The sequence below is a fragment of the Burkholderia sp. Leaf177 genome (genome assembly GCF_001424345.1).
GTDB lineage: Bacteria > Pseudomonadota > Gammaproteobacteria > Burkholderiales > Burkholderiaceae > Caballeronia.
In genome coordinates this window covers 287,609-334,684 of sequence record NZ_LMPF01000026.1, presented here as the reverse complement: position 1 = coordinate 334,684, position 47,076 = coordinate 287,609, and the positions used below count along the sequence as shown (strand labels likewise).

The 47,076-nt window shown below is 58.8% G+C and carries 43 protein-coding genes; 18 read left to right on the top strand and 25 right to left on the bottom strand.

Going from position 1 to position 47,076, the window contains the following annotated elements; translation table 11 throughout:
* Positions 1-121 precede the first annotated feature (121 nt).
* The 4 genes from ASG35_RS30625 to ASG35_RS30610 all read left to right on the top strand — a co-directional run bounded on the left by ASG35_RS30625 (position 122) and on the right by ASG35_RS30610 (position 4,929).
* The gene (locus tag ASG35_RS30625) at positions 122-1,744 is read left to right on the top strand and encodes a sugar ABC transporter ATP-binding protein (protein ID WP_056366920.1); all 1,623 of its coding nucleotides are present in this window, start codon (positions 122-124) and stop codon (positions 1,742-1,744) included.
* Between the two features lies 1 nt (position 1,745).
* Entirely contained in the window at positions 1,746-2,747 is a 1,002-nt protein-coding gene (locus ASG35_RS30620; protein ID WP_056366918.1) for an ABC transporter permease, read from the top strand.
* An 18-nt stretch (positions 2,748-2,765) separates the two neighbouring features.
* Entirely contained in the window at positions 2,766-3,698 is a 933-nt protein-coding gene (gene rbsK, locus ASG35_RS30615) for a ribokinase (RefSeq protein ID WP_056366916.1), read from the top strand.
* Positions 3,699-3,825: 127 nt separating this feature from the next.
* Positions 3,826-4,929, top strand: a complete 1,104-nt coding sequence (locus tag ASG35_RS30610) for a nucleoside hydrolase (protein ID WP_082508696.1) — start codon at positions 3,826-3,828, stop codon at positions 4,927-4,929.
* A gap of 30 nt (positions 4,930-4,959) precedes the next feature.
* Here ASG35_RS30610 and ASG35_RS30605 read toward each other — a convergent pair whose 3' ends face one another.
* Both ASG35_RS30605 and ASG35_RS30600 read right to left on the bottom strand, forming a co-directional pair.
* Positions 4,960-6,093, bottom strand: coding sequence for an acyltransferase family protein (locus ASG35_RS30605; RefSeq protein WP_082508695.1), 1,134 nt, complete (start codon positions 6,091-6,093; stop codon positions 4,960-4,962).
* Between the two features lie 154 nt (positions 6,094-6,247).
* Entirely contained in the window at positions 6,248-6,673 is a 426-nt protein-coding gene (locus ASG35_RS30600) for a VOC family protein (protein WP_056366911.1), read from the bottom strand.
* A 111-nt stretch (positions 6,674-6,784) separates the two neighbouring features.
* Between ASG35_RS30600 and ASG35_RS30595 the strand changes: the two genes are divergently transcribed.
* Together ASG35_RS30595 and ASG35_RS30590 are read left to right on the top strand one after the other, a co-directional pair.
* A complete protein-coding gene (locus tag ASG35_RS30595; RefSeq protein WP_082508694.1) occupies positions 6,785-7,738 on the top strand; it encodes a LysR family transcriptional regulator in 954 nt (317 codons plus the stop codon).
* A gap of 84 nt (positions 7,739-7,822) precedes the next feature.
* Positions 7,823-9,022, top strand: coding sequence for a cytochrome P450 (locus ASG35_RS30590; protein ID WP_056366909.1), 1,200 nt, complete (start codon positions 7,823-7,825; stop codon positions 9,020-9,022).
* Between the two features lie 78 nt (positions 9,023-9,100).
* Here ASG35_RS30590 and ASG35_RS30585 read toward each other — a convergent pair whose 3' ends face one another.
* The 4 genes from ASG35_RS30585 to ASG35_RS30570 form a co-directional block, all read right to left on the bottom strand.
* Positions 9,101-9,565, bottom strand: a complete 465-nt coding sequence (locus ASG35_RS30585; RefSeq protein ID WP_056366985.1) for a hypothetical protein — start codon at positions 9,563-9,565, stop codon at positions 9,101-9,103.
* Positions 9,566-9,712: 147 nt separating this feature from the next.
* Positions 9,713-11,065: a class-II fumarase/aspartase family protein gene (locus tag ASG35_RS30580; RefSeq protein WP_056366906.1), complete on the bottom strand. Its 1,353-nt coding sequence runs from the start codon at positions 11,063-11,065 to the stop codon at positions 9,713-9,715.
* A gap of 12 nt (positions 11,066-11,077) precedes the next feature.
* A complete protein-coding gene (locus tag ASG35_RS30575) occupies positions 11,078-12,244 on the bottom strand; it encodes an enolase C-terminal domain-like protein (RefSeq protein ID WP_056366903.1) in 1,167 nt (388 codons plus the stop codon).
* A gap of 18 nt (positions 12,245-12,262) precedes the next feature.
* Positions 12,263-13,603 (bottom strand): cation:dicarboxylate symporter family transporter, encoded by a 1,341-nt coding sequence (locus ASG35_RS30570; protein ID WP_056366901.1) that lies wholly within the window; start codon positions 13,601-13,603, stop codon positions 12,263-12,265.
* A gap of 243 nt (positions 13,604-13,846) precedes the next feature.
* On the opposite strand from ASG35_RS30570, the gene ASG35_RS30565 reads away from it, so the two are divergent.
* Positions 13,847-14,572 carry a GntR family transcriptional regulator gene (locus ASG35_RS30565; protein WP_056366898.1) on the top strand — a complete coding sequence of 242 codons (726 nt, stop codon included), beginning with the start codon at positions 13,847-13,849 and terminating at the stop codon, positions 14,570-14,572.
* A 5-nt stretch (positions 14,573-14,577) separates the two neighbouring features.
* Here ASG35_RS30565 and ASG35_RS30560 read toward each other — a convergent pair whose 3' ends face one another.
* A complete protein-coding gene (locus ASG35_RS30560) occupies positions 14,578-15,237 on the bottom strand; it encodes a hypothetical protein (protein ID WP_056366895.1) in 660 nt (219 codons plus the stop codon).
* The gene (locus ASG35_RS30555; RefSeq protein WP_056366892.1) at positions 15,237-15,587 is read right to left on the bottom strand and encodes a type II toxin-antitoxin system prevent-host-death family antitoxin; all 351 of its coding nucleotides are present in this window, start codon (positions 15,585-15,587) and stop codon (positions 15,237-15,239) included. The genes ASG35_RS30560 and ASG35_RS30555 overlap by 1 nt, the downstream gene beginning before the upstream one ends.
* 212 nt (positions 15,588-15,799) lie before the next feature.
* Here ASG35_RS30555 and ASG35_RS30550 point away from each other — a divergent pair, with 212 nt between their 5' ends.
* The 3 genes from ASG35_RS30550 to ASG35_RS30540 all read left to right on the top strand — a co-directional run bounded on the left by ASG35_RS30550 (position 15,800) and on the right by ASG35_RS30540 (position 19,869).
* Positions 15,800-17,116 carry a chloride channel protein gene (locus ASG35_RS30550; protein ID WP_056366887.1) on the top strand — a complete coding sequence of 439 codons (1,317 nt, stop codon included), beginning with the start codon at positions 15,800-15,802 and terminating at the stop codon, positions 17,114-17,116.
* 312 nt (positions 17,117-17,428) lie between these two features.
* Entirely contained in the window at positions 17,429-18,928 is a 1,500-nt protein-coding gene (gene glpK, locus ASG35_RS30545) for a glycerol kinase GlpK (RefSeq protein WP_056366884.1), read from the top strand.
* Positions 18,929-19,002: 74 nt separating this feature from the next.
* Positions 19,003-19,869: an MIP/aquaporin family protein gene (locus tag ASG35_RS30540; protein WP_056366881.1), complete on the top strand. Its 867-nt coding sequence runs from the start codon at positions 19,003-19,005 to the stop codon at positions 19,867-19,869.
* 90 nt (positions 19,870-19,959) lie between these two features.
* Here ASG35_RS30540 and ASG35_RS30535 read toward each other — a convergent pair whose 3' ends face one another.
* From ASG35_RS30535 to ASG35_RS30525, 3 genes are all read right to left on the bottom strand, one after another.
* Positions 19,960-20,241 (bottom strand): DUF4148 domain-containing protein, encoded by a 282-nt coding sequence (locus ASG35_RS30535; RefSeq protein ID WP_056366879.1) that lies wholly within the window; start codon positions 20,239-20,241, stop codon positions 19,960-19,962.
* 482 nt (positions 20,242-20,723) lie between these two features.
* Positions 20,724-21,428, bottom strand: coding sequence for an MgtC/SapB family protein (locus ASG35_RS30530; RefSeq protein ID WP_056366876.1), 705 nt, complete (start codon positions 21,426-21,428; stop codon positions 20,724-20,726).
* 376 nt (positions 21,429-21,804) lie between these two features.
* Positions 21,805-23,280, bottom strand: a complete 1,476-nt coding sequence (locus tag ASG35_RS30525) for an aminotransferase-like domain-containing protein (RefSeq protein ID WP_082508693.1) — start codon at positions 23,278-23,280, stop codon at positions 21,805-21,807.
* Positions 23,281-23,459: 179 nt separating this feature from the next.
* Between ASG35_RS30525 and ASG35_RS30520 the strand changes: the two genes are divergently transcribed.
* A complete protein-coding gene (locus tag ASG35_RS30520) occupies positions 23,460-23,786 on the top strand; it encodes a hypothetical protein (protein ID WP_056366871.1) in 327 nt (108 codons plus the stop codon).
* Positions 23,787-23,811: 25 nt separating this feature from the next.
* Here ASG35_RS30520 and ASG35_RS30515 read toward each other — a convergent pair whose 3' ends face one another.
* Positions 23,812-24,273 (bottom strand): MEKHLA domain-containing protein, encoded by a 462-nt coding sequence (locus ASG35_RS30515; protein WP_056366868.1) that lies wholly within the window; start codon positions 24,271-24,273, stop codon positions 23,812-23,814.
* A gap of 31 nt (positions 24,274-24,304) precedes the next feature.
* The gene (locus tag ASG35_RS30510; RefSeq protein WP_056366865.1) at positions 24,305-25,120 is read right to left on the bottom strand and encodes a TlpA disulfide reductase family protein; all 816 of its coding nucleotides are present in this window, start codon (positions 25,118-25,120) and stop codon (positions 24,305-24,307) included.
* Between the two features lie 118 nt (positions 25,121-25,238).
* Between ASG35_RS30510 and ASG35_RS30505 the strand changes: the two genes are divergently transcribed.
* The gene (locus ASG35_RS30505; protein ID WP_056366863.1) at positions 25,239-26,144 is read left to right on the top strand and encodes a glycerophosphodiester phosphodiesterase family protein; all 906 of its coding nucleotides are present in this window, start codon (positions 25,239-25,241) and stop codon (positions 26,142-26,144) included.
* 159 nt (positions 26,145-26,303) lie between these two features.
* Here the strand turns inward: ASG35_RS30505 and ASG35_RS30500 are convergent, their stop codons facing one another.
* Positions 26,304-27,503, bottom strand: a complete 1,200-nt coding sequence (locus ASG35_RS30500) for an MFS transporter (RefSeq protein ID WP_056366859.1) — start codon at positions 27,501-27,503, stop codon at positions 26,304-26,306.
* Between the two features lie 106 nt (positions 27,504-27,609).
* Here ASG35_RS30500 and ASG35_RS30495 point away from each other — a divergent pair, with 106 nt between their 5' ends.
* Positions 27,610-28,185, top strand: a complete 576-nt coding sequence (locus ASG35_RS30495; RefSeq protein ID WP_056366856.1) for a TetR/AcrR family transcriptional regulator — start codon at positions 27,610-27,612, stop codon at positions 28,183-28,185.
* Between the two features lie 15 nt (positions 28,186-28,200).
* Here the strand turns inward: ASG35_RS30495 and ASG35_RS30490 are convergent, their stop codons facing one another.
* Positions 28,201-28,638, bottom strand: a complete 438-nt coding sequence (locus ASG35_RS30490) for a carboxymuconolactone decarboxylase family protein (protein ID WP_056366853.1) — start codon at positions 28,636-28,638, stop codon at positions 28,201-28,203.
* A gap of 115 nt (positions 28,639-28,753) precedes the next feature.
* On the opposite strand from ASG35_RS30490, the gene pdxR reads away from it, so the two are divergent.
* On the top strand, positions 28,754-30,202 hold the full coding sequence (gene pdxR / locus ASG35_RS30485) for a MocR-like pyridoxine biosynthesis transcription factor PdxR (protein ID WP_056366850.1): 1,449 nt from the start codon (positions 28,754-28,756) through the stop codon (positions 30,200-30,202).
* On the opposite strand, the gene ASG35_RS30480 is transcribed toward pdxR, so the two are convergent.
* The 3 genes from ASG35_RS30480 to ASG35_RS30470 all read right to left on the bottom strand — a co-directional run bounded on the left by ASG35_RS30480 (position 30,199) and on the right by ASG35_RS30470 (position 32,711).
* On the bottom strand, positions 30,199-30,804 hold the full coding sequence (locus ASG35_RS30480; protein WP_056366847.1) for an FMN-dependent NADH-azoreductase: 606 nt from the start codon (positions 30,802-30,804) through the stop codon (positions 30,199-30,201). The genes pdxR and ASG35_RS30480 overlap by 4 nt on opposite strands.
* Positions 30,804-31,274, bottom strand: coding sequence for a GNAT family N-acetyltransferase (locus ASG35_RS30475; protein ID WP_056366844.1), 471 nt, complete (start codon positions 31,272-31,274; stop codon positions 30,804-30,806). The genes ASG35_RS30480 and ASG35_RS30475 overlap by 1 nt, the downstream gene beginning before the upstream one ends.
* Positions 31,275-31,373: 99 nt before the next feature.
* Entirely contained in the window at positions 31,374-32,711 is a 1,338-nt protein-coding gene (locus ASG35_RS30470) for a TAXI family TRAP transporter solute-binding subunit (RefSeq protein ID WP_056366841.1), read from the bottom strand.
* A 334-nt stretch (positions 32,712-33,045) separates the two neighbouring features.
* On the opposite strand from ASG35_RS30470, the gene ASG35_RS30465 reads away from it, so the two are divergent.
* Positions 33,046-33,504 carry a GNAT family N-acetyltransferase gene (locus tag ASG35_RS30465; RefSeq protein WP_056366838.1) on the top strand — a complete coding sequence of 153 codons (459 nt, stop codon included), beginning with the start codon at positions 33,046-33,048 and terminating at the stop codon, positions 33,502-33,504.
* A 4-nt stretch (positions 33,505-33,508) separates the two neighbouring features.
* On the opposite strand, the gene ASG35_RS30460 is transcribed toward ASG35_RS30465, so the two are convergent.
* From ASG35_RS30460 to ASG35_RS30450, 3 genes are read right to left on the bottom strand one after another with little or no spacing between them, the layout of a single operon-like run.
* Positions 33,509-34,564 (bottom strand): ABC transporter substrate-binding protein, encoded by a 1,056-nt coding sequence (locus ASG35_RS30460; RefSeq protein WP_056366834.1) that lies wholly within the window; start codon positions 34,562-34,564, stop codon positions 33,509-33,511.
* Positions 34,565-34,613: 49 nt separating this feature from the next.
* Positions 34,614-35,462, bottom strand: a complete 849-nt coding sequence (locus ASG35_RS30455; RefSeq protein WP_056366831.1) for an ABC transporter ATP-binding protein — start codon at positions 35,460-35,462, stop codon at positions 34,614-34,616.
* A complete protein-coding gene (locus ASG35_RS30450) occupies positions 35,456-36,544 on the bottom strand; it encodes an ABC transporter permease (protein WP_082508692.1) in 1,089 nt (362 codons plus the stop codon). The genes ASG35_RS30455 and ASG35_RS30450 overlap by 7 nt, the downstream gene beginning before the upstream one ends.
* 288 nt (positions 36,545-36,832) lie before the next feature.
* Here ASG35_RS30450 and ASG35_RS30440 point away from each other — a divergent pair, with 288 nt between their 5' ends.
* Complete coding sequence (locus tag ASG35_RS30440; protein WP_056366825.1) at positions 36,833-38,023, top strand: porin; 1,191 nt, start codon at positions 36,833-36,835, stop codon at positions 38,021-38,023.
* A 191-nt stretch (positions 38,024-38,214) separates the two neighbouring features.
* Complete coding sequence (locus tag ASG35_RS30435) at positions 38,215-38,697, top strand: low affinity iron permease family protein (protein ID WP_056366822.1); 483 nt, start codon at positions 38,215-38,217, stop codon at positions 38,695-38,697.
* Positions 38,698-38,701: 4 nt separating this feature from the next.
* Here ASG35_RS30435 and ASG35_RS30430 read toward each other — a convergent pair whose 3' ends face one another.
* Positions 38,702-39,619, bottom strand: a complete 918-nt coding sequence (locus tag ASG35_RS30430; RefSeq protein WP_156393450.1) for a zinc ribbon domain-containing protein — start codon at positions 39,617-39,619, stop codon at positions 38,702-38,704.
* 214 nt (positions 39,620-39,833) lie between these two features.
* A complete protein-coding gene (locus ASG35_RS30425; RefSeq protein ID WP_056366816.1) occupies positions 39,834-43,097 on the bottom strand; it encodes a hybrid sensor histidine kinase/response regulator in 3,264 nt (1,087 codons plus the stop codon).
* Between the two features lie 439 nt (positions 43,098-43,536).
* Between ASG35_RS30425 and ASG35_RS30420 the strand changes: the two genes are divergently transcribed.
* On the top strand, positions 43,537-43,824 hold the full coding sequence (locus ASG35_RS30420) for a DUF6723 family protein (RefSeq protein ID WP_235527792.1): 288 nt from the start codon (positions 43,537-43,539) through the stop codon (positions 43,822-43,824).
* A 45-nt stretch (positions 43,825-43,869) separates the two neighbouring features.
* Here ASG35_RS30420 and ASG35_RS30415 read toward each other — a convergent pair whose 3' ends face one another.
* Positions 43,870-45,255, bottom strand: coding sequence for an aspartate aminotransferase family protein (locus ASG35_RS30415; protein ID WP_056366814.1), 1,386 nt, complete (start codon positions 45,253-45,255; stop codon positions 43,870-43,872).
* Positions 45,256-45,323: 68 nt separating this feature from the next.
* Positions 45,324-46,802, bottom strand: coding sequence for an NAD-dependent succinate-semialdehyde dehydrogenase (locus tag ASG35_RS30410; protein ID WP_056366981.1), 1,479 nt, complete (start codon positions 46,800-46,802; stop codon positions 45,324-45,326).
* Positions 46,803-47,076 lie beyond the last annotated feature (274 nt).

The following is a 47,076-nucleotide window of genomic DNA, read 5'->3' as shown; positions in this document are numbered from 1 at the left end:
AGCAGGCGCCCGAAGAAGCACCCGCGCCAACCGCGTTGCCGCGTCGCGTCTGGGTGAGCCGCGCGCCGACGCGCCACGCTCCGGATTTCACCATCAAGCACCTTCCAGTATTTCTAAAGCGATGCCAAGTTCAACCGTCCCTTCCGCCGATGCAACTCCGGTGCTGACCATCCACGGCATCGGCAAGACTTATGTCGAGCCCGTGCTCATGGATGTCTCCTTGCATCTGCGTCCCGGCGAAGCGCTCGCGCTGACCGGCGAAAACGGCGCGGGTAAAAGCACGTTGTCGAAGATCATCAGCGGTCTCGTTACGCCGACCACCGGTTCCATGCAGCTCGCTGGCGCCGCGTACGCGCCGGCCACTCGCAGCGACGCCGAAGCGCTCGGCGTGCGCATGGTGATGCAGGAGCTGAACCTGCTGCCCACGTTGTCCGTCGCAGAAAATCTTTTTCTCAACCGGTTGCCGCAACGCGGCCTCGGCTGGATCGACCGCGCGAAGTTGCGTGAGGATGCACGCCACGCGATGGCTCAGGTCGGTCTCGATGCAATCGATCCGGACACGCTCGTAGGCGAACTCGGAATCGGTCATCAACAGATGGTCGAGATTGCGCGCAACCTGATTGGCGATTGCCGCGTGCTGATTCTCGACGAACCCACCGCCATGCTGACGGCGCGAGAAGTCGATCTGTTGTTCGAGCAGGTCGACCGTCTGAAGTCGCGTGGTGTTGCGCTGGTTTATATCTCGCACAGGCTGGAAGAGCTGGCGCGCGTTGCCGAGCGTGCAGCGGTTTTGCGCGACGGACGTCTCGTGCATGTTGACGCAATGCACAATCTGACCAGCGATAAAATCGTCACGTTGATGGTTGGACGCGACATCGGCGAGCGCATCGATCTCGGCGAGCGGCGGATCGGGACAACGGCGTTCAAGGTCCAGGGCATGACCCGCGGCGAGGTGGTACGCGACGTATCGTTTGAAGTGAAGGCCGGCGAAATTTTCGGGATCAGCGGGCTGATCGGCGCGGGACGCACCGAACTCATGCGCCTGATCTATGGCGCGGATCGTGCCGACAGCGGCGAGGTGTTCGTTGCACGTCACGGCGCGGCACTCGCGAAGGTCAACGTCAAGTCGCCGTCCGATGCGGTGAGCCAGGGTATCGCGTTGATCACCGAAGACCGCAAGGGCGAGGGTTTGTTGCTGCCCCAGCCCATCGCCGCGAATATTTCGCTGGGCAATATCAGTGCGGTATCGAAGCATGGCGTAGTCGACGCGAAACGCGAAAACGCGCTGGCGCAAAAGCAGATCACTGCCATGCGCATCCGCACATCGAGCGCGGCGCAACCGGTGTCGGAACTCTCGGGCGGCAATCAGCAGAAGGTTGTGATCGGGCGCTGGCTCGCGCGCGACTGCACGGTGCTGCTCTTCGACGAACCCACGCGCGGCATCGACGTCGGCGCCAAGTTCGACATCTATGCGCTGATGGGCGCGCAAGCACGGGAAGGCCGTGCGCTGGTGGTGGTATCGAGTGATTTACGCGAATTAATGCTCATTTGCGACCGCATCGGTGTAATGTCGGCGGGACGCATGACGGGCGTGTTCGAACGCGATAACTGGACCCAGGATGCGCTGCTCGCAGCCGCGTTCGCGGGTTATGCCGGCCGCGATAAAATCCTCGCCGAACCTGCCGAGCCGGACACGCGCGTGCCAGATACAAGCAAGCCAGACGCACAAATCACGGAGCATTAGGATGACGACTCAAACCACTACCCCGAAGACGCAGACGGAGCCGCCCAAAAGCGCCAAGCCGATCGGCACGCGCCTCGGGTTTTCAAACTACCTGGGTCTGCTCGGCGCGCTGATCGCGATGATCGCGCTCTTCTCCGTGTTGAGTTCGCACTTCCTCACCTACGACACCTTCAGCACGATCGCGAACCAGATTCCCGATCTCGTGGTGATGTCGGTGGGCATGACGTTCGTGCTGATCATCGCGGGCATCGACTTGTCGGTGGGTTCGGTGCTCGCGCTCGGCGCGGCGCTGACAAGCGTCGCCGCATTGCAATGGCACTGGCCGGCGCTGCCCGCCGCGCTGCTCGGCATGGCGGGCGCAACGCTGACCGGCTGCGTGACCGGCGCGGTTACGGTGGGCTGGCGCATTCCGTCGTTCATCGTCTCGCTCGGCGTGCTCGAGGCCGCACGCGGTCTTGCGTATCAGATGACCAACTCGCGCACAGCGTACATTGGCGATGCGTTCGACTTCCTCTCGAATCCGATTGCCTTCGGCATTTCGCCATCGTTCCTGATCGCAATCGCGGTGATGATCGTCGCGCAACTCGTGTTGACGCGAACCGTGTTCGGCCGATATCTGGTCGGCATCGGCACGAACGAAGAAGCAGTGCGGCTCGCAGGCGTCAATCCGCGGCCCTACAAGATCATCGTTTTCGCGCTGATGGGACTACTGTCCGGCTTGGCCGCGCTGTTCCAGATCTCGCGCCTCGAAGCCGCCGATCCCAACGCGGGATCGGGTATTGAACTGCAAGTGATTGCGGCGGTTGTTATCGGTGGAACGAGTTTGATGGGCGGACGCGGCTCGGTCATCAGCACGTTCTTCGGCGTCCTGATCATTTCCGTACTCGCGGCAGGCCTCGCGCAGATCGGCGCGAACGAGCCGACCAAGCGGATCATTACCGGCGCGGTGATTGTCGTTGCCGTCGTGCTGGATACGTATCGCAGCAAACGCCGCGTCATGTGACGCCGGCAGGAGAAAGACATGTCCAAAGAAACAAAGCAAGGCCTGGTCCTTATCGTCGGCAGCATCAATACAGATCTGGTCGTGCGCTCCCCTCACCTGCCGCGTCCGGGCGAAACCATCGGCGGGCATGAGTTCTCCGAGCATTCGGGCGGCAAGGGCGGCAACCAGGCAGTTGCGGCTGCACGCATAGGCGGACGCGTTGCGATGGCCGGTTGCGTGGGCGCCGACGGCAACGGAAAAGTGCGGCTCGCGGGGCTTGAAGCAGAAGGCATCGATTGCGGCGCGATTGAAGTCGATTCGTCCCTGCCCACGGGCGTCGCGATGGTCACCGTCGCCGACGATGGCCAGAACACCATCGTGGTCGTGGCGGGAAGCAACGGGCAAGTTACGCCCGAAATGGTCAAGCGGCACGAAGCAGTCATCAAGTCTGCCGATGTCGTGGTCTGCCAACTCGAAATTCCCTGGGACTCGGTATATGCAACGCTGGTGACGGCCAAGCGTTTCGGCAAGCTGACGGTGTTGAATCCCGCACCTGCAACCGGGCCGCTGCCCGCCGACTGGTTGCCGCTCGTGGATTACCTCGTTCCGAACGAAGTCGAGGCTGCGATCCTTGCCGGTTTGCCGGTCGAATCGCAAAGCGGCGCTCGGCGTGCGGCCAAGGAATTGCAGCGCGCCGGTGCGCGCAACGTGATCGTGACGCTGGGCTCGCAAGGCGCGTATTTGTTGCCGGAGGGCGGCGAAGGCACGCACTTTTCGGCACCGAAGGTCGACGCGGTGGATACAACCGCTGCGGGCGACACATTCATTGGTGTGTTCGCCGCACAACTGGCCGCGCGCCAGCCGGTGGAAGCGGCTATCGATCTTGCGCAACGCGCCGCCGCTATTTCGGTGACGCGCGCAGGCGCACAGCCTTCGATTCCCACGCGCCAGGAAGTCGATAACGCGTCCTGATTCATTCCGGCTGTGGTCACACGCCGGAAGCGTCCCGCCTGCCCTCGCAGGCGGCCCACGCGAAGCTGCCGCATGGCGCCATGTTGCAGTCGTTGTTTGTTATCCACCAACTTGAATGGGAACAGCAATGCACTCCAAATCTATAGCTATCCTCATGACCTCCGTGGCGCTTGCCGCGTGCGGCGGCAGCGACAACTCGAATACCTCACCTTTGGGCACCGCGCCCAAGGTCATCATGGATTCGGATTTCAACACCATGGGCGACGACGGCCAGCTCTTTGCCATGACCACGCAATTGATGGCGCAAGGCAAGGTCAACCTGCTGGGCCTCACGGTCGTCACGGGTAATGACTGGCTGTTGCAGGAGCAGGCCGATGCATTGAAAGCAGTCGAGCGCATGGGCGTGCAGAACACCGTGGGCGTATATGCCGGAGCGAATTATCCGCTGCAATACGACGTTGCGAGCATCCGCGCACAGCAGGCGGCGAATCCGAACGGGTATTTCGGCGCATGGATGCGTGCGGAACCGACTCAGGCATCGCAGCTGACCGCGCCGCCCGATGGCTTTGCGACCAGCACGAAGCTGCAGGCGGAGAATGCGTCCGACTTCATGATTGATACGATCAAGAAGTATCCGAACCAGGTCACTATTCTTGAAGTGGGACCGCCGACCAATCTCGCGCTTGCATTAAAGAAAGCACCGGAAATAGCGCCGTTGATCAAGCAGATTGTCTATATGGGCGGCGCCATGGCGGTACCGGGCAACGCCAATGCCGTAGGTGAATTGAACTGGTGGTTCGACCCGCTGGCGGTGCGCACCGTGTTGCAGACAACGATTCCGCAGACCGTGATTCCGCTCGATGTCACCGATACCGTTCCGCTAACGGAAAGCGTGTACAACCAGATCGCCAATAATCCGAGCAAGCAGACCGCGGTCACGAAGGCCTATGCAATCGCGAACGCCAATGCCTTCAGCACCGACACGGATATCTTCGACACGTTGACCATCGCGTATTTCATCGACCCGACGTACGCGACGCAAACCAAAAGCGCGTATCTCGACATCGATACGAGTAGCGGCGAAACGCAAGGTCAAGTAAAGGTCTATCGGGCTCCTACGACGGGTGCTTCGCCGCAGAAGATCGCCTATGTAACGCAGTTCGACAATAACCGGTTCTTCAATCTTTACGTCGACCTGTTGACGCGACCAGTGCCGGTGACCTTGCCTTAGGCAGCGGGAACATGGGGCAGCCTGACATTGTCAAGCGTGTTCAGGCTGGCCCATCGTACGTGGCGCACGAGACCGCTTATAGGCTTTGCGCAGATAAGCGCACAACGGTTTTTCTATTGCCAGAAAGCAGACGATCGACACTACCGTAAGGCTGGCCACAAACGCCATAAATTGCGCAGGCGAAGTCGCGATATCCGGGAAAACCATTTTCGCGTATCGGAACATAGGTATGTGCAATATGTAAAACGCGAAACTCGCCTCGCCTAGCAAGACCATCGGCTTGCTGCCCAGCATGGCGCTAAGAGGCCCTTTCGCGCACGCGAGACAATAAAGCAGCAGCATGAAGGCGGGAAACAGCAGCAATTTTGCATGCAGATGATTCGCCGCGACAATCACGGCAATCGCTGCGATCAAAGCCGCTAGCGCGCCTAGATCGAAGACCATCGATTTCTCTTTAGCGCTTCCCAAAAAGATCCGCGCAAGACAAATTCCGGCGATAAATTCGCCGATCCGTAGCGCCGGAAGAAAGTTGACGAGCTCGCGCGGCCAGAACTCATTTCTAAGTGACAACGGCAAGAACGAAAGCGCTAGCGTTGGAATAACCGAAACCGCCCAGCATACAAAGATCAAACCCGAAAGCACCACAACACGTTTGTTCTTCAGATAGGTGAAGAGGAACGGAAATGCGGCATAAAACACGGCTTCGGCCGAGAGCGACCAGCCCGGCGTATTCCAGGCATTCGCCGTGTTTGTCGTCCATGCTTGCAAGAGCGTGAGCGATACAAATCCATAGAATGCCAGCCGGATATAAGTGCCGGCACCATGTCCATGAAGCGCCACGAGATTCGAATAAATCAGCGGCGCAAATACGATCCAGCCTAGCAAGTAGATTGGATAAATCTTTGCGAACCGCGAGAAATAGAATTGCTTGATAGCAGGACGTGCCGCACCGGTCACTTCCGGATGCGTATAGGTCAGGATGAACCCTGAAAGAATGAAGAACAGCTCCACCGGGTCGCCTGCATTTTCATAGAAATGCAGGGATGAAATTCCCAGCGTGGCCGCGACTTTGTCCGATAAGTGGTAAAGCGCAACGCTCAATGCCGCCAAAAAGCGAATGCCGGTCAATGCGGGGATCAATGGCCTTCGTGCGACTGTTGTCATCGTTCCATAGGGTGCGCCGCGTGCCCCAGCTCGCTTGGCAACCCCATGGTGCGCGTTAAATAAATCGAAAATTAATGCAAAAACATCGGGCTTCGTAAAAATAAAGCGGGGTTCGCAAGCAGACGCTTACTTAGGCAAACTCACTTGGCAAACCTTACTTGGCAAACACCTGTCCCATGTCTTCGAACGCCTTGAATTCCAGCGCATTTCCGCCGCACGTATCGAGGAAAAACATCGTCGCCTGTTCGCCCGGCAATCCCTGAAAACGGATCTGCGGCTCGATGATGAACTTGACGTTTTGCGCGCGAAGCCGCTCGGCTAGTGCTTTCCATTCAGGCATCGGCAAGATGGCGCCGAAATGACGGACGGGTACATCGTGGCCATCTACTTCGCTCGTCGACTTGTGCCCGGTTTCCTCCGGCGAAAGATGCGCCACGATCTGGTGACCATGGAAATCGAAGTCGACCCAGCTTTCCGCGCTACGGCCTTCGGGGCAGCCAAGCAGCTCGCCGTAAAACTCGCGGGCTTTCGAAATGCTGTTGACGGGGAATGCAAGGTGAAAAAGCACCGGTGATGTCATTTGGAGCCTTGAAGAGTAGTAATCGGAATCTAGTTATTCCGATAATGCTAAGATAAAAAATAAAGAATGAGAAACGCATATTTTTAAGTCTAAGTATCAAATAAATTCATCATGCTCCGCTACCTCGCCACCTTTCTGACCGCTGCTGAAACCGGCTCGTTTTCAAGCGCGGGCGAGCGTTTAGGCCTGACCCAATCCGCGGTCAGCATGCAGATCAAGCGGCTGGAATCGGATCTCGGATGTTTGTTGTTCGAGCGCAGCGGAAAAGCTGTCCAGCTAAGCGAGCGTGGACGTGCTCTGGTCAGTCACGCACGCGAGCTCGTTGCGCGTTATGACGACATGAAGGCTGGCGCAACACCCGCGGCATCGACAATCAATCTCGGCGCAATTTCAACCGTCCAATCCGGCCTGCTTCCCAAAGCCTTGCGAGGTTTCGCCGAAAATTGTCCGGCGACGCATATCCAGATTACGCCAGGAACGTCTATTCAATTGCTGGCACAGGTCGACGCAGGCGAGCTCGACATTGCAGCCATGATCAAGCCGAATTTCGGCATTCCCGCCAGCTTGGTGTGGATTCCTTTACTGGACGATGTCTACGTCGCAATCGCGCCGAGAGGGGCAACAGGTTCGCTAAGCGAATGGGCGGCTGATCTGCCGTTCATTCGCTACGACCGGCGTTCCTATGGCGGCGGCCTCGTCAATACGTTCTTGCGCCGACAGAAACTGATGGTCCGCGAAGGCATCGAGCTCGACGAACCCGCGGTGATTGTGCAAATGGTTGCTGAAGGACTCGGCTGGTCCGTCGTGCCGGGAGATTTGTTGATGCTTCGGAGCGCGCCATTGGTGCAACGTCTTGCATTGCCGGGCCAGCCGGTGAGCCGCAAGCTTGGTCTGCTTGTCAGGAAGGCCGTACTGGATCGGGCGACCACACAGGCGCTCGTCACCAGCCTTCGGGAAGAAGCGAGGATGCGCCGGGCTGAAACCGCAAGAATGGACGATGCACCCGCCCTGCCTCGCCACGGCGTGACCGCGCGCCGCCCGAGAATCAAACGGCCACGCGCTTGAGTTTCCTCATCGACAATGGAATAAGCCCGCGTTACGGGTGTTATCAAGGTGTACGCCTTCCCTGACATCCTTACGAACGCCCACATGAAATTCAGCGATCTGTCGTCCCCTGCCTTCTTCGAAAATCCTTATCCGTTCTACGAACAACTTCGCGCCGAAGCCGCTTTGGTTCCGCTTGCGCCGAACGTCGTGCTTACGGGCCGCTACGCGATCATCGAAGCGCTGCTTCACGACCGACGCATGGGCAAGACCTATATGCAAAGTGTCGCCGCCCGATACGGCGATAGCGGACGCGAGCAGCCCGTGTTCCAGGCGCTAAGCCGCATGTTCCTGATGATGAATCCGCCCATGCACACGCGCTTGCGCAGCTTGTTGATGAAGGCGTTCAACGCACGCCAGATCGATTTGCTCCGCGACATTGCGCAAAGCACGGCGGACAATTTGATTGACTCTCTCAAGCCGGACGAGGAATTCGATCTCGTGAGCGACTACCTGTTTCCTCTGCCGGTACACATCATATGCCGCTTGCTCGATGTACCCGTGGAAGACGGAGTAAGGCTGGGGTCTGCCGCAAGCCACTTGGGCAACGCGCTCGACAGCGCGCCCATGGACGCCGAGCGCCTCGCTGCGGCGAACAAAGCAACGCTGACCTTGCAGCGTTATTTTGCGGGCGTGGTGGAGCAAAGACGCTTGAAACCGGGCAACGATCTCGTGTCAGCACTCGTGCGTGCAGAAGAAGCAGGTGAATCGCTGAGTGACGATGAAATCATTTCGAACGTGCTGTTGCTGTTTGTCGCCGGGCATGAGACGACATCGAATATGTTGGGTAATGCGTTGATCGCACTGCATCGTCATCCCGGGCAACTTGCACTGCTCAAGCGCGATCCGTCATTGCTTTCCAAAACCGTGAACGAGTGTTTGCGGTTCGATAGCTCCGTGCAAATGATCGTGCGCACGGCGCTTGAAGACGTGGAAGTCGAAGGCGTCTCAATTGCGCGCGGCACCATCGTGTTCATGATGGTGGGCTCGGCCAATCGCGACCCGAGCCAGTTCACTGATCCGGATCGACTGGATATAGAGCGTGCGCTTCAGGGTAAATTGTTGTCGTTTGCCGCCGGCATTCATCACTGCCTCGGCGCAAGGCTTGCCACGCTCGAACTGGAAATCGGGTTAGGTACGCTTGTCTCGCGGCTGCCGGATTTGCGCATCACTAATCTCGATGCACTGCAGTGGCGTCAACGCAATACCCTGCGCGGCGTGGAATCGCTAAGGGCTTTGTATTGAATCCTTTAGCATTTAATTAAATCAATGCGCTATTTCCCGATCACGGGAAATAGCGCTAAAACGCTACGCCGCTGGGCTTCAACGACGCCCCATTCCGCCGTAACCATGCATGTGACCACCGTTGTGAAAACCACCGACGTACCTGCCGCCCACGTGATAGTGGTTCATCTGGTTGAAATGGTTGTATCGATGGAAATGGTGGAAACGGTCAACGAAAACAAAACCTACGCCCACGCCAATAAACACCGGCGGACCCACGTACCAAGGGTCCACGTACGGATATTCAGCTATCGGGTAAGTCAGCATGCTGCCGTCATCGGCTTGAACGATACGCCACGTTCCGTCGCTTTGGAGACAAGTCCGTCCGACGATCTGTTGCATCGTGCCGTCTATCTCCGCCTGTCCAGCGATCGCACGGCAATTGGATTGCAGATCGGGCGACATGGGGTCGTCGAAACTTTGTGCAAACAGCGACGCGGATGATGAAAAAATCGCGCAAGCAAGTACCGCGTGTGCCGTCCCCAGGAAAAACGCTTTACGCATGACCGTTGTCTCCAGCAATGATCCCGGCAGATAACGAACGGCTTTGCAAGCGCCTTGACGACGCTTTGGCAAATGCCGATCGTGCCGGGGTTACATGGATTAAACGGGCGAATGCGCTTTATTATTCCGGAGCTATCTCACGCAAAATTACACGCTCGTAGCATTCGCCACCGAACGCGCCATGATCGCGGCGGCGCCAAGATAATTCGCCGGGTCAGTCAGTTCTCGCAGGCGCGCCTCGCCGAAAGCATCACGGATTTTTGCGTCTTCCATGAGTACATCGAACAGCGTGCGATGGTTTTCGATCGCGATTCGGCATGCGTCATAGACCACGTCATGCGCATGCTGCCGGCCAATGCTCGGCGCGAGACCCATCATCACCGCTTCGGCCACGATCAAACCACCTGTCAAATCCAGGTTCTTGCGCATCCTTGCGGAATCGACCACAAGTCCGCGCAGCATGAAATTTGCCTGATGCAGGGCGCTTGCGCAAAGCAAAAAGCTTTCCGGCACCGCGCTCCATTCGAGATGCCACGGACCCGTTGCACGTTCGAAGTCGTGCATCATGCCGTCGAGCATCAACGCCGCGCGCTCGCGCAGCATCTTCGCGGCAGCGAACATCAGCTCGCTCGATATCGGGTTGCGCTTTTGCGGCATCGTGGAACTCGCGCCACGTCCGGGTACGAACGGCTCGGCCACTTCGCCGAATTCGGAAGCGGCCATCATCATTACGTCGAGTGCGATTTTTCCCAGCGATCCACCAATGCTCGCCAGCAACGAGACGAGTTCGCACAGGCCATCGCGTGCAACATGCCAGGTGATTTCCGGATCACGAAGATTCAATTCGTCCGCAAAGAGACGGCGCGTTTGGAGCGCGCGCTCAGGGTCGTTGAGCGATGCAAGCGTGCCCGCTGCGCCGCCGAACTGCACCATCAGCGCACGCGCTTTTGCCTGCGCAAGCCGCTCGGCATGACGGTTCAGTGCAGACAACCACACGGCGGCGCGAAAGCCGAACGTGACCGGCAGCGCATGTTGCAGATGCGTGCGGCCGGCCGTCACGGTGTCGGCGTGCTTGTGGGCGAGATCGCGCAACGCACCGCGCACTTCATCGAGCTGACGTCCGATGATCGCCACGCCTTGCGCGCATTGCAGCATGGTCGCGGTGTCCATGATGTCCTGCGTGGTCGCGCCCCAGTGCAGATAACCGCCGGCGTCGCCGCACATTTCGCTGACCTGCTTCACGAGCGGCAAAATCGGATAACCGACAATCTCCGTCTCGAGACGCAACGCTTCAAGATCAAGCTTCGAGAAATCAGCACGCGCAGTAATTTCCCGCCCTGCTTCTGCGGGAATCAGACCCGCTTTGGCCTGCGCGCGAGCAAGCGCCGTTTCTGCATCGATACAACGCGCGAGATACGCAGTGTCCGAAAACACATCGCGCATTTCCGGCGTGCCGAACATGTCGCGAAAGAGAGCGGAGTCAAATACGGTGGTAGACATCAGGATTCCTTTTTATTGATTCAGACGCGCGAGCCAGGGCCGTAACGCTTCTTTTTCTTCGAGCCCGAAGCCGGCCGCTTCGGTCGGACGCACAAGTCCGCCGCCAACGCCGCAACCTGGCGGATATCCGCCGAAGGGCTGGAAAACGCCGGGATACGCTTCGCATCCGCCGAGCTCAAGTCCGACCGCTATGTGCAGATTGATCAGGTGGCCGCCGTGAGGAAACGCTTGCGCGCGATCGAAGCCATGGCTTTCCATAGCGTCGATCATGCGTGCATATTCGGTCAGTCCATATGCGAGGCCGGCGTCCATCTGGAAGATGTCCTTGCCCTTTCGCATGCCGCCGTAGCGGATCAGATTCATGACGTCCGGCACGGAAAAGAGGTTCTCTCCGGTCGCGATACGTCCTTCATAAACCTCTGCCACTTGCCGGTTCAAATCGTAATCGAGCGGATCGCCGATCTCTTCGTACCAGCGCAAATCGTAGGGCGCAATCGCCTTGGCGTAGGCGAGCGCCGTGTCCAGATCGAAGCGTCCGTTGGCATCGACTGCAAGCCGCTGACCTTCGCCCGCGACCGTCAACGCGGCTTCTATGCGCGCGATATCCTGCGAGAGCGTGGCGCCGCCAATCTTCATCTTGAACGCATCGAAACCGAGTTCACGATAACCGCGAAATTCATCGGCGAGGCGCTGCATGCTTTCATCCGGATAGTAGTAACCGCCCGCAGCGTACACATTCACGCCTTCGCGCTTGCCCTGCCGTCCAAAATGCCGCGCGATGGTCACGTGCGCGGGTTCATCGGCGAGCTTGGCGTTGAGGTCCCACACCGCCAGTTCGATTGCACCAGCCGCCGCCGCGCGATCGCCGTGGCCTCCGGGCTTCTCGTTGCGCAGGACCGTTTGCAGGACCTTGGCGGCATCGAAGCGGTCGCCCGAAGCGTCGAGCAACGACTCGGGCGACGCAGCCTCAAGGCGCGGAATCATGCGGTCGCGCAAGATGCCGCCTTGCGCATATCGGCCGATGGAATCAAATGCGTAGCCTGTCACGGGACGACCGTTACGGATCACGTCCGTTTCGAGCGCGACCAGCGACACGTCGTGCTCGGCGAAGCTGACCAGCGCGTTCGCCACGTTTCCTTCCAGCGGTACGGAGATTTCCTTGATCGCGGTAATACGCATGAATTTGTCCTCGGATAACTAGATAACCTTGCCGTCGCTCGATCCAAACACACGCGCGTATTCGCTGCGTGCTGCGGTTGCATCGAACTCGCCAGTGGACTTTGCGATGACGAGCGTCGCCACGCTGTTGCCCATCGAGTTGCAAATCGAAACTGCTTGCGACGTGAACCGATTGATGCCGAAAAGAATCGGCAATCCTTCTATAGGCAACAGGCCCGACGCGGTAACGGTCGCTGCAAAGACAATGAACGTGCCGCCCGAGACGGTCGCCGCGCCCTTCGATGTCAGCAGCATCAGCAATAGCAAGCCGAACTGCTGATGCAAGTCGAGCGGCACGCCATAAGCGTTCGCGAGGAACATCACGCATAGCGACATGTACACGGCGGTGCCGTCGAGATTGAACGCATAACCCGTCGGCAAGACCAGCCCGACCGACTGGCGCGAACAACCGAGTTTTTCGAGTTTTTCGAAGAGGCGCGGCAATGCGCTTTCTGATGAGGCCGTGGCGAACAGCAGGAAGATTTCTTCCTTGAAATAACGCAGGAATCGGAACACGTTGAAGCCGTAAAGCCGCAATATCAGGCCAAGCACGACGACCACAAAAAACGCCAGCGACAGGTACATCACGATCAGCAAATAACCGAGCGAAATCACCGCGCTCATGCCGCTGCTCCCTATCGCAAACGCGATCGAGCCGAACGCGCCGAGCGGGGCGAACTTCATGATCACATCGACAAATTTGAAGAAGCAGTCCGACATCCGCGACAGCGCATGCTCCACGCTTGCGCGCTGCTCCGTGTTGAGCATCAGGACGGCGGCGCCAAAGCCGATCGAGATCACGAGCACTTGCAACAACGATCCATTTGCAAATGCGCCAATGAAGTTATCGGGGAAAAGCGTCAGCAGAAAATGCTCGAACGACACGTGCGCGGCTTTTCCATACGTCTCGTGCGCGGCCGCCGCGGCTTCCGGGCTCTGCACGAGATGCATGCCCGCGCCGACATCGGAGAGATTGGCGATCACCATGCTGATGATGAGCGCGATGGTCGACACAATCTCGAAGTAGATCAGCGCACGCAATCCGATCCGCCCGACGTTCTTCAGGTCGCCCGCAGCAGCAATACCGAGCACGACGTTCAGGAACACGAGCGGCGCGACGATCATCTTGATGAGCCGCAAGAAGATGTCGCCGAGAATTTTCATCTGCACGGCGAGATGCGGCGCAATGAATCCGAGTGCGAGACCGAGCACGATTCCAACGACGATCTGGAACCCCAGCCGCGCATAGAACGGCTGGCGCAGCTTGACGCCGGTTGCCCCGCCTTCAGCCGGGAGCGACGTATTCGTGTGAACAGCCATTTCGGTCTCCGTTTTCGTGCGGACTCGGCACTTGCATCGAATCGACTATAAGTCCGTACATTTTCAATATGTACGGACTATATTAGTGTAGATGGAAATGCGTCAACTTCGGGTTTACGCGAGGCGTCGGTTCGCTTCGGAGCTTTGCGGCTTTGATGCCTTGGCACCGGGCACGCACCAAGATACGATGGCGCGCCTGGCTTCACGGCCGTGAGTTTGAACAATAGGAAAACGGGGAAGGTTATGAAACCGCGCTACGTCGAACTGGCGGATCAACTGATTGAAGCGATCGGCAACGGGACGTTCGTGGTCGGCGCGGCGTTGCCGAGCGAAATCGACCTCTCGACACAGTACGGTGTGAGCCGCGCGACCGTTCGCTCGGCGCTGCAGAAGGTGCAGGATCTCGGGCTTATTTCGCGGCGCAAGCGTGCAGGTATTCGCGTCGAGGCGTCAAAACCGCGCGTGGCGTTCGAACAATCGATGTCCAATGTCGAAGACCTGATGCAGTTCGCGGTGCTGACCGAGCGGCATGTTCAGTCCATCGGCGAGATTTCCGCGAGTGCCGCGGTCGCCGCGCATCTTGGCGTCGAGGTCGGCTCGCGATGGTTGCGTGTCGAGATGTTGCGGATCGATCCAGCCAAGCCGGAACAGCCGATTTGCTGGACCGAGGTGTATCTGGACCCGGTCGCGGGTGCGGCCATCCGGCGCGAGTTGCGCAAGAACACCGGGTTGATCTGCGAGATGGTGGAGCAGCGCTGCGGACGCGCGGTCCAGGAAGTGCGCCAGGAAATTCGAGCGGTCGGCGTGCCGGATCGTGTTGCCGCGACGCTCGCCGTCGCGCCGGATTCGCACGCGCTCGAGATCGTGCGCCATTACGTGGATCAGCGCGGTCTCGTATTCGAGGCGACCATCAGCGTGTTTCCCGCCGATAGGTTTACCTATGCATTACGGCTGACGCGTCACGACTGAACGCGTTAGGGCAGCGAAGCCTCGATGGCGGCCTGAACGACAGGCCGGGCCCATTCCGGCGTGGCGGCGAGCGCCTCGGCATCGTCCGGATCAGGAAAGACGATCTTTCCGCCGATGCATTCCAGCACCAGCACCGGATCTGGAATGTCCTCGCCCGGCGCGGCTTCGGCGCTGTTATCGAAAACCTGGAGGTTGGCAAGCTTCGGCAACAGCCTGATCAGGTTCGTGCGAGATCCGGTCCAGCGCTCGCGGATTTTGGTTTCCGGGATGTCGTGGCCGCCGTGCGCCACACGCAATTTGACGCGCGCAATATGCTGTTCCGGCGATGAAAGCCCGCAAAAGAGCATGAAAACGTCGTGCGTGCGGGTTGCCGATATCAACATGTCCGGGATAGTTCGCGCGCCCAACGTTGTTTCGAAAGCAAAATTCGTTTCGTTTTTTATTGCTGATTCAAGGCGGGATCTGCCGAATTCCCATGCGCGAGCGTTGGCTTCATCCAGGTCCATTCCGGATTGCATCATCAATTCACGGGTGTAGGCATCCGGGTTGAACCATGTCAGCCCGTACTCGTGAACCATCGTCCCACCGACCGAACTCTTGCCTGCTCCGTTGACACCGGCAAGTACCAGGATGAACGAGCGCTGCTTTGCGGCGACGTCCGGCATCAATACGATGAACCCGCCTTAGGCCGCTTGCCGAGTTTCCCTCGGGCATTAAAAAGCGCCTGCACATTTGCGCGCGCGTCCGGTTGCTGCAGCGACGCCAGCCGCGCGTTGAATCGACTTTCCAGTTCGTCCAATCCGATCTGCTCCCGGGCTTTGAGCACCTGTATTTCTTCGGTGAGCTGCTTATAAGTATTGACGTCGAGCATCACGATCTCGACAGCCGAATGACTGGTCACAGCGACACTGCCCTCCTCGCGAACAAAGCGCACGACCTCGGCCCATTTGTTCTTTACTTGAGAGGCGTTCTTGCGTGGCAGTTCTTGAAAATCAATCAAAGGGGTGATCACCATGACCTCCGCGTGTCGTGTATTGCCATTATGGCAAAAATGGCCGGAACTTTCAAGTGACGGGCTCGTGGTCTATGTCTTGGCAATAACGAAAAAAAAAAACCTATCTATTTATGCTCGCAACACATCAATTAGGTTAATAAATGAATTTGACGTCTCACTATCCGGGCAGTAAATTTCCAGGTTCATGCTAATTGTTTTTTTGCCAAACTTTGATGTCGATTCCTCCCTCCCGCCCCGCTCCGTCCATGCCGCTATTCCGGCTTGCGGTGGTCACTGTTCTCACCGGCATTGGAGCCGGACTGGGCGGAATGGCGCTCGCCCTTCTACTTCATCTGATTCAACATTTCGCTTACGGATACAGCCTGACCCATCTGGTTGGACACGAAAGTTTCTACGAAGGCGTGGCCGCGGCATCGGCGGAACGGCGCATTGGCGTGTTGCTCGCGTGCGGCGTGATCGCGGGATTCGGCTGGCTCGCGATATATCGATACGGCCGGCCGCTCGTCAGCATCAAGAAGGCAATCTCCTCCGGCGATCCGCTCATGCCGCCCGCGACAACGACCGCGCACGCACTCTTGCAGATCATCACGGTTGCGCTCGGCTCGCCACTCGGCCGCGAAGTCGCGCCGCGCGAAATAGGTTCGCTGATCGCGGGATGGCTGTCGCGTTACGCCGGACTCAGCGTCGAGCAAACCCGGCTGATGGTGGCTTGCGGCGCAGGCGCCGGACTCGCCGCGGTCTATAACGTCCCGTTTGGCGGCGCGATCTTCGTGCTCGAAGTCCTGCTCCGTTCGTTCGAGTTGCGCGTGGTCATTCCCGCGCTGGTCTCGTCGGTCATTGCCGCTGTCGTCGCGTGGCTCGGACTCGGCGATGAATCGCAGTACATCGTCCCGCATTTCGCGTTGAGCGCAAATCTGGTCGCATGGTCCATTGTCATGGGACCCGTGTTTGGCGTCGCTGCGTTCGCGTTCGTACAGTTAACCAGCCGTGCAAGGGCCGCCGCGCCGAAGGGATGGACGTTGCCGGTTTTATCGATAGCCAACTTTCTCGTGATCGGTTTGCTGGCGGTTTCCTTTCCGCAGATTCTCGGCAACGGCAAGACGCCCGCGCAACTGGGCTTCAGCAACGAATTGACCATTGGACTTGCGGCAACGCTGCTGTTGATCAAGGTTGCAATCACCGTCAGCAGCTTGCGTGCAGGCGCTCAGGGCGGCTTGCTGACGCCGGGCATGTCGAACGGCGCGCTGCTCGCCATCGTGCTCGGCGGTGCATGGACGCTCATGTGGCCAGGCACGCCCATCGGCGCGTTTGCGCTTGTGGGTGCGACGGCGTTCCTGGCTTCATCGATGAACATGCCGATCACCGCGCTCGTTCTCATGGTCGAATTCACGCGCGTCGACCACGATTTTCTCGTGCCGATGTTATGCGCTGTCGCCGGTTCGATTGCGGTCAATCGACTGCTCGAAACGAAAATGAAGACGCGTACGAAGACCGCGCCGATGCTCGGTGCCAACGCCGAGGGCGCTTGACCCCGTTCGTTTGCTCATTCGCCTGGCGCGAACGCCGACCGCATGCGGTGCATGCCGTCGGCGTTTTGCGTTTTGTCTTTTGCTTTTTGGCTTCGGCACTCAGTTGCCATCACCATTTGTGACTTTACATTTTCGAATCTGTTCATTAGCATTCGAATTCGAACATTATCGGTTCGATAAATTTTCTTTTACGGACAGATACTGGGATATGTGGCATCGACCGATTGTTCGCATCGAACCGATGGTTAAAACAAGAAGCCGTTAATATCGCCGGAAAGACTTGGCGATTTGTCCAGAAAAGTGGAGAAGACAATGCAGGAGCAATACATCCTCGCGCTCGATCAAGGCACGACGAGCTCACGCGCCATGGTGTTCAACCGCCAGGGAAACGTGGTGTCGGTGGCGCAAAAGGAATTCGAACAGATCTATCCGCGGCCGGGCTGGGTCGAACACGATCCGCAGGAAATCTGGTCCACGCAGGCAGGCGTCGCGGCAGAAGCCGTCACGCGGGCTGGGTTGAATGGTGCATCGATTGCGTCGATTGGCATCACGAACCAGCGCGAGACGACCATCGTCTGGGATCGCGAGACCGGCCATCCCATCTATAACGCAATCGTCTGGCAGGACCGCCGTACCGCCGATTTCTGCGATCAACTGAAGGCGCAGGGGCTGGAAGAAAAGGTTCGTGCGAAGACCGGGTTGCCTATCGATTCATACTTCTCGGGCACCAAGATCCGCTGGATTCTGGACAACGTGGAAGGCGCACGCGAAAAAGCCAAGAACGGGCGTCTTGCGTTCGGCACGGTGGATAGCTGGCTGGTCTGGAACTTCACAAAACACGCGCTGCATATCACCGATGTAACCAACGCATCGCGCACCATGCTGTTCAACATTCATACGCTCGAGTGGGACGACGAGTTGCTCGATGCTCTCGATATTCCGCGCAGCATGCTGCCGGAAGTGCGGGCGTCATCCGAAGTTTATGGACCGACAAAGACCACGGTGTTTGCATCGAAGATTCCGCTTGGCGGCATTGCAGGCGACCAGCACGCCGCCCTCTTCGGCCAGATGTGCACGCAGTCCGGCATGGTGAAAAATACCTACGGCACAGGCTGCTTCCTCGTGATGAACACGGGCGAAAAACCCATTGAATCGAGCAACAACCTCGTGACTACCATCGCCTGGCAGATCGGCGACAAGGTCAATTACGCGCTGGAAGGCAGCATCTTCATCGGCGGCGCGGTGGTGCAGTGGCTGCGCGACGGACTCGGGATCATCAAGACTGCGAATGAGATTGAAACGCTTGCGCGCAGCGTTCCACATAGCGACGGCGTGTATCTCGTGCCCGCGTTCGCCGGACTCGGCGCGCCGCACTGGAACGCTCACGCACGCGGCACATTGTTCGGCGTAACGCGTGGCACGACGTCCGCGCATCTTGCGCGCGCGGCGCTGGACAGCATTGCGTACCAATCCATTGATGTGTTGAAGGCCATGGAAGCCGACTCCGGCATGCGTATAGGCGAGTTGCGCGTGGACGGCGGCGCCGTAGCGAACGACCTGCTGATGCAATTCCAGGCCGATATCCTCGGCGTTGACGTGGTGCGCCCGCAGATCAGCGAGACAACTGCGCTAGGCGCTGCCTATCTCGCTGGACTCGCGGTGGGCTACTGGGCAGACGTGGATGAACTGCAAAGCCAATGGAAGCTGGACCGGCGTTTCTCGGCCGATCTTCCTGCCGAAGACGTCAAGCGTCACATGCAAGGCTGGCATCGCGCGGTGAATGCCGCCAAGGCATGGGCCGACGCGTCCTGATCCTGCATTGTTCCGGGTGAGCAAATCACCCGGATATCAGCTTCTCTATTTTATCTTCCCGGAGCAATTTTTTAGTGTCTTCTACTGCCGTACCCTTCACCAAAAAACAATTCATCGGAGAACTAATCTCCGAGGCCGTCGCGGTTTTTATCATTATCGCGTTTGGCGATTCCGTTGCATGCATGTACACCCTCTACGATCCCAGCCCCTATGCGAACGCATATTGGGGCGTCTGCATCTCTTGGGGATTGGCAGTTACGCTTGCCATCTATATAACCGGTTCCATCTCCGGCACGCATGCGAATCCCGCCGTCACGCTGGCGCTTGCGATGTTCCGCGGGTTCTCCTGGAAGAAGGTCTTGCCTTATTGGGCAGCGCAACTGCTTGGCGGCATTTTGGGCGCGGTGATCGTGTATGCGTTGTTCGGTCCGGTCATCGATCACTACAACCTGACGCATCATCTGACACGCGCGGAAGGAGGCGCCGCTGGTGTGTTCTTCACGCATCCGGGTTTGGCGGTCACGCCCATGCACGCGTTCTCGAATGAAGTCATTCTCACCGCGCTTCTGCTGTTCGGCATTTTCGCAATCACCGAACAGTTCAACGAAATGGCGCCCCAGGCGAATTCGGGCGCGCTCATGATCGGCTTGCTGGTGGCGATCCTGGGTTCATCGATGGGATATCTCGAAGCATGGGCCATGAACCCGGCGCGCGATCTCGGTCCGCGGATATTTGCTTACTTTGCGGGCTGGGGATCGTCGGCGCTGCCTGCACCCGATAACTACTGGTGGATACCCGTGGCTGCGCCGTTGCTCGGTGGTGTGATTGGCGGCGGGGCTTATCAGTTGTTGATTTTTCCCTTCTTGCCCGCCAGGGCAAAAGCGAAAGCCATTCCCTCCGACGAACACAGCAGCGCGCGTGCGCAAGGACAACGCACTTGAGCGCGTCCTGAACGCTTTGGCCGTCAGGCGCCGAAGGTCGCTTCGTTTGGCGCCGCCTCAACCGATCCAAGCCGATTCGAGCTAATTCAATCAATGATCGACGGCGGCCTTGCTAGCCGGAGATATGGACGTTCCCGTGTCCGGCACGCCACCATATGCACTGGCGCCGCTGCCGGAATGTACGCGCGCTTCGGCGGCCTGGATATCCGAAGGGTACGTAGCGTCTTGCGAAACCGGGCGATAACCCGCGTTTTCGAGCTGGACCAGGTCGGCGCGTACTTCTGCGCGCGTGACGGGTTCGGCCGTTTGCGCAAATGAAATGACGGGCGTAGCCAATGCAACAGCCAGCGTTGTATAGATGAATGCTTTCATGATGGTCTGCCTCTATGCGAAATAAAACATCGGCTTCGCTCGGCATGAATGAAGCCCATGGTCATCCGTTAATCAACAGGCGATGACCATGACGCAATTCTGAGGGATCTGTGCTGACCTAAAGCTGACGCCAAAATGACAAGCTCGTCATGTATGGCCGATTGAAGGCTCCAAACAAACGTCTTGTAAGCACAATGTATTGCCAAGCGGCGGATCGACAACACCTCAGCGCCTGGGGTCCGCTGGTTCACGCCTTGAATGTTTGCGTGCGTCGAATATGCCCCAGATCGCAATTGCCAATCCGATTCCAAAACCGCAACCCAGCAACACGTAAGTGCTCATTCGCAACCTTGAAGAATGTGAGGCGGCGCTCGAGACAATTCAGCGCCCGCACGTCACAGAGACATCCCCGCTGAGACGTTGCATGGCGAATGGTACCGGTCCATTCTTTCAAAACCCATTCCGTAAATGCCGTGTTTTGATCAGTCGGGCACGGCGACCGTATCGAGTCCTGCCCAACTCACACTCGATACACCTTTGTCCATGCTAAGCCTGCTCGCAACCGCTTCTACTTTCGATTGATACCGTGGATGCGTCTCGAGCGTCGCGATGACTTCAACGCGGTTCGATTCATCGTTCATATCGCGGCTGCTTAGTCCCTGGAACGACAACGGCGCGGACACCATGGAATTGGTGATAAGCGCGCGAACATTCACCTCGTCCTGCTCGCGGCACACGACGGTCAGCACATATTTGCGCAGCAGGTCGGCGGATGCCACAGGCGCGGTATTGATTGCACGGCCGACCTCTCGCAATACGGTATTGATGAACAGGATCACCGCCGTTCCGGCCAGCGCAGGACCGTAATGGCCGGCTCCGCAAAGCACACCGACTGCGGCGGAACACCATAAGGTGGCTGCTGTATTGATGCCTTGAATGGCGCCCTGCTCCCGCATGATGACACCGCCGCCAAGGAAACCGACGCCCGACACCACGTATGCAGCGATTTGCGTAAGCGTGGTGGTGCCGTTACCGGTCATTGCGCCGAGCAAAACGAACAGGCATGCGCCGCACGTGACAAGCGTGATGGTGCGCAAACCGGCGGTGCGCTGACGCATTTGTCGCTCGAGACCAATGCCGATTCCACACGCCAATGCGGCTAAAAGAGGAAGAAGATAATTCAACATGAAAGCGATTCTTTAGTTTGTTATTTCGCGTAGATTTGTCCGGGCGCCGCGCGCCGGGCGTCAAGCGCAGCGCCACCGTATTGACTCCATATGACGGTCAAATGACAACGGGCAAACCATTCGTGCGGACGTAACTAAGCACCGCGCTTAAAGCGCGGAAAAGGTACACGTGGAAGGTGTTTCGACGCGCACCGTCTGCCTTGCTGGCAGGACGATGGCTTAAGATAAAAGCGTGGAGTCCTGCCGGTCAGGCAGTCAAACAACACGAAGCTTGATTACTGAAGATGTCCAAGGCTTTAGCCCCAATTTTCACGATGCCCGGATTTTAGGCAGTCGCCAAACGACAAGTCAACCTTAATCTTAAAGGCCGTGTGCATTAGCGCGCCACGAGCGCCAGTCGTCCGAGTTGCTGGAATGCATCGTCGAGGGTTTGATCGAAAGGTTGCGGACAGCTCAGCCGAATAAACGATGCAAACCGCCGCGAGTTCGAAAATATGGTCCCCGGCGCAATGCGAATTCCCTCCGCAAGCGCGGCTTCGAAGAGGCGTTCCGAATTTGTTTCCTCAGGCAATTCCACCCAAAGCAATACGCCGCCCGCTGGCGCACTAAGCCGCGTCCCCGGCGGAAAATATCGTGCGATCGCTTCAGCGGTTGCTGTACGCTGAGTCAGCAAGCGTTCACGCATCTGGAATAGATGCCGGTCATAAGCCCCCGAGTTTATAAACTCCGCGGCAACCAGCTGGGACAAATTTTCGTTGTTCCGGCTCTGCGCGAATTTCAGCATCTTGACGCGCGCATGCCATCGGCCGGCAGACATCCATCCAAGCCGCAGTCCAGGCGCCAGCACCTTGTTCAGCGACACACAATGGATAACACCGCCGTCCTTGTCCCACGCTTTCAGAGGTTTGTGCTGATCGGGTTTATCGAGTAGTTCGCGGTAAGGATCGTCTTCAATTAGCGCCACGTTGTGCTGCGCGCATAGCCGAACGAGTTCGGCCTTGCGTTCGTCGGGCATGTTGCACCCAAGCGGATTCTGCAAATGCGGCACGACAACTAGCGCCTTGATGTTTCCATAAGCGCGAAAAGCCATTTCCAATGCTTCGATGGAAATCCCCGTCGACGGGCTAGTCGAAATTTCCAGCGCACGGAGCCCAAGGCTTTCGATGATCTGCAAGACACCAAAGAACGCCGGGGACTCGATAGCAACTGTATCGCCCGCTTGCGTGACTGCACGCAGCGCCAGATTCACGGCTTCAACTCCGCCATTTGTGACGACCACTTCTTCGGGCGAGACCGTGACACCGGCGGACAGTGCTCTCTTGGCAACCGCTTGCCTGAACGACGCACCGCCAGAGTCGCGCCCGGACTCGGTAAGCAGCGTCGGTTTTTGCCGCAAGAGTTTTATGGTGAGCGCTTGCAGTCGCGCCGTTGGATAAAGCGAAGCGGCCGCAGTCGCACCGCCCAGATTCAACGCATCAGGATATTGCTGGGCTAATGCGATGACTTTCGAGATCGATTCATGCAATCCGACAAACTGCGCCTCGCCAGGCGGCGATGAATTCGCGGGTTCATCGACGCAAGGCAGTTGCACAATAGTCCGCTTCCGCACGAAATATCCCGAGCGCGGCTTTGCTTGCAGCCAGCCCGCGTCCTCAAGCCTGCGGAACACTTGAAGCGCGGTGGAGAGACTGACGTGGTGCCGCGTCATCAGCACGCGCACCGACGGCATGCGATCGCCAGGGGCCAATGTCCCGGATGTAATCACCCGCCTGTAGTGCTCGGCAAGGCGTTCGTAGAGCGGTTCGCCTGCCATTGGAAGGTCGCGCGGCAAGGTGTCAGAAGATGCGGTCATTTGGCAATGCTGCCTGTGCGCAAGTTCGCGCGCCAGATACAGACGCGCCAGGAATGAACGGATACAGATCAGGAATCGCCGATCTGTTGCGTAACAGATTCTACCGTGCTGAATCTGTCGCCCAATCGCGACCGGAAATAAGCTTGAGGCATGTTCAAACCTGTCAGCGAGCGTCTGTTATGAAAACCATCTGTTTGCATCCGGGTCAGATCCACGCCAGCCATCAACGCGCGGGAACGCAATTCATTGCAATCGATGGCGCGCTTCGCTTGATCTATCGCGACCCGTCGCTCGACTGGCTGATGGAGTTGTCGCCACTATTTCGCGTCGATCTAAACGCGGGCGATGCGCATGTGTTTTCCTGCAACGCGTGGGTCGAGATCGACGTGATCGGAGAGACTACAACTGTGGGCGTTCTAACAAGCGACCACGTTATAAATAGATCGATAGAAAACTTGAGCGCGTGGTTAAAAAAGAAAACCCATTCGGCCTTTGTCAAAGCCTAGTGCTTGCCGGCGCTGCGATGCGCATTTAAACATCCTTCCATTGACGATAAGTCGCCGCTTGTCCGCGATACACACCGTCGTCGTCAATCAGGTTCCAGACCGTCACGTCTTCGATCCAGAAACGCCTTCCCGACTTTGCAATACGAAGGCCGCGATACCCGCTCGCATAACCTTTCGTTCGCACCGATTCCAGCAACGCATCGCGCTCATCGCGATTGGGATGTTCAGCCGACAAACGCGAGCGCAACTCCGTGAATTCGCTCCACGTGTATTCGAAGCATTTTTGTGCCGCGCGATTGGCGTACACGAAGCGCGGATCGGCATCCGTGTTATGCGCAACCACGCAAAACGGCGCGTCCTCGTATAACCATTGCGCGGCATCGGCTTGCAGGTTCTCCTGATCGATCAACGGCGTACCAACAACGCGAAGATGACTACTTACGAGCAGCTTGCAAAAATCTTTATCGAGCGCCAACGACGTTGTCATGTGTTCAGTCCGTTAAGAATTTCCGCCGATATTATTGCGCAAGCCCTGTTGCAATGTCCGGATAGAAACGCTCTATGGCTTGCGTGAACGTTGCTCGCGAAAACTGGCCGAGATGCGCCGATATGAGACGCCCTTGAGCGTCGTAGAAAAGCGTTGTTGGATAGGCCTTTGCCTCAACGGCCCTTGCCACGATCAGGCGTGGATCGAGGAGCGCGTTCTCGATTCTGATATCGTGCGAATTCAAATAATTGCTAACCGTGTCGCGCGTCTCGCCTTGATTGACGAACACGATATCGATGCCCGGCAGATTCTTCTGCGCCTCTTCCAGAACCGGCATTTCCGCCTGACACGGCGGACACCATGTCGCCCAAAGATTCACTACGACGGGACGGCCGTTAGCCTTCGAAAGCGCTTGCTGCACGCCTTCCAGATCCAGCAACGATACGGCCGGAATGTTCTGAGGCGTGCGTGAAAAATTCATTGCTGCGCTAGCGCCGCTCCATACCACAGCACCCGCGAAGACCGCAGCCAACAGCGGCACGCGCATGAGCCGCCGGCGAACGATGAACCACATCACCACGCACGCTCCAACGACCAGGCCCGGAACCGGGTCAAATCCCTGATCGCGGTAATCGAGGATCTTCCACCAGTTGTCTTTATATGCGGGCAGATAGTGCAACGCGAACGAAAGGCGCGCAACGATCAGCCCGATGAAGACGCTGGAAAAAATCACCCCGTCGACATCCGCACGACCTTTGCGAAAGATCCATCCGGTGAAGAGTGCAGCGACGACACTGACAAAGAAAATAAGCGGCGCAATGGGTAATGTGAAAAGACCAACGTTCATCTAGAAGCTGCCTGCTGTTCCGGGAGACCGGACAGTCTACGCGATCGACCGGTTACCGTAACGGAGCAGATATAGTATCGGCGGTTCAAACCTGGCAATTGATCTGGATGGCAAACCAATGACATCGGGCATTTTCAGAATTCTCAACGCAGCATCGCTTTGCATGCTTGTAGCGTTGCCTGCGACGTCGGCGTTCGCAGATCCGTTGATCATCGCGCATCGTGGCGGTACCGGCGATACACCCGAGAACACCTTGCTGGCATTTCGCACTGCGCTAGACAACGGCGCCGACGCGCTATGGATGACGGTCCAGGTGACAAAAGACCGCGTTCCGGTGCTTTATCGTCCGGGCGATCTTGGCGCGCTGACAGAAGCGCATGGACGTATTGATGAGTTCACGCTGGGCGATATCGAGCAACTCAACGCCGGTTATTCTTTCGAAGTAAAAGATGCATCGGGACAAATAAATTATCCGTATCGCGACAAGCGGCTGCGTATTCCCACGTTGCGGGAAGCATTGCAGGCCGTACCCGCCAACGTGCCGATCATGCTCGATATGAAACAGACGCCGGCGGCGCCGCTAGTGGCAGCCGTCGCGCGAATTCTCGACGAGTCGAACGCGTGGTCGCGGGTGCGTCTGTATTCCACCGACGCCGAAGCCATCCAGCTCATGAAGGCGTATCCAAAAGCGCAGGTGTTTGAAACGCGCGATGCAACGCGTGATCGTCTGCTGGATCTTTCGCTTGGCGGCACCTGCGATAACCCGCCGCCAGCCGGAAGCTGGGTCGGTATCGAGTTGCATAGGCAAGTCGAGGTGATCGAGCGCTTTACGCTTGGGACCGGCGTGTCGAAGGTCGATGCAAAATGGTGGACGCCAGCCGCCGTGAAATGCTTCAAGACGAACGGCGACGTGAAGATCGTCGCATTCGGCGTGGACTCGGCTGAAGCGTATGCAACCGCGTCGAAGTTGGGAATCGACGCGGTCATGACGGATTCACCGCGAGCGATGCGTAATCGACAGTAGCCGCGCAGCGCATCGGAAGAAAGTGAAGTCGTCGTTGATATCAGGAATGGCATCCATCATGTGTTGCAACGAACGAAATGAAGTGCTGCCTCGCACAGGGGCAACGCAATAGACCAAAGCCGAATCAAGCTCACAACAGCAAAACCGAACGCAAACCTCTCAAGCCATTCGCGTGCTTTTGCCGATGCCGCTCGCAATCACCGTCATTGCGGCCAGCACGATCAGCGAAATCCCGTACACGTCGGTCGTCAACCGCAAACCAACCACGTGCGCCATCGTTCCCGCAAGAATCGCCGGTACGCTAAAAGCCAGATAGCTCAGCACGTACAACGCAGCCATCAGCCCTGCCCGTTCATGCGCCTCCGCGAGCGGCAAGACCGAACGCAGTGCGCCCTGAAAAGCCGAACCAAAACCCATCCCGGCGACGATCGTCCCCGCGAAAAATATCCCTGCGTGGCCCGCGTGCACGCCGGTAAGCGTGATCAGCAAACCGCCCGCAAGCACGATTGCGCCGGTCATCAGCAAGCGCAACGTGCTCATCGAACGTAAAAGCAGTACGGCAACGAGTCCGCCCGTGGTCAATGCAAACACGACCCAGCCGCCCGTGGTGGCATCGTTGATTCCGGTGACAGCGCGTGCAAGCGATGGCCCCAGCGATAGATAGAAACCGCCCAGCGCCCAAACCGCGACGTTGACCGGCGCGATGCGCAGCAACGCACCTCGCGCCGCCGATGGAACCCGCACGCGTGGCACCAGCGAAGCCAGCGTGCCCGGAAGCCGGCTCACGGTTTCGGGCAACACCAGCACCCAGACCGCCTGCAGCACGAACAATGCAATCAGCACGATATAAACCAGCCGCATGGGCGCCGGCGCATATTCCACCAGCATGCTGGATCCGAGCGCACCCACGCCCATGCCGAATAGCGGCGACAAGGTATTGACCAGGGAACCGCGTGCACGGCTTGCATCGAGGATCGCCGCGCCCAGTGCGCTCGTCGCCGCGCCGGTCGCGAAACCCTGCAGCACGCGCGCCAGGATCAGGATGCCGACGCTGTGAGCATCGGCGAAAACCAGCATGGCCAGAACTTCCAGCACGATCCCGCCGACGATCACCGGACGCCGCCCAATGTGATCGGAAAGCGCGCCGGTCGTCAGCAACGCCACCAGCAAACTGAACGCATAAGTGGCGAACACGAGCGTGACCATCGCCGACGAAAATCCCCAAGCCTCCTGATACACACGATAAAGCGGCGTAGGCGCGCTGGATGCCGCGAAAAACGTCGATGAAGCGAGCGCATACAGCCAGAGCGCTTGCGACGAAGGCGGACGGGACAACTGCAAAGTGGTATCGATAGCCATTGCGCACTCCGGCGAATAAACGCAAAATAATTGCTTTAGCGGATTGTGCGCGCTGTTTGGCGTTAATGCAACTTTTTAGCTTTAGTGTTTTTGGCAGGAGTGCAGCATGGCAGCACGAGAAGGTTTGCGGCCCGGTGGCAGGAGCGCACGGGTGCAGGAATCGGTTCACCAGGCCGTCAACGGCTTGCTGGCGGAAATGTCGCGCGACGAGATCACCGTGCCGCAGGTCGCGGCGCGGGCGGGCGTGACGCCATCGACTATTTACCGGCGCTGGGGCGACCTGCAAACCCTGCTCGCCGATGTCGCCGTCCAGCGTTTTTACCCCGACACGGGTCCCGCCGATACCGGATCGCTCCAAAGCGATCTCGCAACCTGGGCGCAGGGATATCAGGACGAGATGTCGTCGGCGCCGGGCCGCGCGATGACCCGCGACGTGCTTGCTGGCATGAACGCCGACGGCAGCGGCCCCGCCTGCCAGTGCGCGGCCATCACGCGCTCGCAGGTCCGCATGATCCTCGAGCGGGCAGTCGAGCGCGGTGAATCGCCGCCGGAACTTCGCGACGTGATGGACGGCGTGGTGGCGCCGATCATGTACCGGCTGCTTTTCGACGATGAACCCATCGACCCAGCCTTCGCTCGCACGCGCGTCGCCCTGCTGCTGGACGCACGTGCCGAGGTTTGATGCAACGCCGAAGCCTTATACAGGCATCTTGCGAAACGCAATCGCGAACCGATTCCAGCTGTTGATCGATGTGATCAGCAACGTCAGGTCGGTCAGTTCCTTGTCGTCGAAATGCGGGCGGACCGCTTCCCAGACCGAATCCGGCACATGGTTCTGCGAAACGAGCGTCAGCGCCTCGGTCCATTCCAGCGCGGCACGTTCGCGCTCGCTGAAGAACGGCGTCTCGCGCCACGCGGAAACGGTCGCCAGGCGGCGTTCCGTTTCGCCTGCCTTGCGTGCATCGGCGACATGCATGTCGAGGCAAAAAGCACAGCCATTGATCTGCGATGCACGCAAGCGCACGAGTTCCTTCAGGATCTGTTCGAGCGGGCTTTTGTTGATCTGTTCCTCAACGCCCAGCAAGGCCTTGATGTCGGCGGGATTGGATTTGTAGAAGTCGAGACGGGAAGTCATGGAAAGCTCCTGGTTTGGTCATTAAGTTGCTGGCGCCTGATATCGGGCCACAGAAGGAGTATGCGAAAATCATGGCCTGCCCAGAAGAGCCAAGAATCAACACAATGACTAGTCCATGAAACCCGCTTCGTCAAAGCTCGATCTGGGTATCGACCGCGCGCTTTCCGTGCCGGTTTATCTACAGATTTGTCATCGATTCAAGACGGCGATTGCGCAAGGGCATTTGCGTTCCGGCGATCGCGTGCCGGCCGTTCGCGGCCTCGCGATGGAACTGAACGTAGCGCGCGGAACCGTGGAAATGGCCTATCGCATTCTCGCCGATGAAGGCTACTTGCAGGTGCGCGGCGCGGCCGGAACGATTGTCTCGTCCGCGCTTCCGGTCTCGGCAAGCGGACCTGCGCGCACGGGCAAAGCGCTGCCGGTAATTTCAGCCGCTGCATCGCCGCATGGCAGCGGCGCGCCGAAGCCTTATCAGCTGGGCCTGCCCGCAATCGATGCCTTTCCGCGCAAGGTCTGGAACCGGCTGGTTGCTCACCGGCTGCGCAGCGGTGACATCAGCGCATTCGCCTATCCCGACCCGGCGGGTTTCTGGCCCTTGCGCGAGCGGATCGCAACCTACCTCGGTTTGTCGCGCGGCGTGGAGTGCGTGCCCGAACAGGTGTTTGTCACGACGGGTTATCGCGCGACGCTCGAACTCGTATTGCGCAGTCTCGCCTCTCCCGACGACGCCTTCTGGTTCGAAGATCCCGGCTACATACTCGCGCGGCGCTTCTTGCTCGAAGTGAATGCGCGGCTCGTGCCCGTTCCCGTCGATGCGCACGGAATCTCGGTCGAACGAGGGCTCGCGCTGAACCCGAATGCGCGCTTCGCGGTCGTCACCCCGTCGCACCAAAGTCCGATGGGCGTGACCTTGTCGCTGGAACGCCGGATGGCATTGCTCGACTGGACGAGATCGAACGGAAGTTGGGTCATAGAAGATGATTACGACAGCGAGTTCCGCTACGCAGGGCGGCCGCTTCCCGCGCTGAAAAGTCTGGATCAGCACGATCGCGTGATTTATAGCGGCACGTTCAGCAAGGTGATGTTTCCAGGATTGCGGCTGGCATATGTCGTCGCGCCGCTTAGCGCAACGCAGCGCTTTCACGAAGTCAGCGCAAGCATGAACGCGGGATCGCCGTATCTTTTGCAGGCAAGCGTGACCGACTTCATGGCAGAAGGCCACTTCGCGCGGCATCTGAAGAAAATGCGGCTGCTTTATGCGCATCGGCGTGAAATCACCGCACGCGCCATTTCCGAAGTGTTCGGCGAGCGCCTTGCGATCGACCTTCCGCCCGGAGGTTTGCAAATGGCAGCTCACTTCACGGACGGTACGGACGACGCGGCCGTCGCCGAGCGCGCCAATCCTGGCGGCTTCGGCGAACAGGCGTTATCGCGCTGGTATATGGACGCGCTGGACGCGCCGCCGCAAAGTGGACTGGTGCTGGGCTTCGCGAACATAGCCGACGAACACCTGGCGATGCGCCGCGCGCTCGAATTAAAACGCGCGGCCGACGCATCGATCTAAGCTGAAACGGAATCGACCGTATTGAAAGGCGCATGCGCCAGCAATGTATTATGTGCATCCTGCAATGCTTTGGATACCGTAACATCGCTACCGACCAGGCCTTGCAGCAGAACGAAATGCACGCTGCGAATTCCGATGGATTCCAGTGCGTATCGAAGATACGGCGTAAGGAAATCCGGTTGGCGCGCACGCTCGCCCGTATGAAAACCGCCCGAACCGACCAGCACAAAAGTGGGCCGGTCCTTCATCAGGCCGACCTTGCCGTCCGGTGTGGAGGTGAACGTCCTGTTGATGCGCAAGACGTGATCTATCCAGAGTTTCAGCGCCGCCGGCACCGTAAAGTTGTGCATGGGCGTGGTGATCATCAGAACGTCCGTGTCCTCCAGTTCGCGAATGACGCACTCCGACCAGTCGAATGCCTCGTTCTCGGAACTTCCGGAAGTCACGGCTGCCGCGTAATCCCGGCCGATCGGCGGAAGGGGCTCCGCAACCAGATCGCGTTCCACGATGTGTGTATCGAGCGTTCCGATCATTTCGCGCGCAAGACCATAAGCATGACTGGCTTTGCCATGCGGGCTGCTGTTCAACAAAAGCGTACGCATCAGAGTTTCCCTGCGGGTGATGACGGCAAAGCCGGAGTTAAGGATTCGACGAAATGCATGCCTTTCGCCAACAATCCCTGCCGATAATAAAAGCGCTGTGCAAGCGCCATGTGCAAACCGGTATCGAGTACGAAATTATCGCAACCTGCTTCTCGCGCGATCCGCCGAACCTCTGCCAGCAACTGGGCGCCTACGCCCGAGCGCTGCAGATGTGAAGTCACAACGAGGTCATCGACGTAGACAAACCGGCCATAGATCAGGTTTTCCACGAACCTGTACCCTGCCAGGCCGATGAGTGCTTCGCCATCGTAAGCCGCCAATAGCCGATAACCCTGCGCAATTTGCCGGTTGATCTGTCTGGCGAAAGCATCGGCGGTGCTCAAGTGCGGACGCAATTCCTGCATCACGCCGAAAGCCGATGTTAGCTCGGCCGGCCCTTCGAGATGTTGAAACACGGTGGAGTGGTTCATGGGATTCCTTCCAAAGAGGAACCCACGATAACTTGCCTAGGGAATCGCTTATAGAGCCAAAAACGCGCGAAACGACTAGGACATGAATGGACACGAGGATCAGTGCGCGTGTTCGCGCTGTGTGCCGGTCAGATGCATCCGCACAAAACCCACGTGTTCGCGCAGCACGTAAAACGCATCGGCATAAGCGAGCGGCATTTTAAGTGTATTGAGCGACGCTTCGATTTCATCGAGTTCCGCGAGCAACGCGAGACGCTGTTCTTCCGTCGATGTACTCAGCGCGCCGCGCTCTATCGCGATCAATGCCCCGTAGTATCGATAAATCCGCGAGCGCACACGCCATCCGTATAGCGCGGGAATCAGCCGCAGCGCCGGAAACAGCAGCACGGCGACCGGCAATAAAAGCACCAGGATACGGTCTGTGATGCTTGCGACCCAGAATGGCAGCACGCGATACAAAAAACTCTTGCCTGACTTGTAGTAACGCGTCGCGTCTTCGCTGATGCGATATTCGCGCGTTGTAGTGCTCGGGAAATCGCCGGCGCGCTGCATCAGACCCGCCGCGCCGTGCACTTCTTGCGCGGCCTCGATCAGCAGGTCCGATATAGCCGGATGCAGATTCGGCCGCGCTACGATCTCGACGGTCGGGCCAATCATGTGCAAGGTTTCGCGCGGCACTTTGCGTCGAAGATCGAGAACGCCGGGCGGCAGATCGATTTCATCGAGGTAAGGAAACAGGCGCGTATAAGCGCTCGCCTCCGCAAAGTTCATGACCGAAATGCCCGGTATGCCGAGGAGCCGCAGCATCAGCGAACGCGTGGTCGAGTCGCCGCTTAGCATGGCGGCATCGATATTTCCTGCCACCAACTGTTCGGCGGCCTGCATGCCGTCGATGGGCACGAGATGTGTATCGCCAGGAGTTACGCCGTTGGCCGCGAGCAGGTTGAGCGATAACTGTCGCGTGCCGCTGCCTTCGCGCCCTATCGCGATGCGCTTGCCTTCGAGTTGCGAAAGCTGCGTCATGTCCTTGCCCCGATAAAACACCACGATGGGGACGTAAAAAATCCCTCCGAGCGACATCAGCGAAGCCCTCGCCGCTTCATCCGATACCCCGCCTTGCACGAGCGCGATATCCACGTGTTGCTTGGGATCCATCAGCCGCTGGAGATTCTGCACGGAACCATCGGATTCGAGCACCTTGAGCGTGATGCCGTTGCGCGCCAGGATCTTTTTGTAAGTGTTGGCCGTGTTCAAAAGCGAGCTGTCGTGCGGACCTGCGCTGATGGTGATGGTCTTGGGTGGCGCGGGATCGGCGACCCAGACAATCAGCCCGACCAGCGCAACGAATACAAGGGCAATCGGCAACGATGTCAGCGACAGCTCCCGCCATGCAACGTGCGAGTGGTCCTGCGGAAGACGCGGGCGATATTTTTTCATGAGAACCCGTCAGAGATGCTTCTGCTTCACCACGTTTGCCCAGGACTTGTCCGTCCGGAGGCGCTTGATAGTACTCAACTACCAGCCCGTCCGGATTGCGCGCGGTTGGCGGCGGTGAAATTGGTTCCCGGTCCGTCAATCCAGCAATGGCGTTCGCACGATTCTCCCTGAATTTGTCGATAGAATGCAATGGTGCTTTCCAGTGCAGATCGTACGTGTATGGAGCCGCGCGTCCGCGGCACGCTTTGCACGCATACCACAGGAAAAAGCCTGGCCGTTTGAGCGCCGAGAGCCGTTCGGCTGCATTACTTTCCAGGCATTGAAGGAGGCCCAAATGGAACACGTCGTTTTCAGGCCGGCGCGTTTGGCCGATATCCCCGCCATTGTCGCAATGCTCGCCGATGATCCGCTCGGCAGCCAACGTGAAAGCACCGGCACCCCGCTTGATGCGCGTTACGTCGCTGCGTTCGAGGCCATAAACGCAGACGCCAATCAGCTTCTCGTAGTCGTCGCGGACAACGAAGAGGTGATTGGAACGCTGCAACTCACGTTCATTCCGGGGATCGCGCGGATGGGCGCGTGGCGAGGACAAATCGAAGCGGTACGCATAACCGCGCACCGCCGCGATTCAGGCCTCGGGCAGAAGATGTTCGAATGGGCGATCGCGCAATGCAAGGCGCGCGGCTGCAATCTCGTGCAGCTAACGACCGACAAGACCCGCGCCGATGCCCACAGGTTCTATGACAAACTCGGCTTCGTCGCGAGCCATGAAGGATACAAGCTGGCGCTATGAACGTTCAAGCCAGCACGTCTGAAAACACTTTGTTTGCAAAACGCGTCGAGTCCGTTCCGCTATTTAGTACACCGACTGTCTTGAGGTCATCGGCATAAAGCGAGATCTCTTTCTTGAATGCGTCGCCGACCGGATGATGATGATCCGTGTGACTCTTCAACATTGCCGTAAGCTGCGCAACGTCCGCTTGCGGTGCATGGACCGAAAAGATCGCCGCCGCCTCTGCCGGATTGTTCGCAGTCCATTCCGTTGCTTCCAGCAAGGCCTGCGTGAGCGCTTGCGCGGTTGCACGATCCTTTCGCACGAGGCTGCCGCGTACACCGAGCACGCAGCAGACGCGCGTCTGATATTCGCCGCACAAGTTGTTCGATACCTCGTACAAGTGGTCCGATTCGCGTAGCGTCCAGATGGTCGGATCGCCGTCCGCAATTGCATGGACTTCGCCCTTCTTCAATGCCTCGCCAAGCAGGTTGGCGGGATACTGCCGCCAGCGCACGTCGTTATCCGGATCGATGCCGATCTTCTTCAACGTGATAGCAAAGAAGTTCTTCGCGGGGCTCGCCATGTCGCTGACGCCTACCGTCTTGCCCTTGATTCCAGGCAAATCGACAATGCCCGATGTTCTGGTAGCCAGCAACCGCATGCAGCCGCCGTGAATGCCGGCGGTGAGCTTGACATCGAAACCCTGCTCGAGCGGTTTGATCCAGCGCAGCGCCATGCCTACGCCCGCGTCCGACTTGCCCGTGGCAATGGCTTCGAGCAACTGGTCGGTCGACCCGGCAAAGTTGATGAGTTCAACGTCCAATCCGTGCTTGGCAAAGAATCCCTGTTTAATGCCGACGGGCACCGGCGCCGTGCAGATTGCGCTTGCGTTCCACGACAGCTTCACCGGCTTCAGTTTGGTGTCATCGGCGCGAGCGGGCAAACCAGCCAGACCGAACGACGCGCCACCCAAGGCCACGGCGCCGGTGGTCCACGCCGTCTTTCGCAGCCAAGCCCGGCGCGAATTGCTTTCTGGCGGCAAGACGCCTTGACCGGCATCGGGATCTGAACGGTTCATCGGTAATTCTCCACGGGTCGTTGGTTTTGAGTTGTGTCGATGTAATGGATCACGCGACCAGACCGAGCAGCTCAAGCACTTCGCGGCGCAGCTCGACCAGCTTCGGATCATCACGATGCCGCGGGTAAGGTGCGTCGTTGCGCACTTCAGCGGTGATGCGCGCGGGGCGTTCGCTGAAAATAATGACGCGGTTTGCAAGGAACAATGCTTCTTCAACGTCGTGCGTCACAAGCAGGACCGAGAAACGCGCGTCGCGCCAAAGCTTCACGAGTTCGCTTTGCATCCGCAGTCGCGTGAGCGAGTCGAGCTTGCCGAATGGTTCATCGAGTACGAGCAGTTCAGGATCGTTGACGAGCGCGCGCGCCAAAGCCACGCGTTGCGCCATACCGCCCGACAGTTGGTGCGGATAGGCCGCGGCAAATTCGGTCAGGCCGACGAGTTGCAACGCGGCATCGATACGCTGTTCCGGCGAAGCTGTTTTTCCGCTTAACGGAAGCGCCGCCTTGCGTTTGCTCCACGGAAATCTAAAGCCGTCACGTTGCGCTTCCGGTCCAAGCCCAACGTTCGCCCGCACGGTGCGCCACGGGTACAAGGTCGGGTCCTGAAACACCACGACGCGCGATGGATCGGGACCGCCAATGCTTACGCCATTGGACGACACGGTTCCCTGCGCCGGCGAATCGAGCCCGGCCACGAGCCTGAGCAACGTCGATTTTCCGCAACCGCTCGGCCCGAGCAACGCGACAAATTCGCCAGGCTCTACAGAAAAACTGACGTCATCGAGCACGGGCAACGCTGCGCCATGCAATGAAAACCGGTGGCTGACTTCGCTGACATCGATACGCGCTCCGGGTGAAAATTGCCTGGGTGATGCCTGGCCGAGTTGCGTGCTTACCATTTCAACAATCCCTTTTGCCAGGCTAATAAACGATCACGAAAGCGGAACAGCAAGGTAATGAGGCCCGAGCACATCAGCGCCATGACGAGCAACGCGGCATACATGTTTGCGTACGCGGCCCAGCCTTGCGCCCATTGCAAATACCATCCGAGACCCGCTTTTACGCCCATCATCTCGGCGACGATAAGCACGGAAAACGATGCACCGAGTCCCATGAAAAGTCCGACGAACACCGAAGGCAGCGCAGCCGGGATAGCGACCTTGAGAATCAGAAAACCGGGCCTTGCACCCAGCGTGCGCGCGACGTCGTAGAACGTGCTGTTCACGCCGGCCACGCCCGACCACGTCAGGACCGCGACGGGAAAGCCCGTGGCAAGCGCGATAAGAAACACGCTTGCGCTGAAGCTCGATGGAAAGAAAAAGAACGCCAGCGGCAACCACGCGGTGGCGGGCAACGGGCCGATCAGTCTCAGCACCGGATGCAGCCAGTAGCCGACCGCTTTCGACCAACCGATGCCCACGCCCGTCACGAATCCCGCGACAGCGCCGATCACATAACCATACGCGAGCAAGCCGAACGAATGCACAACGCTCGAGCCGAGGCGCGGGAAGTCATCGAAGAAGACGGCAATTAAAGCCTGCGGCGGCGCGAAGAACGGACGCGGCAGCCATTCGAGTTTTGCAGTCAGCACGTCCCAAACGGTGAACGCAATTGCGAGCGCAACAAGCCATGGCATGACCGCGAGGCAGCGTTCCGCGCGGCTTCGCGGTGCATCGGCTTGACGGACGGAAAGACTTGCATAGGCGCTCACGCCGATCACCACGGCGACAACGGCAAGCGCCAGTTTGAGAATCAGCAGGTGACGCGTGTACGGCCAGTCGTCCGCATCGGGCCACCATTGCGTGAGCGCGGCACTTGCGACCCAAGCCAACGCAGCGAGCCATGCCGGCAAGACTTCTCGCGACGCGCGGCGGCCCGTAGTGGAAACAGTGCGCGCGATCGTGGTTCGGACCGTCGCGGCTGGCTTGAACGCGATGCCGGAACGATCCGAAGCCGGTTCGAGATGTGGAGTACCGGACATGATCTGCAAGACCCTCGTATCGTTGGAAATGGCGCGAAAGCAAAGACTAACGACGCATCGTCCGCTTAACAATTATTCGTTTGCCATATGTTTATCAGGCGACGCACTTTATGGATTGCACGAACGCGCAAGCAACCGCTTTCATTTTGAAATCACCTTGGTTCAACTTTACAAATCCGGATCGTCTGTATTACGAAGCTAAATTTCATCGTTCTGTCCGTTGGCGATGAACCCTAAGATCGGGGTCCGAAAATTGATCGACACAACTACTTGGACAAGAGGACACCGATGAAACGAGTCGTACTGGCCGGCGCAACCGGCATCATGGTTATCGCCCCTGCATTAGCGCAAGCGCAAAGCTCGGTCACGCTGTACGGAATAGTCGATGCAGGGCTTACCTACACGAACAATCAGAAAGGCGCGAAGAACTTCCAGCAGACGAGCGGCAAGCTGAGCGGCAGCCGCTGGGGCCTCAAGGGTGCCGAAGATCTGGGTGGCGGACTCAGTGCGGTCTTCACTTTGGAAAACGGCTTCCGTCCCAACGACGGCACATTAGGTCAAGGTGGCCGTGAGTTCGGACGGCAGGCGTTCGTGGGAATTGCCAAGACCGGAATTGGTACGGTGACGCTCGGGCGTCAATATGAGCCGCTGGCGGACCTCGTCGCGCAATACGCGGGCTCGGGATTCTGGTCGCCGGCCACGCACGTGGGCGACAACGACAACCTGAACCAGACCTTCCGCATCAACAACGCGATCAAGTTTCGCAGCGACACCCTTTCCGGCTTCACGCTCGACACGCTGTATGCGTTCAGCAACCAGGCGAACAGCGGCACGGGCCAGGGGTTCAGCAACAACCGCGCGTGGGGTGTATCGGCGAACTACGCGGCGGGTCCGCTGTCGGCGGGCGGCGGTTACGTGGTGCTGAATCATCCCGATACGACCACGAACACCGCCGGCGCCGTGGGCGGTGCATCGACCACGACCGGCGATGACTACAGCGGCGCGCTTTTCTATGGCCTCAACGGCGGCGTGCTGCGTCAGCAGATCGCAGTGGCAGGCGCAAGCTATGTGCTCGGCCGAGCCACCGCGGGATTCGCGTTCAGCCATACGCAGCTCGACTACAACGACGGCTCATCGCGGAAATTCAATAACTACGACGCGAACCTGCGTTATCTCGTGACGAGCGCGGTCACGGTCCTCGGCGTGTACACGTTCACCGATGGACGCGCGAACAACTTGCCAGGAACGGGCGGCGCTTCGCTCAAGCCGCGTTGGCACCAGTTCACGCTCGGACTTGACTACGCGCTTTCGAAGCGTACGGAGCTTTATCTTTCGGGCGTGTATCAACTTGCTTCGGGCGATGCCTCCACGCGCGTGGGCAGCGGCTACAGCAAGATCGCCGCGATTGCGGACGCGGGCACGGCTTCATCTACAAACCGCCAGGTTGCCGTGTTCAGCGGCATCCGCGCGAAGTTCTAAGACGTGTTTCAGTGCCCGGTCGCAGATCACCGGGCACGTGCTCCGGATCAAAATGTTTTCGCCCTTCACTCCGCTTTCCACAGGCCGCGGCCTTCGCTCACCCGCTCGTAATCTTGTCCAGCGATCGTCGACCTCGGAACGCTTATTGCTCACTTCGCGTCGGAGCACTAGTGAAACATAAGGAGAAAGCGATGCGTAAGGAAACGCTCCCCTCGTCAACGGACACGCTTCACACCGTACCTGACACATCGAGTCCCGCTTATGCGGGCCGGCACCCGCTCACCCGCGCGTTCGATACGTTCGCAAGCGCGGTCACACGATGGGCTGGTTCGCCCGTGGCATTTGGCATGGCTGTGATCAGCATTGTTGTCTGGGCCGTGACCGGGCCCGTCTTCCACTATTCAGAAGACTGGCAACTCGTCATCAACACGGGAACGACCATCGTGACATTCGTGATGGTGTTCCTGATCCAGCAAAGCCAGAACAAGGACAGCGTGGCCTTGCATTTGAAGCTCAATGAGCTGCTCGCCTCTCATCGCTCAGCCGACAATCATCTGATCGGGATTGAAGATGCATCGGAGGACGAACTAAGGCGCCTCGCGGCCGCTTACCTCAGAATGGCGTCCGAAAAAGACTGCGCGCCAGTGGCGGAAACCGCTTCGAAAACAGCGTGAAGACCTAGCGCATGCCGCCGCGATCGCGCCAGCGCTCGGGTTGTACAGCACCGCCCGATCCGTTTTGAACAGACGATGCTTTCTGCTGACCGTTCGAAACGAGCGGCGCGCCGCTTGCGGTTTGCACGGCGCGCGAATCACTTGATTGAGGTGTAAGAGGTTCGGCCCGGACTTGCTTCACTTGCGCCTCGCGCACGATCACGCGCGGCTTTTGAGCAACCTGCGGCCGCGGCACATTCGTCCTGGCCATCACCGCTTTATGCGGCTGCGCTTTCGCACTCGCTACAGCCGGCGCTTTTTTCGACGATCGCGTGACGCGCTCATGCGTGTGCGATTTGCTTGCGGGCTTGTGGGCATCCACAGCGGCAACAACAGTTGGTGCGCGACGCGTATCGGCAACTTTCGCGGGCGGCGTGTTCGCAGGAAGCGCGGGCGCGGGCGGCTTGTCCTGACGCTCGCTCGTTTTCACTTCTTCCCGCAATGCCAGCGCTTCCGGGTTGTCTTGATGCAACGCGAGAATGGCCGCGAGCAAGACCTTCGCCGAATCGATATCGTGGCGCTGAATGCTTTCACGAACGGCATCGAGCGCGGCGGAGACACTTGCATCGCGCCGGCTCTCCGATGGAATCTCACGCGCGCGATTTCGATCGGCCTCGAGCGTGCGGGCGTTGTCAGTCGCATTGATATCGGGCGGAGCGCTGCGCATCGAGCCGGGCATCAACGTGTAGGCCGCGAGGCCCACTACCGCTACGAACGCGGTGACAATCAGGCCCTTGGTCTTGCCGGACATCGTCGAGTACGCGGATGTGCGGACCGCCGTAGGCGATGCAATCGCGCCGCACGACGGGCAGATTTCCGCATCGGGATCGACCGGGTCGCCGCAACGGCGGCACATCGGATTGACATTCAAGCTTGCATTCATTGCGCATTCCCGAACGGTGTTCAGACAGGCTACGTGCAGAACGATCGCGCGGACGCGATTAAGTATCGCTGCCATCGGCCAATGTTTGGCGGGATTGGCAGGGCCCGACCACAAACGGTAAAGATCGCCGAAGGTGGTTGTATCGGGAATGAAAGCATGATGCAAGTGCCGCACTAATTGCCGACGGCGGCACCAAGACTTTTTGGCTTCTGACTCACGCGTCTCCGAGCCGCTGCAAGATTGCTTCGATGCTGACAGTGTCGTACGGCTTGGTGAGGAACCGCGCGCCCGGCACCGCCGATACATGGTTATGGTCACCGGTTGCAAACACCACGTCCAGATTCTCGCGCAACGCGCGCACACGCAGCGCAAGTTCTTCACCTGACATGCCGGGAAGTCCCACGTCCGTGATCAACACGTCGATGGGTTCGCTCTGAAGCAACGCGAGCGCGGCAGGACCGTCGCCTGCCTGATGCACCACATGCCCGAGCGCCTCGAATAGCTCCGCGGTTATCGAGCGGACGAGGTCGTCGTCTTCAACGAACAGGATATGGCGTACGCGCGTGGGCGGCGAGCTTGCGCCACCTGCGGACGTAGCGGATAACGCCCTGGCTGATCCCGCCGCCTGCATCGAAGAACTGATTACACGCTGCCGCTGATTCGACAACACATGCCGCAGCTTCCTTGCCAGCGCCTCGCGCGTGTACGGCTTGCTCAACAGTTCCACGCCGGCATCCAGCCGCCCGCCATGCACGATCGCGTTTTCCGTATAACCGGACGTGAACAGCACGGCAATGCCCGGCACCCGTTCACGCGCCTTGCGTGCAAGCTCCGGGCTGCGCAACGGTCCTGGCATGACCACGTCGGTGAACAACAAGTCGATAGGCATGCCGCTGTCGATGATCGCAAGCGCACTGCTTGCGTCGTTCGCCTTCAGCACGCGATACCCGAGTTCCGAGAGCATTTCCACGACCGTCGCGCGGACTTGTTCGTCGTCTTCCGCGACCAGGATGGTCTCTTCGCCGCCAAGCACCGGCGCCATCTCGGCAATCACGGCAAGGTCCTCCTTGTCGTGCGTGCGCGGCAAATACAGCTTGACGGTCGTGCCGTGGCCGGGTTCGCTGTAGATCTTTACGTGGCCGCCGGACTGCTTGACGAAACCATAGACCATCGACAATCCGAGTCCCGAACCTTTACCTTCGGGCTTTGTGGAGAAGAACGGTTCGTAGGCTTGCGCGAGGACTTCGGGTGTCATGCCGCAACCGGTGTCGGTCACCGCGAGCATCACGTACTGGCCCGGCGTGACCTCGGCGTGATCGCGGGCGTAGGCATCGTCGAGCAGTGCATTGCCGACTTCCAGCGTCAGCTTGCCCGAGTTGTCCATGGCGTCACGCGCGTTGATGGCGAGATTGAGAATGGCGTTCTCAACGTGCGTTGGATCGACAAACGTATTCCACAAACCCGCCGATACCACTGTTTCGACCTCGATCGCCTCACCGAGACTGCGACGCAACATGTCCTCCATTCCCGCGATAAGCCGCCCGATCCTGAGGGTCTTCGGTTCGAGCGCCTGCCGCCGGCCGAACGCCAGCAGCTGACTGGCGAGCTTCGCACCGCGATTCACACCTGCGATAGCGTTGGATAGGCGCCGCTCGGCGCGCTCGCTGCCGGCGACATCCGCTGCAAGCAATTGCAGATTGCCGGATATGACTTGCAGCAGGTTGTTGAAATCGTGTGCAACGCCGCCGGTCAGCTTGCCGATGGTCTCCATTTTCTGCGATTGCTGAAGCGCGAGTTCGGTGCGCCGCAAGGCTTCCGCTGCCTCGCGATCGGCGGTGATATCGCGGCCGACTGCATGAATGAAGTGCTCGTCAGGCACGGCCGTCCACGAAAGCGTGACGTAGGCGCCATCGCGGCGCTGGTATCGATTGATGAACTTGAAGGTGCGCACGCCGTCGGCGAGTTCGCTCACTTCGCTGAGCGTGCTGGCGCGGTCTTCAGGATGAACGAAGTCGACAAACGAGCGGCCGAGCAAGGCTTTTTCGTCCCAGCCCAGAAGCTGCTTCCATGCCGGATTCACCGACACGATGTTCGCCTCGAAATCGGCGACCAGCATGATGTCCGTGGAAAGACGCCACATCCGGTCGCGATCCGCATTGCTCTCGGCGACCTGCTGTTCGAGCGTCTTGTTCAAACGCTCGAGTGCGCGCGCCGCCGACTTCTGGTCTTCGATATCCGTGTTCGTTCCGACCCAGCGCGCAATGTAGCCGGCGTTATCGTGAATGGGCAACGCGCGGGAGAGATGCCACCGGTACACGCCATCGGCCTGGCGAATGCGGAATTCGCACTCGAAAGTCGTACCCGATGCCACCGCGTCACGCCACTGGCCGGCAGCCGCCGGGAGGTCGTCCGGATGAATGATCGTGCTCCACGCGTGACTGTCCAGACCGTCGCGCGCCACGCCGCTGTATTCGTAGACGCGGTCGTTGAACCACTCGAATTCCCCGTCGCTGCGAGCGGCCCAGACCTGATTGGGCATGGCCTGGGCGAAGGTGCGAAATTTCTCTTCGCTCTCATGGACCGCGCGTTCCGCCAGCAGACGGTCGGTGACATCGGTTCCCTGAACGAAGATGCCGATCACTCCGCCCGCTTCGTTGCGGACCGGCTGATAAACAAAGTCGACATAACGCTGTTCGGCGGGCGCCTGCGGCATGCGGTTCAGCACGATGGCCTGCGCAGTTCCCGAGGCCGGGACGCCGGACGAATACACGCGATCCATGATCCCGACGAAACCCTGCTCCTCGAGTTCCGGCAACCCTTCCTGCACGGTCTTGCCGATGATGTTGCGCTCGCCGACTAGTTGCGTGAACGCGGCGTTCGCCAATTCGAAGACGTGCGTGGGACCGGTCAGCATCGCCATGAAGCCGGGCGCCTGTTCGAACATCCGGCGCAGACGTTCGCGTTCGCCGCTCAGCCAGCGCTCGGCCCGCACCTTTGCCGTGGTCTCGACCACGATTGCAATCACGCCGACGGGAACACCGTTTTCGCCGAGGATGGGCGAGTAGTCAAGGTTCATCCACACCTGTTCGCCGCGGCCATGACGGTGCAGCGTCAGTTCCTGATCCTCGTAACGCAGCGTGCGGCCGGAGAGACCAACCTTCATGACGTTGTCGTTGAAGTCGGCAATCTCGGACCAGCCTTCCCGCACGTTCGATCCCAACAGTTGTGGATGTCGGCCGCCGGCGAACACCGAGTAGGCGTCGTTGTAAAGCATGACGCCTTCCTCGCCCCACAAGGTCACGATAGGAACAGGTGACTGAAGAATTAGCGAGATGGTGCTTGTAAGCGTCTTCGACCAGCCGGCGACGGGACCCAGTGGCGTACTCGACCAGTCCTTCGATGCAATGATCTTTGCGACTTCTCCGCCCCTCTCGAGAAAGGCATGGCTGGAACTGGCGGTCGGTTGTCTGTCGTTCATGAGGCGGCGTTTTTAATAACGGACACGGAAATTCGCGGCGCAGATGAGCATTTCAAAAGGTCTGAACACTCGCTAATCGCGCAATATTTTACCTTCGTCGCTTAAGCGTTAGCAGAGTTTCATAAGCAGCAAAAATGCCCGATTTTGATGAACGCGTAAGGTGTCCAGACTTTGCCAAGGTAAATAGTTCGCAGGTTTTATATGTTCGTTTAACTCCGCTTGGAAATTTGCAGCTGCCTTCTGCAGCGAGGTTGGCATTCAACATGCAAAACCTTCGGATTTTAAATAGCTGAGCACCGCGCTTAGCTGATACATACCGCTCTAAGTCTGAGCGCACTCGTCACACCGACAGTTCTAAGGTACCGGGACTGGCGATTGCATAGAGATGCGTGGCGCCTGATCTCCAGGAAGCAGCCCCGTTTGATATCAAAGCCGAGCAATGAAGAAGCCGAAACTTGTTTTATCGATGAACCAGCTCAAGAGCAGATCCCCAGGCGGCGCCATGAGCGCGGAGGACTTTGCGATTTACGCGTCGTATCAGATCAACGCGGGAGGCTTGTTCGTCGGAACGCTGAAAGTCATCCGGAAAACCGATGGCCGCATGTTGTTTCCGTTTCAGGGCGCGCCTGTGCTCGGACCTTATCCTTCCCGCCAGGAAGCGCGAGATGCAGCGGCAAGTCATGGCGAGCTGATCGTCAAAAGCGATATCGCCAACCCGGAATCCTGAACTCGCCGGATAAAAAAAGCCGGGCGAACCCGGCGTATCTGCTGATCACTCAATGGTCTGCGTTGCGACCTCGTCGACCGCCTGCTTCACGATACCTACGATCTCATCGACATCGGCCCGCGTAGTCACGAGCGGAGGCGCAAAGCCGAGGATGTCGCCGTGCGGCATCGCGCGTGCAATCACGCCGCGCTTCAGCGCCGCTGCGGAAACTTTCGGGCCGACTTTCAGCGCTGCATCGAAGGGCTTGCGGCCGTCGTTGTCCGCCATGAATTCGAGCGCCGCCAGCATGCCAGTGCTGCGCACCTCGCCCACGAGCGGATGCTGATCGAACGCTGCGTGAAGCTGAGCGCCGAGATACGCGCCCACGTCCGCGGCATTCTTCGTCAGGTTCTCGCGTTCGAGAATATTCAGGTTCGCGATGGCGGCAGCCGCGCAGATCGGATGGCCCGAATAGGTCCAGCCGTGCCCCATGGGACCATGTTCTTGCGAGCCTTTATCGATCACGTCCCACACTCGCTCACCCACGATCACGCCCGAAAGCGGCGCATAGGCGCTCGTCAGGCCCTTGGCGATCGTGATCAGGTCCGGCTGCATGCCGTAGTGCTGCGCGCCCATTTTGGAACCGAGCCGGCCAAAGCCGCATACGACTTCATCGGAAATCAGCAAGATATCGTGCTTCTTCAGCACGTCCTGGATCGCAGCCCAATAGCCTTCCGGCGGCGCGATGATTCCGCCCGTTCCCATGACCGGTTCGCCAATAAACGCCGCAATGGTGTCGGCGCCTTCACGCGCAATCAGCTTCTCGAGTTCATCGACGCAATATGAAACGAACTGCGCTTCGCTCATGCCGGCCGGCGCCTTGCGATACCAGTGCGGACATACCGTATGTTTAACGCGATCGACTGGCAAATCGAAGTGTTGATGAAAGCTCGGCAACCCCGTGAGGCTTCCTGTAACGATGCCTGATCCGTGATAGCCGCGTTCGCGCGAGATGATCTTCTTTTTGTTCGGATGCCCAAGTATATTGTTGTAGTACCAGACAATCTTGACCTGCGTTTCGTTCGCATCCGAACCGGACATTCCGTAGTAGACCTTCTGCATGCCTTGCGGCGCCCAGTCGATAATGCGCGACGACAACTCGATGATCGTGTCCGTTGAATGGCCCACGTAGGTGTGATAGTAGGCGAGCTTTTTTGCTTGCTCGTAGATGGCTTCGGCGACTTCCGTGCGACCGTAGCCTATGTTCACGCAATACAGGCCTGCGAAGGCATCGATATAACTCTTTCCCTCGTGGTCCTCAATACGAATACCGTTCGCACCCTTGATGATCTTGCCGGGGAGCGTGCCGCTAGCGTGATCGTGGGCGTGAGTAGACGGGTGCATGAAATGTGCACGATCTTCTGTGAATAGCTGCTCGAGTTGTTGCGTCATGAGTGACTCCTTTTACATCGATTAGTTTGGGTCTCAGCAACGGCGGTCTTGTAGCGCTGATTAGCGTCCTACGCCTCCGCGGTCACAGGAATGCCGAGGTTGCCCAGACAAAAATACTTGGTTTCAACGAACGGCTCGAAACCTTCGGCGCCACCTTCGCGCCCGAGTCCCGACGCCTTCATGCCGCCAAACGGAACCGGAGCGCCCGTGAACTTCACTCCGTTGACCGAGACCATCGCAAAGTCGAGCCGCCGCACCAGTTGGAAAATGGTGTCCATGCGCGTTGCACAGATGTAAGCGGTCAGTCCATGCTCCGTATCATTGGCCTTCGCCACGACTTCATCGATCGTCTCGAATGAACAGACCGCCGATATCGGTGCGAAGTTTTCTTCGTCGTAAATACGCATTCCGGCCGCCGCGTCGGCGATGACCGTGGGCTCGTAGAACCAGCCGCCCCGCGCATGCGCCCGTCCGCCCGCGGTCAAGCGTGCGCCTCTGGATAAGGCGTCGGCTACGCGTGCAACGGTGGCATTAAAAGCCGCCTGGTGCATGAGCGGACCGACGTCCACGTCTTCATCGAACGCCGCACCGACCTTCAGCGCACGCACCGCCCGGCTGTATTGTTCAACGAAGCGTTCATACAGCGGCGCGGCCACGAATATGCGATTTGCCGCACAACAGTCCTGCCCGGATGCCTGGAACTTCGCACCAATCGCAACACGCACTGCATCATCCAAATCCGCATTCTCCGTCACGATGAACGGCGCGTTGCCGCCGAGTTCCAGCGCCAGTTTCTTGATGCCGGATTCGGCGACCGCACGCGCGACAAGACCGCCGACGCGCGTTGATCCAGTGAAGCTGACGGCGCGCACGCGGACATCGCGCACCAGGGTATCCATCGCCATTTGCGGATCGCCCAGCACGACGTTGAAAACGCCTGCCGGGAAACCCGCTTCTTCCGCAAGTTGCGCGAGCGCCAGCGCGGAGAAAGGCGTTTCGTGCGCGGGCTTGACGATCACCGTGCATCCCCCGGCAAGCGCGGCGGCGGCCTTGCGCGTGATCATCGCGACCGGAAAATTCCATGGCGTGATCAACGCCGCCACGCCGACCGGCTCCATGACCGTGCCGAGGAATGCGCCATTTATGTGCGATGGAATCGTGCGGCCGGCGAGACGCTTGGCATCGTTTGCATACCATTCCACGAAGCTCGCGGCATAAGCGATTTCTCCCTTCGATTCCGCCAGCGGCTTGCCCTGCTCCAGCGAAAGAATGCCGGCCAAGTCGTTTTGGTGACGCAAGATCAGTTCATGCCAGCGCAGCAGGATTGCGCTGCGGCGCTCTTGCGGGACCCATCGCCATGAATCGAAAGCGCGTTGCGCCGCACTTATAGCGCCTTCGATCTGCGGACGGTCGAGCATGGGAACATGACCGATCACTTCCTGATCTGCGGGGTTCTGCACCGCGACTGTCGACGCGCTGTCGCTATGAATCCAGCGGCCGTCGACATAACACAGCGATTTGAAAAGTAGCGGATGACCCAGCATCATGAGAAGCTCCTGATTGCACTGAACTGCATTCATTGTCACCTTCCTCGTGAAGCAATTTTTTTGACTGCACGACGCTTGCTTGCTGTTTTTTCTGTTCTTTGCGTTGTTGCCGCGAAATACTTCGGGCGTGTTTTAGAAGGAGTTGGGCATTCACACGAGCACCGCCAAGGGATTTACAGCAAGGTACGATCATCGAGCTAGCGCCGCCGCAGCAGTTCCTGCGCGCGTCCGGGAGGCAACATAACGGCGGCAACAACCGCACCACCGCAAATAA

Bases quoted from the DNA above. Each gene is read 5' to 3' on its own strand.
- ASG35_RS30550 (WP_056366887.1), top strand. From the start codon at position 15,800: ATGTCGATTCCTCCCTCCCGCCCCGCTCCGTCCATGCCGCTATTCCGG.
- ASG35_RS30600 (WP_056366911.1), bottom strand. From the start codon at position 6,673: ATGACATCACCGGTGCTTTTTCACCTTGCATTCCCCGTCAACAGCATT.
- ASG35_RS30420 (WP_235527792.1), top strand. From the start codon at position 43,537: ATGAAGAAGCCGAAACTTGTTTTATCGATGAACCAGCTCAAGAGCAGA.
- ASG35_RS30440 (WP_056366825.1), top strand. From the start codon at position 36,833: ATGAAACGAGTCGTACTGGCCGGCGCAACCGGCATCATGGTTATCGCC.
- ASG35_RS30465 (WP_056366838.1), top strand. From the start codon at position 33,046: ATGGAACACGTCGTTTTCAGGCCGGCGCGTTTGGCCGATATCCCCGCC.
- ASG35_RS30475 (WP_056366844.1), bottom strand. From the start codon at position 31,274: ATGAACCACTCCACCGTGTTTCAACATCTCGAAGGGCCGGCCGAGCTA.
- ASG35_RS30500 (WP_056366859.1), bottom strand. From the start codon at position 27,503: ATGGCTATCGATACCACTTTGCAGTTGTCCCGTCCGCCTTCGTCGCAA.
- ASG35_RS30490 (WP_056366853.1), bottom strand. From the start codon at position 28,638: ATGACTTCCCGTCTCGACTTCTACAAATCCAATCCCGCCGACATCAAG.
- ASG35_RS30410 (WP_056366981.1), bottom strand. From the start codon at position 46,802: ATGATGCTGGGTCATCCGCTACTTTTCAAATCGCTGTGTTATGTCGAC.
- ASG35_RS30625 (WP_056366920.1), top strand. From the start codon at position 122: ATGCCAAGTTCAACCGTCCCTTCCGCCGATGCAACTCCGGTGCTGACC.
- ASG35_RS30455 (WP_056366831.1), bottom strand. From the start codon at position 35,462: ATGGTAAGCACGCAACTCGGCCAGGCATCACCCAGGCAATTTTCACCC.
- ASG35_RS30430 (WP_156393450.1), bottom strand. From the start codon at position 39,619: ATGAATGCAAGCTTGAATGTCAATCCGATGTGCCGCCGTTGCGGCGAC.
- ASG35_RS30580 (WP_056366906.1), bottom strand. From the start codon at position 11,065: ATGTCTACCACCGTATTTGACTCCGCTCTCTTTCGCGACATGTTCGGC.
- ASG35_RS30535 (WP_056366879.1), bottom strand. From the start codon at position 20,241: ATGAAAGCATTCATCTATACAACGCTGGCTGTTGCATTGGCTACGCCC.
- ASG35_RS30415 (WP_056366814.1), bottom strand. From the start codon at position 45,255: ATGACGCAACAACTCGAGCAGCTATTCACAGAAGATCGTGCACATTTC.
- ASG35_RS30425 (WP_056366816.1), bottom strand. From the start codon at position 43,097: ATGAACGACAGACAACCGACCGCCAGTTCCAGCCATGCCTTTCTCGAG.
- ASG35_RS30510 (WP_056366865.1), bottom strand. From the start codon at position 25,120: ATGAACGTTGGTCTTTTCACATTACCCATTGCGCCGCTTATTTTCTTT.
- ASG35_RS30620 (WP_056366918.1), top strand. From the start codon at position 1,746: ATGACGACTCAAACCACTACCCCGAAGACGCAGACGGAGCCGCCCAAA.
- ASG35_RS30460 (WP_056366834.1), bottom strand. From the start codon at position 34,564: ATGAACCGTTCAGATCCCGATGCCGGTCAAGGCGTCTTGCCGCCAGAA.
- ASG35_RS30560 (WP_056366895.1), bottom strand. From the start codon at position 15,237: ATGCCGGACGTCGCCGCAAAGCAGCGCTCGTTCATCCTGGTACTTGCC.
- ASG35_RS30575 (WP_056366903.1), bottom strand. From the start codon at position 12,244: ATGCGTATTACCGCGATCAAGGAAATCTCCGTACCGCTGGAAGGAAAC.
- ASG35_RS30605 (WP_082508695.1), bottom strand. From the start codon at position 6,093: ATGACAACAGTCGCACGAAGGCCATTGATCCCCGCATTGACCGGCATT.
- ASG35_RS30585 (WP_056366985.1), bottom strand. From the start codon at position 9,565: ATGCGTAAAGCGTTTTTCCTGGGGACGGCACACGCGGTACTTGCTTGC.
- ASG35_RS30530 (WP_056366876.1), bottom strand. From the start codon at position 21,428: ATGTTGAATTATCTTCTTCCTCTTTTAGCCGCATTGGCGTGTGGAATC.
- glpK (WP_056366884.1), top strand. From the start codon at position 17,429: ATGCAGGAGCAATACATCCTCGCGCTCGATCAAGGCACGACGAGCTCA.
- ASG35_RS30525 (WP_082508693.1), bottom strand. From the start codon at position 23,280: ATGACCGCATCTTCTGACACCTTGCCGCGCGACCTTCCAATGGCAGGC.
- ASG35_RS30480 (WP_056366847.1), bottom strand. From the start codon at position 30,804: ATGCGTACGCTTTTGTTGAACAGCAGCCCGCATGGCAAAGCCAGTCAT.
- rbsK (WP_056366916.1), top strand. From the start codon at position 2,766: ATGTCCAAAGAAACAAAGCAAGGCCTGGTCCTTATCGTCGGCAGCATC.
- pdxR (WP_056366850.1), top strand. From the start codon at position 28,754: ATGAAACCCGCTTCGTCAAAGCTCGATCTGGGTATCGACCGCGCGCTT.
- ASG35_RS30610 (WP_082508696.1), top strand. From the start codon at position 3,826: ATGCACTCCAAATCTATAGCTATCCTCATGACCTCCGTGGCGCTTGCC.
- ASG35_RS30505 (WP_056366863.1), top strand. From the start codon at position 25,239: ATGACATCGGGCATTTTCAGAATTCTCAACGCAGCATCGCTTTGCATG.
- ASG35_RS30450 (WP_082508692.1), bottom strand. From the start codon at position 36,544: ATGTCCGGTACTCCACATCTCGAACCGGCTTCGGATCGTTCCGGCATC.
- ASG35_RS30435 (WP_056366822.1), top strand. From the start codon at position 38,215: ATGCGTAAGGAAACGCTCCCCTCGTCAACGGACACGCTTCACACCGTA.
- ASG35_RS30515 (WP_056366868.1), bottom strand. From the start codon at position 24,273: ATGACAACGTCGTTGGCGCTCGATAAAGATTTTTGCAAGCTGCTCGTA.
- ASG35_RS30470 (WP_056366841.1), bottom strand. From the start codon at position 32,711: ATGAAAAAATATCGCCCGCGTCTTCCGCAGGACCACTCGCACGTTGCA.
- ASG35_RS30565 (WP_056366898.1), top strand. From the start codon at position 13,847: ATGAAACCGCGCTACGTCGAACTGGCGGATCAACTGATTGAAGCGATC.
- ASG35_RS30570 (WP_056366901.1), bottom strand. From the start codon at position 13,603: ATGGCTGTTCACACGAATACGTCGCTCCCGGCTGAAGGCGGGGCAACC.
- ASG35_RS30495 (WP_056366856.1), top strand. From the start codon at position 27,610: ATGGCAGCACGAGAAGGTTTGCGGCCCGGTGGCAGGAGCGCACGGGTG.
- ASG35_RS30595 (WP_082508694.1), top strand. From the start codon at position 6,785: ATGCTCCGCTACCTCGCCACCTTTCTGACCGCTGCTGAAACCGGCTCG.
- ASG35_RS30520 (WP_056366871.1), top strand. From the start codon at position 23,460: ATGAAAACCATCTGTTTGCATCCGGGTCAGATCCACGCCAGCCATCAA.
- ASG35_RS30590 (WP_056366909.1), top strand. From the start codon at position 7,823: ATGAAATTCAGCGATCTGTCGTCCCCTGCCTTCTTCGAAAATCCTTAT.
- ASG35_RS30555 (WP_056366892.1), bottom strand. From the start codon at position 15,587: ATGGTGATCACCCCTTTGATTGATTTTCAAGAACTGCCACGCAAGAAC.